At 58.8% G+C, this 57,671-nt stretch carries 46 protein-coding genes (1 of these 46 running past the window's edge); 29 read left to right on the forward strand and 17 right to left on the reverse strand.

Annotated elements, in window-relative coordinates; genetic code table 11:
- The 5 genes from PGH32_RS05550 to PGH32_RS05570 all read left to right on the forward strand — a co-directional run.
- Nucleotides 1-6,205, forward strand: the 3' portion of a protein-coding gene (locus PGH32_RS05550; protein WP_337893429.1) for a putative Ig domain-containing protein. The gene continues 1,478 nt to the left of window position 1, outside the view; only the last 6,205 of its 7,683 coding nucleotides appear in the window; the start codon falls outside the window, past its left edge; the stop codon is at nucleotides 6,203-6,205.
- A gap of 19 nt (nucleotides 6,206-6,224) precedes the next feature.
- A complete protein-coding gene (locus PGH32_RS05555) occupies nucleotides 6,225-7,979 on the forward strand; it encodes a TolC family protein (RefSeq protein ID WP_337893430.1) in 1,755 nt (584 codons plus the stop codon).
- A 38-nt stretch (nucleotides 7,980-8,017) separates the two neighbouring features.
- The gene (locus PGH32_RS05560) at nucleotides 8,018-8,746 is read left to right on the forward strand and encodes an efflux RND transporter periplasmic adaptor subunit (protein ID WP_337894261.1); all 729 of its coding nucleotides are present in this window, start codon (nucleotides 8,018-8,020) and stop codon (nucleotides 8,744-8,746) included.
- Entirely contained in the window at nucleotides 8,743-10,083 is a 1,341-nt protein-coding gene (locus PGH32_RS05565; RefSeq protein WP_337893431.1) for an efflux RND transporter periplasmic adaptor subunit, read from the forward strand. Before PGH32_RS05560 ends, PGH32_RS05565 begins: the two co-directional genes overlap by 4 nt.
- Nucleotides 10,084-10,202: 119 nt before the next feature.
- Nucleotides 10,203-12,332 (forward strand): HlyD family efflux transporter periplasmic adaptor subunit, encoded by a 2,130-nt coding sequence (locus PGH32_RS05570; RefSeq protein WP_337894262.1) that lies wholly within the window; start codon nucleotides 10,203-10,205, stop codon nucleotides 12,330-12,332.
- Between the two features lie 49 nt (nucleotides 12,333-12,381).
- On the opposite strand, the gene PGH32_RS05575 is transcribed toward PGH32_RS05570, so the two are convergent.
- Both PGH32_RS05575 and PGH32_RS05580 read right to left on the reverse strand, forming a co-directional pair.
- A complete protein-coding gene (locus PGH32_RS05575; RefSeq protein ID WP_314422122.1) occupies nucleotides 12,382-12,978 on the reverse strand; it encodes a hypothetical protein in 597 nt (198 codons plus the stop codon).
- 286 nt (nucleotides 12,979-13,264) lie between these two features.
- On the reverse strand, nucleotides 13,265-13,564 hold the full coding sequence (locus PGH32_RS05580) for a hypothetical protein (protein WP_314422120.1): 300 nt from the start codon (nucleotides 13,562-13,564) through the stop codon (nucleotides 13,265-13,267).
- Between the two features lie 743 nt (nucleotides 13,565-14,307).
- Between PGH32_RS05580 and PGH32_RS05585 the strand changes: the two genes are divergently transcribed.
- The 6 genes from PGH32_RS05585 (at nucleotide 14,308) to PGH32_RS05610 (ending at nucleotide 22,343) form a co-directional block, all read left to right on the forward strand.
- Nucleotides 14,308-16,395: a hypothetical protein gene (locus PGH32_RS05585; protein ID WP_337893432.1), complete on the forward strand. Its 2,088-nt coding sequence runs from the start codon at nucleotides 14,308-14,310 to the stop codon at nucleotides 16,393-16,395.
- Between the two features lie 186 nt (nucleotides 16,396-16,581).
- A complete protein-coding gene (locus tag PGH32_RS05590; protein ID WP_337893433.1) occupies nucleotides 16,582-17,097 on the forward strand; it encodes an RNA polymerase sigma factor in 516 nt (171 codons plus the stop codon).
- Nucleotides 17,087-18,076 (forward strand): FecR family protein, encoded by a 990-nt coding sequence (locus PGH32_RS05595; protein WP_337893434.1) that lies wholly within the window; start codon nucleotides 17,087-17,089, stop codon nucleotides 18,074-18,076. Before PGH32_RS05590 ends, PGH32_RS05595 begins: the two co-directional genes overlap by 11 nt.
- 160 nt (nucleotides 18,077-18,236) lie before the next feature.
- A complete protein-coding gene (locus PGH32_RS05600; protein ID WP_337893435.1) occupies nucleotides 18,237-20,666 on the forward strand; it encodes a TonB-dependent siderophore receptor in 2,430 nt (809 codons plus the stop codon).
- 5 nt (nucleotides 20,667-20,671) lie between these two features.
- A complete protein-coding gene (locus PGH32_RS05605) occupies nucleotides 20,672-21,913 on the forward strand; it encodes an MFS transporter (RefSeq protein ID WP_337893436.1) in 1,242 nt (413 codons plus the stop codon).
- Nucleotides 21,906-22,343, forward strand: a complete 438-nt coding sequence (locus tag PGH32_RS05610; protein ID WP_337893437.1) for a hypothetical protein — start codon at nucleotides 21,906-21,908, stop codon at nucleotides 22,341-22,343. Before PGH32_RS05605 ends, PGH32_RS05610 begins: the two co-directional genes overlap by 8 nt.
- Before the next feature lie 107 nt (nucleotides 22,344-22,450).
- Here the strand turns inward: PGH32_RS05610 and PGH32_RS05615 are convergent, their stop codons facing one another.
- On the reverse strand, nucleotides 22,451-23,026 hold the full coding sequence (locus PGH32_RS05615; RefSeq protein ID WP_337894263.1) for a helix-turn-helix transcriptional regulator: 576 nt from the start codon (nucleotides 23,024-23,026) through the stop codon (nucleotides 22,451-22,453).
- 244 nt (nucleotides 23,027-23,270) lie between these two features.
- Here PGH32_RS05615 and PGH32_RS05620 point away from each other — a divergent pair, with 244 nt between their 5' ends.
- The 3 genes from PGH32_RS05620 to PGH32_RS05630 all read left to right on the forward strand — a co-directional run bounded on the left by PGH32_RS05620 (nucleotide 23,271) and on the right by PGH32_RS05630 (nucleotide 26,651).
- Nucleotides 23,271-24,233 (forward strand): ornithine cyclodeaminase family protein, encoded by a 963-nt coding sequence (locus PGH32_RS05620; protein ID WP_337893438.1) that lies wholly within the window; start codon nucleotides 23,271-23,273, stop codon nucleotides 24,231-24,233.
- 1 nt (nucleotide 24,234) lies between these two features.
- Nucleotides 24,235-25,368, forward strand: a complete 1,134-nt coding sequence (locus PGH32_RS05625) for an aminotransferase (RefSeq protein WP_337893439.1) — start codon at nucleotides 24,235-24,237, stop codon at nucleotides 25,366-25,368.
- 95 nt (nucleotides 25,369-25,463) lie between these two features.
- On the forward strand, nucleotides 25,464-26,651 hold the full coding sequence (locus PGH32_RS05630) for an aminotransferase-like domain-containing protein (protein ID WP_314422077.1): 1,188 nt from the start codon (nucleotides 25,464-25,466) through the stop codon (nucleotides 26,649-26,651).
- 50 nt (nucleotides 26,652-26,701) lie between these two features.
- On the opposite strand, the gene PGH32_RS05635 is transcribed toward PGH32_RS05630, so the two are convergent.
- Nucleotides 26,702-28,561 (reverse strand): STY4199 family HEPN domain-containing protein, encoded by a 1,860-nt coding sequence (locus tag PGH32_RS05635; RefSeq protein WP_337893440.1) that lies wholly within the window; start codon nucleotides 28,559-28,561, stop codon nucleotides 26,702-26,704.
- A 168-nt stretch (nucleotides 28,562-28,729) separates the two neighbouring features.
- Nucleotides 28,730-29,170 (reverse strand): MarR family winged helix-turn-helix transcriptional regulator, encoded by a 441-nt coding sequence (locus PGH32_RS05640; RefSeq protein WP_314422070.1) that lies wholly within the window; start codon nucleotides 29,168-29,170, stop codon nucleotides 28,730-28,732.
- Between the two features lie 157 nt (nucleotides 29,171-29,327).
- Here PGH32_RS05640 and aceE point away from each other — a divergent pair, with 157 nt between their 5' ends.
- Nucleotides 29,328-32,000 carry a pyruvate dehydrogenase (acetyl-transferring), homodimeric type gene (aceE, locus tag PGH32_RS05645; RefSeq protein ID WP_337893441.1) on the forward strand — a complete coding sequence of 891 codons (2,673 nt, stop codon included), beginning with the start codon at nucleotides 29,328-29,330 and terminating at the stop codon, nucleotides 31,998-32,000.
- A 90-nt stretch (nucleotides 32,001-32,090) separates the two neighbouring features.
- Here the strand turns inward: aceE and PGH32_RS05650 are convergent, their stop codons facing one another.
- On the reverse strand, nucleotides 32,091-32,492 hold the full coding sequence (locus tag PGH32_RS05650) for a helix-turn-helix domain-containing protein (protein WP_337893442.1): 402 nt from the start codon (nucleotides 32,490-32,492) through the stop codon (nucleotides 32,091-32,093).
- Nucleotides 32,493-32,572: 80 nt separating this feature from the next.
- Between PGH32_RS05650 and PGH32_RS05655 the strand changes: the two genes are divergently transcribed.
- Nucleotides 32,573-33,070 (forward strand): DUF2938 domain-containing protein, encoded by a 498-nt coding sequence (locus PGH32_RS05655; protein WP_337894264.1) that lies wholly within the window; start codon nucleotides 32,573-32,575, stop codon nucleotides 33,068-33,070.
- Nucleotides 33,071-33,295: 225 nt separating this feature from the next.
- Here the strand turns inward: PGH32_RS05655 and PGH32_RS05660 are convergent, their stop codons facing one another.
- A complete protein-coding gene (locus PGH32_RS05660; RefSeq protein WP_337893443.1) occupies nucleotides 33,296-34,258 on the reverse strand; it encodes a GlxA family transcriptional regulator in 963 nt (320 codons plus the stop codon).
- A 116-nt stretch (nucleotides 34,259-34,374) separates the two neighbouring features.
- On the opposite strand from PGH32_RS05660, the gene PGH32_RS05665 reads away from it, so the two are divergent.
- A complete protein-coding gene (locus PGH32_RS05665) occupies nucleotides 34,375-35,016 on the forward strand; it encodes an HD domain-containing protein (RefSeq protein ID WP_337893444.1) in 642 nt (213 codons plus the stop codon).
- A 156-nt stretch (nucleotides 35,017-35,172) separates the two neighbouring features.
- Here the strand turns inward: PGH32_RS05665 and PGH32_RS05670 are convergent, their stop codons facing one another.
- On the reverse strand, nucleotides 35,173-35,706 hold the full coding sequence (locus PGH32_RS05670) for a dihydrofolate reductase family protein (protein ID WP_337893445.1): 534 nt from the start codon (nucleotides 35,704-35,706) through the stop codon (nucleotides 35,173-35,175).
- 99 nt (nucleotides 35,707-35,805) lie between these two features.
- Between PGH32_RS05670 and PGH32_RS05675 the strand changes: the two genes are divergently transcribed.
- Nucleotides 35,806-36,372 (forward strand): TetR/AcrR family transcriptional regulator, encoded by a 567-nt coding sequence (locus PGH32_RS05675; protein WP_337893446.1) that lies wholly within the window; start codon nucleotides 35,806-35,808, stop codon nucleotides 36,370-36,372.
- Nucleotides 36,373-37,062: 690 nt separating this feature from the next.
- Here the strand turns inward: PGH32_RS05675 and PGH32_RS05680 are convergent.
- On the reverse strand, nucleotides 37,063-37,314 hold the full coding sequence (locus PGH32_RS05680) for a hypothetical protein (protein WP_071603011.1): 252 nt from the start codon (nucleotides 37,312-37,314) through the stop codon (nucleotides 37,063-37,065).
- A gap of 243 nt (nucleotides 37,315-37,557) precedes the next feature.
- On the opposite strand from PGH32_RS05680, the gene PGH32_RS05685 reads away from it, so the two are divergent.
- Nucleotides 37,558-37,836, forward strand: a complete 279-nt coding sequence (locus PGH32_RS05685) for a hypothetical protein (protein WP_337893447.1) — start codon at nucleotides 37,558-37,560, stop codon at nucleotides 37,834-37,836.
- Between the two features lie 453 nt (nucleotides 37,837-38,289).
- Here the strand turns inward: PGH32_RS05685 and ychF are convergent, their stop codons facing one another.
- Entirely contained in the window at nucleotides 38,290-39,381 is a 1,092-nt protein-coding gene (gene ychF / locus PGH32_RS05690; protein ID WP_337893448.1) for a redox-regulated ATPase YchF, read from the reverse strand.
- A gap of 366 nt (nucleotides 39,382-39,747) precedes the next feature.
- On the opposite strand from ychF, the gene PGH32_RS05695 reads away from it, so the two are divergent.
- A complete protein-coding gene (locus tag PGH32_RS05695) occupies nucleotides 39,748-41,229 on the forward strand; it encodes a SulP family inorganic anion transporter (RefSeq protein WP_337893449.1) in 1,482 nt (493 codons plus the stop codon).
- A 38-nt stretch (nucleotides 41,230-41,267) separates the two neighbouring features.
- Here the strand turns inward: PGH32_RS05695 and pth are convergent, their stop codons facing one another.
- Nucleotides 41,268-41,855, reverse strand: coding sequence for an aminoacyl-tRNA hydrolase (pth, locus tag PGH32_RS05700; RefSeq protein WP_314421988.1), 588 nt, complete (start codon nucleotides 41,853-41,855; stop codon nucleotides 41,268-41,270).
- Nucleotides 41,856-42,126: 271 nt separating this feature from the next.
- On the opposite strand from pth, the gene ychH reads away from it, so the two are divergent.
- A complete protein-coding gene (ychH, locus tag PGH32_RS05705) occupies nucleotides 42,127-42,402 on the forward strand; it encodes a stress-induced protein YchH (RefSeq protein WP_105594345.1) in 276 nt (91 codons plus the stop codon).
- Between the two features lie 98 nt (nucleotides 42,403-42,500).
- Here ychH and PGH32_RS05710 read toward each other — a convergent pair whose 3' ends face one another.
- Nucleotides 42,501-43,670, reverse strand: coding sequence for a GGDEF domain-containing protein (locus PGH32_RS05710; protein ID WP_337893450.1), 1,170 nt, complete (start codon nucleotides 43,668-43,670; stop codon nucleotides 42,501-42,503).
- 111 nt (nucleotides 43,671-43,781) lie between these two features.
- Complete coding sequence (locus tag PGH32_RS05715; protein WP_337893451.1) at nucleotides 43,782-45,239, reverse strand: MFS transporter; 1,458 nt, start codon at nucleotides 45,237-45,239, stop codon at nucleotides 43,782-43,784.
- Nucleotides 45,240-45,348: 109 nt separating this feature from the next.
- Between PGH32_RS05715 and PGH32_RS05720 the strand changes: the two genes are divergently transcribed.
- Nucleotides 45,349-46,239, forward strand: a complete 891-nt coding sequence (locus PGH32_RS05720) for a LysR family transcriptional regulator (protein ID WP_337894265.1) — start codon at nucleotides 45,349-45,351, stop codon at nucleotides 46,237-46,239.
- Between the two features lie 1,388 nt (nucleotides 46,240-47,627).
- Here the strand turns inward: PGH32_RS05720 and prs are convergent.
- The 3 genes from prs to lolB all read right to left on the reverse strand — a co-directional run bounded on the left by prs (nucleotide 47,628) and on the right by lolB (nucleotide 50,188).
- Nucleotides 47,628-48,575, reverse strand: coding sequence for a ribose-phosphate diphosphokinase (prs, locus tag PGH32_RS05725; protein WP_105594349.1), 948 nt, complete (start codon nucleotides 48,573-48,575; stop codon nucleotides 47,628-47,630).
- Between the two features lie 126 nt (nucleotides 48,576-48,701).
- Nucleotides 48,702-49,565, reverse strand: a complete 864-nt coding sequence (ispE, locus tag PGH32_RS05730; RefSeq protein ID WP_337893452.1) for a 4-(cytidine 5'-diphospho)-2-C-methyl-D-erythritol kinase — start codon at nucleotides 49,563-49,565, stop codon at nucleotides 48,702-48,704.
- On the reverse strand, nucleotides 49,562-50,188 hold the full coding sequence (gene lolB / locus PGH32_RS05735) for a lipoprotein insertase outer membrane protein LolB (protein ID WP_314421982.1): 627 nt from the start codon (nucleotides 50,186-50,188) through the stop codon (nucleotides 49,562-49,564). Before lolB ends, ispE begins: the two co-directional genes overlap by 4 nt.
- A 226-nt stretch (nucleotides 50,189-50,414) precedes the next feature.
- Between lolB and hemA the strand changes: the two genes are divergently transcribed.
- The 7 genes from hemA (at nucleotide 50,415) to PGH32_RS05770 (ending at nucleotide 56,263) form a co-directional block, all read left to right on the forward strand.
- Nucleotides 50,415-51,671 (forward strand): glutamyl-tRNA reductase, encoded by a 1,257-nt coding sequence (gene hemA / locus PGH32_RS05740; protein WP_314421981.1) that lies wholly within the window; start codon nucleotides 50,415-50,417, stop codon nucleotides 51,669-51,671.
- A 37-nt stretch (nucleotides 51,672-51,708) separates the two neighbouring features.
- Nucleotides 51,709-52,791 (forward strand): peptide chain release factor 1, encoded by a 1,083-nt coding sequence (gene prfA / locus PGH32_RS05745; protein ID WP_337893453.1) that lies wholly within the window; start codon nucleotides 51,709-51,711, stop codon nucleotides 52,789-52,791.
- On the forward strand, nucleotides 52,791-53,627 hold the full coding sequence (prmC, locus tag PGH32_RS05750) for a peptide chain release factor N(5)-glutamine methyltransferase (protein WP_314421979.1): 837 nt from the start codon (nucleotides 52,791-52,793) through the stop codon (nucleotides 53,625-53,627). Before prfA ends, prmC begins: the two co-directional genes overlap by 1 nt.
- A gap of 9 nt (nucleotides 53,628-53,636) precedes the next feature.
- Nucleotides 53,637-54,035 carry a SirB2 family protein gene (locus PGH32_RS05755; RefSeq protein ID WP_105594355.1) on the forward strand — a complete coding sequence of 133 codons (399 nt, stop codon included), beginning with the start codon at nucleotides 53,637-53,639 and terminating at the stop codon, nucleotides 54,033-54,035.
- On the forward strand, nucleotides 54,032-54,841 hold the full coding sequence (sirB1, locus tag PGH32_RS05760; RefSeq protein ID WP_314421978.1) for an invasion regulator SirB1: 810 nt from the start codon (nucleotides 54,032-54,034) through the stop codon (nucleotides 54,839-54,841). Before PGH32_RS05755 ends, sirB1 begins: the two co-directional genes overlap by 4 nt.
- A 43-nt stretch (nucleotides 54,842-54,884) precedes the next feature.
- A complete protein-coding gene (gene kdsA / locus PGH32_RS05765; RefSeq protein WP_314421977.1) occupies nucleotides 54,885-55,739 on the forward strand; it encodes a 3-deoxy-8-phosphooctulonate synthase in 855 nt (284 codons plus the stop codon).
- Nucleotides 55,740-55,852: 113 nt separating this feature from the next.
- A complete protein-coding gene (locus PGH32_RS05770; RefSeq protein ID WP_314421976.1) occupies nucleotides 55,853-56,263 on the forward strand; it encodes an META domain-containing protein in 411 nt (136 codons plus the stop codon).
- Between the two features lie 58 nt (nucleotides 56,264-56,321).
- Here PGH32_RS05770 and chaA read toward each other — a convergent pair whose 3' ends face one another.
- Nucleotides 56,322-57,413 (reverse strand): sodium-potassium/proton antiporter ChaA, encoded by a 1,092-nt coding sequence (gene chaA / locus PGH32_RS05775; RefSeq protein WP_314421975.1) that lies wholly within the window; start codon nucleotides 57,411-57,413, stop codon nucleotides 56,322-56,324.
- Nucleotides 57,414-57,671: the final 258 nt, after the last annotated feature.

Here is a 57,671-nt window from a genome sequence, read left to right on the forward strand (position 1 = left end):
TGCCAGCACCGGCGCGCTGACCCTGGTCAGCAGCCAGACCACCGGCGGCAGCACCGCGCTGGCCAGCAACGGCACCTCGCTGGCGGTGGTCGGTGGCAGCAGCGTGGAGGTGTATACCTCACTGATCACCTACACCGTCGGCGGCAGCCCGGTGGCGGTGACCACCGGCATGAACGTCTCCGACAGCAACTTCGACGTGCTGAACAACGGCGCGGGCAACTATAAAGGCGCCTCGATCACCCTGACCGCCTCCGGCAGCAGCGACAGCCAGTACAGCTTCGCCAGCGACGGCGGCCTGACCCAGCAGGGCAGCCAGCTGCTGCTGAACGGCAGCGTGATTGGCACCGTTGCCGCCAGCGGTAATACGGTGAAAATCACCTTCACCGTCGATGTGACCACCGCCACCGCCAACCAGGTGCTACAGCAGGTGATGTGGGCAACCACCGGCACCAGCAGCGCGCTGGTGACGCTCAGTGTGGTGGTCAATGACGGCCAGCTGAACAGCAACACCGGCACCGTGCTGCTGCGCGTGAACACCAGCCCGCTGCTCAATCAGGACGTTGCCGCTGGCTATACTCTGCCGCAGGCCACTACCGAGACGGACTACTGGCTGGAGCTGCCGGCGCTGTTTAGCGATGCCGACGGTGAAAACCTGATCTGGAGCGTCACCGGCCTGCCGGACGGTCTGACCTTCAATGCCGAAACCCGCACGATTTCCGGCTCCACCACGGCGGTCGGCACCTTCAGCATCACGATCGGCGCGAAGGACAGCACCGGTGCCACCGCCAGCCTGACCCTGTCGCTGGCGGTGGCGCAGATTGATAACCGTGCGCCGCAAACCAACTGGGACGCCAGCAATCAGCTCAGCTCGGCGGTGGTCAACGAGTCGTTCACCCTGAAGCTGGACACCACGCTGTTTAACGATGCCGATGCCATTTACGGCGACAGGCTGACGTGGACGGTGGAGGGCCTGCCGGAAGGGCTGACCTTCGATGCAAAAACCCTGACCATCAGCGGTACGGCGACCTCGCTTAGCGATAACACCATTACCCTCACCGTGACCGATAAATCCGGCGACAGCGCCAGCCGCGATATGACTCTGCGGGTGATCACCGCCGATGAGGCCGCCAACACCACACCGACGCTCGGCCCGCAGTCCAGCTCGCTGATCTACACCTCGCAGGGTGGCCTTGAGAACTATGGCTACTACGTGGACGCGATTAACCTGTCAGAAGACGGTACCAGCCTGGTGGTGATCGGTGGCACCGGGGCTAACTGGACCGGCACCCTTTACGTCAGCGTTTACAGCCGCGATACCAGCACCGGCAAGCTGACGCTGCAAAAAACCTATACCCAGGGCAGCGTCAATGACGGTAACGACGACAACGGTATTGAAATCGAAGGCCTCCAGGGCACCACCCAGACGGCGTTTTCCGCCGATGGCAACACCCTGTATCTGTCCGGTACCAACAGCAGCGGCCAGGCGGTACTGCAGGCATTTACCCTCGGCGATGACGGCTCGCTGACGGCGGTTTCCAGCGTTAATCTCAGCGCGGCGGCGGTAAAACTGGCGATGTCCGATGACGGCAGCAGCGTTTACGCGCTGACCGCCAGCGGGCTGTACCGCTACAGCGTGGATGCGCAGGGCAAACTCGCCGCGCAGGAGAACTTTACCGGACTGAGCAGCGCCATCAGCATGGACTTCGACGCCCGCGGCACGCTGTACGTCATCAGCAGCACCGGTAACATGAATCTTTACACCACCGACGGCAGCGGCGCGCTGAGCTACGCCGGTAAGCTGACCCGCGACGGCACCGCGCTGACCTGGACCGATAAAGACGGCAACGCCAGCAGTGCGGGTACGCTCGGCTCCGGCAGCGGGTTAAACGGCGGCGTCTTCACTCAGATGACGGTTTCCGACGACGGCTATATCTACGTGGTGACCGGTACCGCTAACTACCTGACCGTGCTGCACTACGATGCGGCGAACGGCAGCATGAGCCTGATCTCGTCAAAATCCGTCAACGCCGAGGTGGGCGGCTTCCCGATGTCGGTGACGATTTCCGCGGATGGCTCGGCGCTGTACGTCGGCACCAACGCCGCCAGCCTGGCGGTGTACACCATCGGTGACGGCGGCAGCCTGACCTTGCGCAATACCCTGCAGGGCGACGGGGCGATGATTGCGGTGGCGATCTCCGCCGACGGCAAATCGATCTACGGCGGTTCGCGCTACTACAAAACCGGCCTGCGCTCATTCGACAGCTCAACGGATCTGGTCTCCGTGGCGTGGACCGAACGCGGCAGCAGCGAGATCGCCAGCCAGCTGGTGCTTCGTGACGTGGATTACGATGCGGCCAGCGGCGGTGCGGGCAACTACAACGGTGCCACCATCACCATGGCGCGCGATGGGTGGGCCAACGCCGACGACAGCTACAGTCTGAAAGAGGGCAACGGGCTGACGCTGGAGAACGGCAATATCCTGCTTAACGGCACAGCCATCGCCAGCTTTAACGTCAGCGAAGGTACGCTGACCGTCACCTTTACCGCCGACGTTACCACCGCGGTCGCCAACCAGGTCCTGCATCAAATCAGCTGGCAGAGCACCAGTAAAGCGCCGGGCAGCACCCTGACGATGGTGGTCAGCATCAGCGATCCCTGGACCACCGCCAGCCAGCTGGTTGAGGTCAATGTCACTCAGATTAACGACGCGCCGGAAGTGAGCAGCCAGGCGACCGACCCGACCTATCGCGATACCAGCGGCAGCACGCTGGTGTTCAGCAACACGGTGGTGGATACCATCGAGAACGACCAGAGCATCGTACAAATCACCCTCAGCGTCAGCGGGCTGGTGAGCGGCGAGAGCGATTATCTGGTGGTTGACGGTAAAAACGTCCTGCTGGCCGACGGCGTTCGCGTGCTGACCGACAGCAATATCGTGGTGACGGTCAGCGTCACCGACGGCGTGGCTTCGGTCAGCATTGCTAGCGATGCGGGCATCAGCGCCGAACAGGCGCAGACGCTGATCAACACTATCGGCTACGGCAACCCGGATGCCTATCTCGGCAGCCGCGAAATCGTGCTGACCGGTATTAAAGACAACGGCGGCACCGCGCTCGGCGGCAGCGACAGTACCGATCTGGATATCCATTCGATCATCACGCTGCAGGCGCAGGATGCTGGCCCGCAGCTCAGTTCACCGGATAGCGATAAGCTCAGCTGGGCCGGAAGCCTCAGCGAAGTCAGCGGCCTCGGCACGATTATCCAAAGCGTGCTGTCGGACGACGGCACCAGCCTGTACGTTATCGACGGCAGCGGCAAGGTCGCGCTGTTCAGCCGCGATACCGCCACCGGGGCGCTGACCTGGCTCGGCAACATGGACAGCGGGCTGGGTAAAGTCGACAAGATCGCCCTGATTGATAACGGCAGCAAGCTGGTGATCAGCACCAGCGGCGTGCCCGAGGGCGGCTCAGAGGATGACTACAACTACAGCCTTAACACCTTCAGCATCGGCGCGGACGGTACGCTGACGCAGGACGACAGGATAGAAATGTGGGATATCAGCTCGGTGCTGGTCTCCGACGACGGGCTGACGATCTACGTGTATAACCAGAACGGCCTCAGCGCGATCGCCATTGATGCCGAAACCGGCAAGATGACCACGCTGCAGGATATCTATGCCGATGCCTGGAGCGAGCCGCGCCTGTGGCAGCCGGTGGCGCAGGCGATCAGCGGCGATTATCTGTTTATCGTTACCGATCCGGTATCCAGCCAGTTCCCCAACGCCATTATTGTCTACCAGCGCCAGGCGGACGGCACGCTGGCACTGCTCGGCGCGGTCTACGACCAGAGTACCGACGCCAGCGGCAGCAGGCTCTCCATCGACTCACCGTCGGCGATGACCGCCAGCGAAGACGGCAGCCTGATTTACGTCGCTACCAGCAGCGGTCTGCAAATCTTCAGCCTTAACCAGAAGAGCGGGCAGATCGTGCAGACCGGCGTGATGAGCGAGATCGGCGGCGTGACCGCACTGGCAACCAGCAGCGACAGCCTGTACGTCACCCTGAGCGACGGGACGCTGCAGGCTTACAGCATCGGCAACAGCGGCAGGCTGACCCTGACCTCCAGCTGGAGCAGCAGCGAGTACGCGGCGCTGAACGGTGCAACGACCATCATCACTACCCGCGACGGCGGGGTGATCGTCAGCGGCAGCCAGCTCGCCAGCCTGGTCACCGTAGTGGAAGAGGTGCGCTACACCGTCGGCAGCGGCGCGGAGCTGAACTTCAGCAGCGACGTTACGCTGAAGGATAAAGCACTGGACCTGCTTAACGACGGCAGCGGTAACTACGGCGGGGCGAGCTTGACCGTGACCGACAGCAGCGGGCTGGGCAGCTTTGCCTTTACCGCCGCCAGCGGTCTGACGCTGAACGCCGACGGCCAGCTGCTGGACAACGGCACGGTGACTGGCAGCTTCAGCCAGCACGACGGCGTGCTGATCGTTACCTTCGCCGACGGGGTCAGCAGCGCCACCGCAGGCCGGGTGATTAGCAGCCTGGTCTGGAACAATACGGATAACAACACCGGACGAGATGTGACGTTGTCACTTGTGGTCAGCGACGGCGAACTGACCAGCGGCACCTGGCAGCAGGCGGTGACCATTAACCATGCGCCGCAGAGCACCGACGTCAGCTATCAGCCTGCGGTGATCACCCTTGGCACGGCGTACACCGCCACGCTCCCGCAGGGGCTGTTTACCGATGCCGATAACGACACGCTGAGCTGGCGTATCAGCGGCCTGCCGGACGGTATCACCTTCGATGCGGCCACCGGCACGCTGAGCGGTACCGCCACTTCGGCGGGGGTCTACACCCTGAGCATCACCGTGACCGACGGCGACGGTGCCAGCGCGACCCGCCAGCTTGAACTGCGGGTGAACACCACGCCGGAACTGGGCACCGGTGAGACCAGCTTCAGCGTCTCGTCCGGTACGGCGGTAAGCGTGGCGCTGGCCGACACGCTGTTTACCGACGCCGACGGCGATGCGCTGACCTGGCAGGCGGATAACCTGCCTGCGGGACTTCGCTTTGATGTCGAAACCCACACGCTGAGCGGCACGCTGCCGTCCGGGCGCTACACCCTGACGCTGACTGCGACCGACGCCTGGGGCGCCAGCGTCAGCCGCACGCTGGTGCTGCTGGCCAACCGCGCGCCGCTGGTGACCGATGCCACCTTTACCCCTGACCAGCCAATTGCGGGCATCAACTGGCAGCAGACGCTGCCGGCGGATCTGTTTAACGATGCCGACGGCGATGACCTGACCTGGCGCGTCAGCGGGCTGCCGGACGGGCTGAGCTTTGACGCCGACACGCGTACCCTCAGCGGCCGCGCCGCCACCGACGGCAGCTATCTGATTACCGTCAGCGTCACCGATCCTTACGGCGGCGTCGCCAGCCGCACCTTTACGCTGACCATCCAGCCTGCCGGGGCGGGCGTGTCGCCGGTGGTGATGACCCCGGTGACGCTGTTCCCACAGACGGACGGTGATGCCGAACGCTTTATCTGGCAGGAACGCGAGCCGGAATTTATCCCGGTCAGCGCCGAGGCACCGCGCGATCCGCTGGTGCTGAGCGATACCCCGGTGCTGGCCAGCGGCCCGCTGGACTATCAGGCCACGCCGTGGCAGCTCGATCCGCTGATGCCCACGCTGATGCCGACGATGGAGAAGGTCAACTTCACCTCCCGTACCGCCGAGAACCCGGCGCTGGCGCGGGCCACCGCATGGCGCGGTGAATGGCACGACGGCGGCAACGGTCAGCAGGTCTATACGCTACCGCCTGGCCTGGCGGGGCGCGGCGGCATTGTGTCGGTCCAACTGGCCAACGGTCGCCCGCTGCCCGAGTGGATCCGCTATGACGCCGCCCGCCGCGAGCTGCAGATTGACGCCGCCGATGCCGGCCGCGTGGGTCAGGTTCAGCTGCGACTTGAGCGGGCGGGCGGCGCGCCGGCGCTGCTGCTGACGCTGCACGGCAGCGAGTCTGCGCGTGCGGCGGCGGAAACCAGCGAACGGTTCCTGATACCGACCAGCGGGGTACGCGTTCAGACGCAGCCGGACGTGGCCTTTAACCCGGGTGTTTCACACTCGCTGAATGCCCTGCGCGGCGACGGCGACGATTTGCTCCAGGCGCTGAATGCGCTGGCGCGTGACTAACAGGGATTCAACTTTATCAATGAATAATTTCAATACCATGGGACCGCTTTCAGTGACTCACTTTACCTCTGTTTCTGCACCCGTACAGGCGCCGTTCCTCGCGCCGCGCCGTTTAAGCCTGGCCGTGGCGCTGGCCTGCACCCTGCTGGCCGGATGCGCCGTCACCCCCGAGGCGATGACGCCTGCCGAGCAGGTGACGCAGGCGATGACCGACCGCACGCAGATGTTCAGCGACCAGGAGCCGGTGCGCGGCAACATTACCCTGGATGAAGCCATTGCCCGCGCGCTGAAGTACAACCTGCAGCAGCGCGTGGCGCTGATGGAGCAGGCGATGCAGGACGATCTGCGCAGCGTCGCCAGCCTGGATATGCTGCCGAAGCTGGCGGCCCGCGCCGGACTGCAGACCCGCGACAACGTTGCCGGTTCCAGCAGCCAGTCGGTGACCACCGGCCAGCAGTCGCTGGAATCGTCCACCAGCCAGGATCAGACCACCCGCACCGCCGATCTGACCCTGAGCTGGAACGTGCTGGACTTCGGTATCAGCTACGTTAATGCCCATATGCAGGCCAACAAAACTCTCGCCGCCGAAGAGCGCCGCCGCAAAGTGGTGGCGGATATTACTCGCCAGGTGCGCACCGCCTGGTGGGAAGCGGCCACCGCGCAGCGCCTGAAGCCGGAAGTCACCCGCGCGCTGGGTGAAGCGAAGCGCTCGCTGGACTATGCCCGCGCCACCGAGCGCGAGCGCCTGCTGCCGCCGGTTGAATCCCTGCGCTTCCAGAAAAATATGCTGGAGATGGTGCGCCAGCTGGAAGTGGTGGACAGCGACTTGGCGCTGGCGAAAGCCCGCCTGTCCTCGTTGATGAACCTGCCGCCGGCCAGCGACTTCAGCCTGGTGGTCCCGGCTGAAAGCAGCATGACCGCGCCGAAGATGAGCTACACGCTGGGCGACCTGGAAAATATCTCCATGGTGCGCCGCCCGGAAATCCGCGAAGAGAGCTACGAAGCGCGCAACGCGGTGCTGGAAACCCGCCGTTCGCTGCTGCGACTGATGCCGGGTGCCACACTGTTTGCCGGGGTGAACGGCGACAGCAACAGCTATCTGGTGAACCACGGCTGGGCCACCGCCGGGGTACAGGTCAGCGGCAACCTGCTGAACGTGCTGGCGTGGTCGTCGGTGAAGCGTGCGGGCGAGTCAGCCGAACAGGTGGCGGAAGCCCGTCGCCAGGCGATGCGCATGGCGGTGATGGCCCAGGTTAACGTCTCCTGGCAGGAGTACCTGAGCAGCGTACAGATGTTCAACCGCTACCAGGAACTGGCGCGCGTGCAGCAGGGCATCTATCAGCAGACCGACCTCAGCTACCGTAACCAGGCTGCCACCCAGATGGAGCAGATCCGCGTCAGCACCGAGACCATTCTGACCACTCGCGCTCGCGACCGCAGCTTCGCGGTGATGCAGAACGCGCTGGGCAGCATCTGGCAGGCCGCCGGTCTGGATATTCTGCCGGACCGCGTTAACGACACCAGCCTGGCCGCGCTGAGCAGCAGCATCAACAGCACCAGCAGGCAGATTGAAAACGGGGCGATTGCCGTGCCTGCGCTGGGTGCGCCAACCGGTAAGGTCACCACCGCCGCGCCTTCTGCCGCGCTGCTGGCCGCCAGCCGTCCGGCCCCGGCCCCGACACCTGCACAGCAGGCGGTGAGCAGCCAGCCGTACGCGGTGAGCTCAGGCAACATGTGGGACAGCTACAGCTCGCTTTCCGGCGGTGCGCAGTGATGAGCAAAAAACGGGCGTATCCGCTGCTGCTGGCGCTGATGATGGTGTGTGCCGACCGTGCGCTGGCGGAGGACGCGCCGCCGGAGCCGGTGCGCGTCCAGCTCAGCGCGGTGCAGCAGACCACGCTTTCCAGCGGCATTGCGGCGCGGATCAATACGCTGACGGTGAAAGAGGGCGATAGGGTGAAGCAGGGCGCCACCCTGCTGAGCTTCGACTGCACCATGCTGAAAGAGAAGCTGAACTACGCCAGCGCCAGCGAACAGGCGGCGCGGAAAAAGCTGGCGGTGGCGAACCGGCTGGATCGCCTGAACTCGATCAGCGTCTCGGACGTGGAGCAGGCGCGTTCGGCGGTGAGCATGGCGCAGGCGGAAAGCGGCGTAAACAGGGCGATGCTCGACCGCTGCGTGCTGAAAGCGCCGTTCTCCGGCCGCGTGACCGAAACCCTGGTGCGCAACTGGGAAACGGTGCCGGAAGGCAAGCCGCTGCTGACGCTGTACGATGACAGCGCCTTTGAGCTGGAGATGATCGTGCCGTCGCGCTGGCTGCGCTGGCTGAAAGCCGGTACGCCGTTTACCGTGGCGCTGGATGAAACCGGGGAAAGCTACCCGGCGAAAATCGTCCGGCTGTCGTCGGCGGTGGATCCGGTCAGCCAGTCGGTGAAGGTGTTCGGCCGCATTGAAGAGCAGGGCGACGGCCTGCTGCTGCCCGGCATGAGCGGTGCGGCGCAGTTCAGCCTGCCCGCCACCTCCGACACGGCGGCGCAATGAGCGAGGTAAACCAGACCGCGGCAGCGGAAGGGCATCTGCGGGCGCTGAGCGAGCTGCTGCGCCTGCAGGGGCGGATGCGCGAGCTGGCCAGCAGCGACGAGCTGGCCTTCTTTATGGTCAATGAAACTCATCGCCTGACGCCCTACCGCCAGGCGCTGCTGTGGGACGGCGTCAGCGGCAGGCTGCGCGCCGTTTCCGGTATCGCCGCGCCGGACGGCCACGCGCCGTTCAGCCAGGAGATGGCCCGGCTGTGTGCCCGCTGGCAGCAGAGCTACGGCCAGCCCTCGCGGCTGGATGCCAGCGTGCTGGACCCCGCCGATCGCGCGGTGTGGCAGGAGTATCTGCCCGCGTACGGTCTGTGGCTGCCGCTGCCTGCCGCGCAGGGTGAAACCGCACTGGCGCTGCTGCTGCTGCGTGAAACGCCGTGGCAGGACGGCGAGCTGCTGCTGCTGAAAGAGCTGAGCGGGGCTTATGGTCACGCCTGGTTCGGGCTGAATCCACGGCGCGGCGCGAAGCGGCAGAAGCCGAAGCGCGGCAGGGTGATTGCCGCCTGCGCGCTGCTGCTGGCGCTGATGCTGATCCCGGTGCGCCAGTCGGTGATCGCGCCCGCAGAAGTGGTGGCGCATCGCCCGGCGCTGCTGCGTGCGCCGCTGGCCGGGGTGATTGATGAGATCCTCGTGCGGCCCAACCAGGCGGTGAAGCAGGGGCAGGCGCTGGTGCGTCTGGACTCCCGCGAGCTGCAGAACCAGCTGGAAAGCGCCAGGCAGCAGTTTGCCGCCAGCGACGGTGAATATCGCCAGGCGCAGCAGCAGGCACTGAGCGATGCCGATGCCAAAGCGCAGCTGGCGGTGCTGGCCAGCCGCCGCGAGCAGGGGCGCGCCGAGATGGCCTTCCTGCAGGCGCAGCTTGCGCGCACCGAACTGGTGGCCCCGCGTGACGGCGTGGCGATTTTTGACGACGTCAGCGATTTGACCGGCCGCCCGGTGGCGGTGGGCGAGAAAATAATGCTGGTGGCCGATCCGGCGGACAGCGAGCTGGAGATCCAGCTGCCCGCCGCCGACGCCATCGCGCTGGCCCCGGGGGCGGAGGTGCGGCTGTTCCTCAACGTCGCGCCGGATAACGCGGTGGCGGCGACGCTGCAGCAGACCGGCTACCGCGCGGCGCTGACGGCGGAAAATATTATGGCCTACCGGCTGCGCGCCGGATTTACTCAGCCGGTTCCGCTGCTGCGCGTCGGACTGAAGGGCAGTGCGAAAATCTACGGCGAGCGCACGGTGCTGATCGCCTGGCTGCTGCGTAAGCCCTGGTCGGCGATGCGAGTCTGGCTGGGAGTATAACCGTGGGGACGTCAGTTAACGGTACGGTTCCGGGTTCTCTTGCTGATACAGCGGCGGCGCTGGCTGCTCAGGGATCGGCTTCAGGCGCTGATGCGCCGCTGCATGCCGGTGGGGCTTCGTTGGCGCGTTCTGCCGCAAGTTCGGCTCCGCTGCCCGCGCTGCGCGAAGAGCTGATCCTGCATCGCGGCCCGGCGAACTGGGACGGTTCCCCCAGCTGGACGCTGGAAGATCCGCAGCGCGGGCGCTTTTTCCGCCTCGGCTGGCTGGAGATGGCGCTGCTGTCGCGCTGGTCGCTGGGCGATCGTCAGAGATTGATTGCCGAAGTGAATCAGCGGCTGCCGCTGGAGATCGGTGACGAGGAGGTGGAGAACTTTAGCCGTTTCCTGCAGTTTCATTCCCTGACCCGGCCCGAGGGTGAAGCCGCGCTGAAGCAGTTCCTCAATCAGCAGCAGCAGAGCCGCAGCGTCTGGTGGCGCTGGCTGCTGCATAACTATCTGTTTATGCGCATTCCGCTGCTGCATCCGCACCGCCTGCTGCAGCGGCTGCTGCCGCACGTGGAGCTGTTCTACCGGCGGCCGTTCTGGCTGGCGACGCTGGCTGCCGGGGCCTGCGGGCTGCTGTTCGCCAGCCGCCAGTGGCAGACGTTTCTGCACACCTTCCTGCACTTTTTCACCCTGGAGGGCGCACTGCTGGCCGGGGGCACGCTGGTGGTGACCAAGTGCCTGCACGAGCTGGGCCACGCCTTTACCTGCACCCGCTACGGCGCGCGGGTCTCCACGCTGGGGGTGGCGCTGCTGGTGCTGATGCCGGTGCTGTATACCGATACTTCGGCGTCGTGGAAGCTGCCGAAGCGCCGCCAGCGGCTGACGATAGGGGCTTCCGGGATGCTGGTGGAGCTGGCGCTGGCGGCCTGGGCGACGCTGGCGTGGAGCTTCCTGCCGGACGGCATGTGGCGCAGCGCGGCGTTTATGCTGGCGACCACCACCTGGATCATGACCCTGCTGATTAACCTCAGCCCGCTGATGCGCTTTGACGGCTATTTTCTGCTTTCCGACGCGCTGGGCGTGCCGAATTTGCAGGCGCGCGGCTTTGCGCTGGCCCGCTGGCGGCTGCGCGAGTGGCTTTTTGGCCTGGGCGATGCCCCGCCCGAACAGTGGCCGGGCTGGCTGCGGCGCACGCTGTTAAGTTACGCCTTCGCCACCTGGGTGTATCGCCTGTTTCTGTTTACCGGCATTGCGCTGCTGGTCTACCACATGGCGTTCAAGCTGCTGGGCATGGCGCTGTTTGCGGTGGAAATTGGCTGGTTTATCCTGCTGCCTGTCTGGCAGGAGCTGCGTGAATGGACCCAACGACGTAAGGATTATCGAATGAATCGCCATCTTGGGGTCACGCTGGCGGTGGTTACGCTGGCTCTGCTGGCGCTGATCGTGCCGTGGCAGCGCACCGTCACCGCGCCGGCGCTGCTGCGCGCCGCCGAGCAGCACAGTTTTTATATGCCGCTGGCCGGACGGGTCGGAGAGATTCTGGTTAAGCCCGGTCAATCGGTAAAAGCCGGAGATCCGCTGTTTATCCTGCAGGCGGACGGTGAATCGCACCAGCGCCAGCAGCTGGAAAAGCAGGTGGCCACGCTGGCCTGGCAGCAGCAGTATCAGCTGATGAACCGGCGGGCGGCGCAGAACCATCAGCGGGTGCGTCAGGAGCAGCAGGCCGCCAGTCAGCGGCTGGCGGTGCTGGAGCAGCAGCAGCAGGCGCTGACCCTTCGCGCGCCGGCCGACGGGGTGATGGTGGATCAGCTGCTGCCTATCACGCCGGGAGAATGGCTGCCGCCGGGAGAATGGCTCGGTACGCTGATCGGCTCGCAGGGTGGGGTGGTGGAGGCGCTGGTGTCCGAACAGGACTGGCGGCGGCTGAAGGTGGGCGACGGCGGTACTTTCTATCCCCGCGATGCCTCCCGCGCGGCCAGTGAGATTACCGTGGTGGATATTGAGCATGCGGCGCTGGCGGATATGAAACCGCTGGCGGAGCTGGCGTCGGTCTACGGCGGCCCGGTGGCGACGCTGAGCGATGCACAGCGCAGGCTGACGCCGGAGCAGGCGGTGTACCGTGTGGTGCTGAAGCTGCCCGCCGACAGCCTTTCGCCGCAGCAGGTGCTGGTCGGTACGGTGTCGCTGAAGGGGGAATCGCAAAGCCCGGCGGTTAAACTGTGGCAGCGGGTGCACGCGGTGCTGATACGCGAGCTGTCGTTTTAAAAAATCCGGCGCGTTGTCCAATGATAACGTGCCGGATCGTTAACGACAATTAATTAGCCCACACATAAAGGCAGGGCATTAGCACCAGGAGAAGGGCCAGGGTGAAATACGTAAGGCAATCCCCGACACTTGAACGATAACCGTATTTTCCAAGGTATTCCATCACGCTGAAGCCAATAATATAGGCAATAAATACGATAACTAGTCGGAACGCTTTAGCTGCATAGCACTCAGGAAAAACGGAGATAGTGCAAGCGATAAACAGTCCGATCATCATTCCCAACCCGGAGATTGCTAATATTTTTCCTGTATTAATGACCGGAAAAACAGCAAAGCGGAAGAACCAACCCTCAACCGGTTTTTCCTCCTGATTCGGACCTATTACCATCATTCTGCTCACAGTCAGCATGCCCCCAACGATCACTAAAATCATTATTGAGTCGGGCGCAAGGTTTTCAAAAAATACGTTAACAAATTTTTTATTAATAAAGTCGCCGTTATCAAACCTTATGCCTAGCAGAAGAAAAAAACTTAAAAAGATATAAAAGACGCCACCATGCAGCGCTTGCCACAATATTTTTTTTGAAAAATCGCGTTTTGTGTGGTCGATTTTTTGTTCAACGGAGCCGGACGGTGAGAGTGTCATGTAATAAATCCATTCAGTTACAATTTTATTGGTAAGAATATTTTACCTTTTGTCGTCATTATTGGAAAGAGAGATGGACGTCGTTGAGGTGGGCGTGAGGGTGGGGAATGCGGTCAGCGTAAGCATAAAATGATAGTCGACGAGCTTATAGCCTGGGTTCGTTTCTGGCCAGAACCACCAGAGCCAGATGGGTTGTCGGTGCGAAGGTTATCTGCAGAAGGTGCCATGATGGATGGGTACGGCCCCGATTAATTAACCCGGAACCGTATGATCGCCGAGTGGTAGTTTAAATAATCGAGCACAGATAAGCATTACCCTGGAAATAGCTGCCGTCGCTCTTTTTCGCGTGCGGGTGGTAGCCAATGGCCGGGCCTTTATGCATTGCTGCGCATTTTACATCGCCTTCGTGCTGCAGCGTTGAAGGCACCTTACCGAACAGGCTGGCATCGTTCCATAACGATGTTCTGCCCGAAGACTGAAGCTGTGGCGACGTTGCCGAGGGTTTCTCACTCGGACTAAGTGAAATACAGCCGGTAGTGAGCAGAGGTATAACGGTGAGTAAAATTGCTGCTTTTATCTTTGCCATGATGAATATCCTGGGTTGGAATAGGGATTGTTAGTCTTTAATTAAAAATAAAGTCTGAAAATGATAAATCGCGTTAATATAAGGCAGGCATTAACGCAGGTTCGCCTACGCTCAGGCGGCGTATTATTTTTATCCATCATCATGATGGGGGTAACGGCAGGAATCTACACCCGCGCATGGCGAAAAGCAACGGCAGTTTATTGACGAAGATCGATAATTTACTATTATTTTTCAGTGGGATAAATTTTATCGATATGGGTTTCTGATTAATTAACGGCGTTTTTGAATTTTTTTAAAACAGTTCGATAAATAATATTACAGATTGATGAATTAAAAAGTCTTCCTCAGATCCGTCAATGAGTGGAGCCGTCGGATTAATAAATGAATCGGCAGCGTCAGCGGAGAACGCGCGGCGATAGTTTCTCAACAAAAGCGCAGTTATGGCTGGTAGTAACGGAGCGGTACTTTTTTCATCATTTCAGGTCGGTGGCATCCCTTCATTCTCAAGACCCCTGCATCAATCGCCTGAATGCCCCTCGTCCTGATGACAGGAAGTGTGGCATCTGCCCGGTCAGGGCGATGCCGGTAATTTAACTCAGCGGAATAATTGTTACTTTACGCAGGTAACGATCGAACAGCGGCTATTTCCAATAATCTTGCTGCAATATCAGAGATATAGTAGTCTTTTTCCTAATAATTTCTGCGCGATGGCGTCCTGTCCTGGCGCATATAAAGGATAAGCAATGGCCGACATCTTTCAGCGGGATCGCCTGGCGGCGGTGCTGGCACACTCCTCGTTTTCCATGGACCCCACCCTGCGTGATATTCCTGCCGGAACGCTGGCGCTGGGATTAGGCGACGATGCCTCAGCAGGGATCGCGCTGAACTGCAAAAACAGCCAGGGATATCGTTCCGTTTCGGCCTGGTTATGGAACTTTAGTGACGCCGATCGGCAGGCGCTCAAAGCGCGCGCGCAGGCCCATCCGGTTTCCCGGGTGGCGATTGAAGATTTCTCGCTGGACAGCTGCTTTGCCTGGCTGCTGATGACTGCTCTTACGCTCAGCGATCGCGCTGAATTCCCGCCGTCGCTGGGCAAATGGGTCAGCTATGTTGACCAGTGGGAGCAGGGCAGCTATCTGGACGGTGATGATTTCGCCCGCTCCGCCGCCTGCCTGCACACGGTCTTTGCCCACGCGCAGCTAAACGCGGCCGGCCATGAACCGCATCAGTACCAACCCGCACGGCTGCAATCGGGTTTTACCCGCTGTATTCAGCTGCTCATCGATCTGATTAACCAGACCGACACGCCGCTGAACGGTATTCAGCCGGTGGCCTCTGCGGAATATCAGGCCGCCGCCGCCGCCCTGGCCTATGAACATCAGCTGTATCAGCTGGCGATACCGCGTGCCGCTACCTGCCAGCTGCTGGTGGAGCAGGCCGACAGCCAGCGTAAGGTGCTGATTGATGCACTGTTCCTTAACGAGCAGCACCCCAGCGGCCTGTTCAAAATTTTTGCCCGCAATGACCGCACGCGTTCCTGGAGTAAAAACGGCTTTACCCTGCTGGGCATTTACCGCCCGCAGGAGCAGGGAACGGGCAATGACGTGGTGATTTCCGTCGATCCGAAAAGCGGCGTGTCGCTGAAAAGTCTCTGGCAGGCGCTGGAGCAGGAAGAAAATGTGCGCTGGAACGGCCAGCGCCCGAATGATAAGCCGCGCCCGCTGCAGAGCTACAGCAACGTATCGGGTTCGCTGCCCGGCTCGCCGAATCAGCCCTGGTGGGATGATGCCGGCAGCTATACTCTGCTGGGCGCGCCCAAGCGGCTGGCGTCCGGTGAGCTGGGTTCAAAGCTTGACTGGTGGCAGGATATTCTGCCGCTTATCTGGCAGCAGGGATTTGTCGATCATCTTATTCCGCGCCTTGAGCAGGTGAACAACACGCCGACGCTTAATGAAGGGCAAAAGCGCGTTTGCGCGTGGCGTTGGTCACAGCCGGATGCCCGCATTCAGCAAACCGATACCAGCAGCTATCTGGTCGACACGCCGTCGTTCCAGGCGTGGCTGGCCGGAACCAGCCACGCCACGCAGCCCGCCACGCCTTATGCACTGCCGCAGGCCGATCGCTATGAGGCGTACTGGCAGTCTGACGTGCTGGTGGTCAGCCATCAGCAGGGGGTGAGCCTGTTCAGCCGCTCGGCCGATAATCCGGCGCTGGACGGCCTGCTGGCCGTTGCCCAACGCATTGCCGCGCTGAGCGATGACTATGCCGCATTCCTGACGCAAATCCGCGAGATCTTCAAGAAATGGCCGAAACAGCTCCGGCAGCAGGCGTCGGCGATTGAAGACAAACAGTGGGAAGAGGAGATCTTCGCGCTGCGGGTCAACGCGCTGAACGTGCTGAACAGCAGCGAAACGCTGTTCAGCCGCGCAGATGAGAATCGGCTGAGTGAACTGCTTCAGCGCCAGTGGGGCCTGCACGATCGGCGCGACACGCTGTTTGCCCAGCTCGATCGTCTGGATCAGCTGATGCAGGACGCCATCGCCCGGCAGAATTCCCGCCGTCACCGCATCTACGGTTCGCTGTTCTCCGCGCTGGGTCTGGGGATTGCCGCCAGCCACGTCTGGGAACCGTTGCGGGACATTCTGACCACCAATGAGTACGAATGGCAGCTGATGCTGTTTAAGGAGCCGGACGTCAGCAGCCAGCATCTGGCCGAAATTGCCGGGCAGAGCGCACACTTCGAGCTGATCACGCTGATCGTCTTTGTGGCCTTTGCCGTGCTCGGATTTGTACTGTTCTGGTTCTTTGATATCCGTAGCGAGGAAGATTAACGCGACGCGAGCCGATAAAACACCCACGTTTATGTGGATGTTTTATCGCAGGATCTTTTCACGCCCGCACTAGAATTATCCTAAAGCCTGAGCAATAATCCCCGACCAACTGACCAGCAGCGCAGACTGATGGCACAGGATCTGTGTGTTTTTCGGTATTTTTCTTTACCCCCGGGACTCGATCTTATGGCCGATAAAGGCAAGGATCTCGCAGCGCTGTATCTTTCCGAACGTAAACGCCTGGAGCGCCAGATAGACCGCAAAGTGGGCTGTCGCAGCACGGCCAGCGATCTGGTGCAGGATATTTTTCTGCGGCTGTGGGAAAAGGCCGTCGAGTGGAAAGGCGATTCCGCCGCCTACCTGAGCCGCTGTGCGCGCAACGCGGCTATCGATCATCTGCGGGCGGAGAAGACCCGCGAAGCGTATTTGCAGGGCGAGCTACCGGACTCATTTGCCGAGCCGCCGCTGTCACCGCAGGAGATCCTCTCCGCCGAGCAAAACATCCGCCATATCGACGAGGTGCTGGCCTCGCTGCCGGAAAAAACACGCCACATCTTTCTGCTGAACCGGGTGCACGGCCGCAGTTTTTCGGAGATCGCCGGGGTGATGGGGATTTCATCGCGCGCGGTGGCAAAGCATATGGCACGCGCGGTTGCCGCCTGCGAAGGTCCATCTGCGACGGGAGTGAACAATGTCGACTAAAGCCAAATTAAACGATGCCGCGATCCGTGCCGAAGCCCGCCGCTGGTTTCTGGCTATGCAGAACGGCCCCTCGCGGCGTCAGCGGGCCGCCTGTGAGACGTGGCGGCAGGCGCATCCGGCGCACGAAGAGGCCTGGCGGGCGATTGAATCCGTCTGGCTGGACACCGCCGCACCGGGCCAGAAGCTGGCGGAAAAAGAGGCCGACGTGCTCTCCGGCTATCTGGCGGCGATGGACAACAATCGCGCACGTAAAGTGACGCGCCGCCGTGCTGGCTCGGCTGTGGCGCTGTCCATGATGCTGCTACTGCTGGCCGGTTTGTGGCTGCAAAACCCGTCGTGGATGCAGAATTTTGCCGCTGACCAGGTGGCGGCAAAAGGCGAGCGGCGCGAGGTGGCGCTGGCGGACGGTTCAACCGTGCTGCTGGACGCCGACAGCGCGTTCAGCGTCGACCTCACTGCGGACCTGCGCCGCGTTCAGCTGCTGCGCGGCGGGGCGTATTTCGATGTGGTTCCCTCAAAAACGCCGTTTGTTGTGGAAACCCCCGCAGGCAGCGTTCGCGTGCTGGGCACGCAGTTCGACGTGCGCCTGCAGGAGGGCGGCGGCGTGGTGACGCTGGCGCGCGGCAGCGTGGCGGTCAGCAGCGAGGGGCAGCCGCAGCCGACCCTGATCAAACCCGGTCAGCAGGTGGCGTTCAGCCCGCAGGGCGTTGCCGCCCCGGCCAGCGTTAACGTTCAGGATGCGATGGCCTGGCACGGCGGCCGCTATATTTTCTACCGCGCGCGCCTGGGCGATGTCATGCGGGAGGTGGAGCGCTATCGCCCGGGTCGGGTGCTGATCCCGTCTTCTGCGCTGGCCGATCAGCGGGTGACCGGCAGTTTCTCCCTGGCCGATACCGATAAAGCGCTGGATTCGCTGCAGGCCAGCGTTGGCTTCCGCCTGCGCAAAGTCACCGACTATCTGGTGATTGTTACCCAGTAAAAACGTCTGTTTTACAGGCGGTTATATTTTTTTTATAAAAAAGTGTCTTTCTCAGGTTCAGTGGTGCGCCTGTTGATGCGTGATCGTAGTGATAGTGAAAATGATAATTACTCTTATTTTCGTTTAATTGCGATCGTCAGATCAGATATGGGGCACCTTAATGAACAACAAGAAAGTTCGTCGCGCAGGCTATGCATTAGCCTCGGCACTGCTGGCAGGCGCAGGCGCAACGGGTATGGCGGTGGCCGCCGTACAGCAACCTCAGGTACAGCAGTTCAGTTTTAACCTCCCGGCGAAACCCGTCACGCAGGCGGTGAATGAAATCGGCCGCATCGCCGGCCTGTCCGTGGTGTTCCGCGAAGACGAGGCGATCGAGGTGACGGGGCGGGCGGTGCAGGGCCGGATGAGCGTTGAACAGGCGCTGAACACCCTGCTGAACGGCACCGGGCTGGGCTATCGTTTCAGCAACGACAGCACCGTACAGATTTACCGGCTGCCGCCGGACCCGGCCGCCAGTACGGGCACTATGGTGGTCAGAGCCACGGATAACGGCAGGCTCGGTCCGGTGACCGGCTATGTCGCCAGCAACAGCACCGCCGGGACCAAAACCAATACCCCGCTGATGAAAAACCCGCAGTCGGTCAGCGTGATCACCCGCGATCAGGTGGATGTGCAGGGCGCACAGAGCCTGACCCAGGCGCTGCGCTATTCGGCCGGGGTATCAGCGGAGGTGCGCGGTTCGGCATCACGCTACGATCTGCCCTATATTCGCGGTTTCGGATCGCCCACCGATGGCAATCAGTATCTGGACGGCCTGCGCCTGCTGCGCGGCGGCGGCTATGTGATCCCGCAGATTGAAACCTTCGGCATTGAGCGCATTGAGTTTCTCAAGGGGCCATCCTCCACCCTGTACGGCGGGGTGAACCCCGGCGGGCTGATTAACGCGGTGTCCAAAGCGCCGTCCAGCGAAGCGCAGCACTCGGTGGAGATGCTCTACGGCAGCCACAAGCGGATGCAGCTGGGGCTGGATTCCACCGGCCCGCTGGCCGACGATAACTCCCTGCTTTATCGGGTGATTGCTCTCGGTCGACAGTCCAATACCCAGGTGGTGAATACCAAAGAAGAGCGGCTGTTTGTGGCACCGTCGCTGACCTGGATCCCCGATGCGGATACCTCTTTCACCCTCAATACGAGCTATCAGCGCGATCCGCAAGGCGGCTACTACGGCGTTCTGCCGACGGTGGGCAGCCTGTGGTCCAGCCCGGCCGGGCAGATTGCGCGTAACTTTAACGACGGCGACCCGGAGTATGACGAATTCAGCCGTACGCAGACGGCGGTGGGCTGGCAGTTTGAGCACCGCTTTAACGATACCTGGACGGTGCGCCACAATCTGCGTTACCTCGATCTGACTACCGTGACCAAAAGCGTCGGCACCGCCGCGCTGGCCGCCGACGGGCACACGATTTCCCGCTATGCGCTTGGCACCGATGAATCCCTGCGGGGGATAACGTCCGATCTGCAACTGCAGGCGGAGTTTGATACGGGGCGCTTCTCGCACACCACCGTGGCCGGATTCGACTATCAGGAGTCCTCGTGGCGGCAGATCCGCGACTACGGCGCGGCCCCGTCGATTGACTATCTCAACCCGGTGTACGGCGTGGCGACCAGTCTGGCGCTGGCACGGATCACCAACCAGAAGCAGCACATCACCCAGGCCGGGTATTATCTGCAGGATCAGATTGAACTGGACAGCTGGACGCTGGTGGCGGGCGGGCGCTATGACACCGCGCGTACCCGGACCGATAACTATCTCAACGCCTCGCACGGCGTGCAGGATGATGAAGCGTTCAGCGGCAAGGTCGGCCTGATTTACAACTTCGATAACGGCATTGCGCCGTACGCCAGCTACTCCACCTCGTTCCTGCCGGTGACCGGCACCGGCAGCAACGGCAACGCCTTTAAGCCTAATACAGCACAGCAGCGTGAGGTGGGGGTGAAGTACCAGCCGACGGGCCTCGATGCACTGTTCACGCTCGCGTGGTTCGATATTACCCAGAAAAACGTGGTGACCTACGCCAACGCGCTGACCTCGTATCAGACCGGGGAACAGCGTTCGCGCGGGCTGGAGTTTGAAACCAAAATGGCGGTCACCGACAGTATCAATGTGACCGGTGCCTTCACCTATACCAAAGCTGAAGTCACCAAAAGTCTGGCGGTTGATGCCGGCCAGCGGCCGATCGGCATCCCGGATTACACCGCCTCGCTGTGGGCCGATTACACCTTCCGCAGCGGCCTGATGCAGGGGCTGACCGTCGGCGGCGGCGGGCGCTACGTAGGGGAAACGGTGGGGGGCTATTCGCCGAACGTTTACAGCACCAGTGCCGTCCGCCTGGATGCGCCGGGCTACACGGTATTTGATTCGGCGATCGGCTATGACTTCGGCAAGCGGTTTGGCCACCTCAACGGCTTAAGCACCCGCCTGAGCGTCAACAATCTGTTTGATAAAAGCTACGTCACCTGCCTGTCCAACAACTTCTGTAACTACGGCAACGAACGCGTGGTGAACGTCTCCGTGAACTATCGCTGGTGATGCCGATGACCGTGACTGAACAACACCTTTACCGCCCGCCCGCAGGGGGCGGGCAGCTTGCCGTGCTGCTGGCCATCAGCGCGCTGTATATCGGCTTTGGCATGACCATGGGGCTGATTCAGGGCGGGTTCCCGGCCATTATGCGGGCGCAGGGGATGAGCCTGGGGGCGGTGGGCTGGCTGTATGCGCTCTACCTGCCGCTGGGCGTGGCGTTTCTGTGGTCGCCGCTGGTTGACCGCTGGCGGCCGCCGTTTCTGGCGACCGAACTGGCGTGGATTGTGCCGATGCAGCTGGCCTCCGCGCTGGTGGTGGCCGCGGTGGCGCTCATGCCGGGGGCCGATCTGCGCCTGCTGTTTGCTCTGGGGATGTGTGTCGCCTTTGCGATGGCAACGATGGATATTGCGCTGGACGCGCTGGCGGTGGAGCGCATTGATCCGGCCTGGCGACCGCGTGCGGCAGCGTGCAAGCTGGCGGCACTTTCCATCGGGGCAATGATCGGCGGCGGGGCGTTTGTGGCGCTGTTCCAGCGCTTCGGCTGGGCAACCATCTTCCTGATCTACGCCGCCAGCCTGCTGGTGCTGATCGTGCCGATGCTGCTGGTCAGCAGAGCGAAGTCGACGGTGGCTCCGCGGGCCGCCGCGCCGCAGCAGAAGGCCAGCCTGCGCGGTCTGCTGCGCAACCCGATACAGCGCAAACGGCTGATTCTGCTGACGCTGACCTGCTGCGTGATCTTTCCGCTCTCGGCGCTGAACCGGTTGATGCTGATCGATATGCAGGTACCGATGGAGACGATCGGTGGCGTTGTCGGCACGCTGGGGCCGGTCACTATGCTGATTACTGCCGGGGTTGCCGCGCCGCTGATGCACCGGTTTGGCATGCCGCGCGCGATCTGGCTGTTTACCGCGCTGGGGATCCTCGCCCTGGCGGCGATGGCGGTGGGCTACGTGCGGGTGCTGCCGTGGCTGGCGATAGCCGGAGTGGTCAGCATGGGGGCGGCGGTGAGCGGAATTTATGTCGTGCTCAGCGCCCGCATTCTCGGCTGGTCACGCGGTAGCCAGCCCGCGACCGACTACGCCACGTTTTATGGCGTCGGGCGCTTTGTCAGTACGCTGGCTACCATCGGCTTTGCGCAGGCGGTGGCACTGATGAGCTGGCCGCTGTTTTATCTGGGCGGCGCGCTGGCGCTGCTGACTGTGGTGGCATTACTGCGCCATTCCGTAGAAGAAAAGGATCAACAGGATGAGTGATAATTTGCTTTACACCGGCCCAACGCCGGACGACGAGATTTTTGATATCAGCCACTGGCCGATCGTGTTTATTCGCTTCCCGCAGCTGGGTATGCCGGACCGTACCAACCGGCTGCTGAACGGCCTGACCGATTTTTTGCTGCAGCAGCAGCGGGTGGTGTTTGTCTGGATCCCCGCGCGACACGGGCACGAACGCGAGCCGCACGAAGAAGAGAAGCAGTCCACCCGCTGGATGAAGCAGTATAAAACCGAGCTGCGCGACTGGTGTGCGGGCTACGTTTATCTGACCACCGACGAGGAGGTGCGCGCCAGCCTCAGCGCGCTGTTCCCGAAACTCAAAAAGATAATGCCGTTCCCGAAAACGCTGGCGGATGACCGGGAAGATGCCTGCGCGAAGGCGCGGGAGTTTCTGGCCCTGCCGGTGGAGTGAGGCCCGCCCGGGCCTGAAACAGGCAATTGTTCATTGATCAGCCAGTCCTGCGGCAGTCATTGCTGCCGGACTGGCGCGTGGAGCGAGTATTTTTAGCCTTTCAACGTTCACCCTTTCAGTTCGCGCAGATATTTATAAACGGTGGTGCGCCCCAGCGACAGCACGCTGGCGATGTAATCCGCCGAGTTTTTTGCCCGGAACGCCCCTTCTTTATGCAGGTCCACCACCAGATCCTTTTTCTGCGTGCGGGTTAGCGCGCTCAGCGAGGTGTTTTCCCGCCGTATCCAGTCGTGCAGGAAGGTGTTGATTTTCTCCTGCCAGTCGTCGCGAAACAGCGCGTCCGGCTGCGGCTGCAGGCGGGTGACGGACAAAAACAGCTCCAGGGCGTTGCGCGCCTCTTCAAAGGGCGCGGTGCTGAAGTTAATGCACAGCAGATAGCCGGGATCGGTTTCATTGCCCGTGGCGATGGTTACCGAACGCATCTTCTTGCCGTCCCAGTTCAGCTTCTCATAAGGCCCGGTCACCGCAGCCAGCGGCTGGCCCTCAAACTCATCCAACCCGGCGTCATCGCCGATACTGCGCCGCGACAGATTATTGGCGATGTAGGCCACCCGCCCGGAGGCCACGTCGTGAATAACCACCTCCACGCTGGGAAAGAACAGCGCAGCGATGCCGTCTGCCATCGATTTCAGCAGCGGGAAGGGCGTTTTTTCGCTGAGCGTTGGGTTTGTCACAGGCCTCTCCTTTATATTCTCCGACCCTTTTGGCCAGGCCGCCAATCATAGCCGATCTGCGCCCCAGGCTGTTCGACTTCTGCCGGTCTGTTTTACGCCATCAGATTTTTATTGTAAACAAAAAGTGCATAATGTACTTTTTAGTTCACTTTTATTTTATGCGATGGTGCCGAGTGCACAAAAAGGACGCAGAATGACACCGACGGCGATTCCGACTGTGACGGCCGAACAGACCGCCGCACTGCTTAAAAATATTGATGTGATGGCGGCCCTGCGCCGGGTATTCACCCACCTGGCGCGCGGTGAAGCGGTGCAGCCCGCGCAGAAAGTGGTGCTGCTGCCCGACTGCAAAGGGGATTTTATTAACTATTTTGGCGTGGATATGGCCCAGCGGCGGCTGGGGGTGAAGATCTCCCCGTATCTGGTAACGCCGGATAAACCGCTGATTACCGCCTGGACGCTGCTGATGTCGGCAGAAAGCGGCATGCCGCTGATGCTGTGCGACGCCTCGCTGCTGACGGTGGAGCGCACGGCGGCCACCACGGCGCTGGCGGTGGATCTGCTGGCCCCGCCTGAGGCGCGAACCCTGACGCTTATCGGCAGCGGCGCGGTGGGGCGTGCGCATCTGCGCCACGTGCTGGCGCTGCGCGACTGGCGGGAGATCCGCGTTCTGAGCCGGGGTTCTGCCCCGGGCGCGGACGAACTCAGCCGGGAGCTGGGCCTGCCACAGGGGGTGCTGAAAATCTGCACCCGCGCGGAGGAGGCGCTGGAGAACTGCGACGTGCTGATGCTGTGTACCTCTTCCGCCACCCCGGTGGTGGAGATGGCGAACCTGACGCGGACGTGCCTGATTACCTCCATCAGCACCAATGCGCCGGGCGCGCACGAGATCCCGCCGGCCGCGCTGAATGCGATGGATGTGTACTGCGACTATCGCCAGACCACGCCGGACTCCGCCGGAGAGATGGTGAGGGCGGCGGCGGAACATGGCTGGAGCCGCGCGGATATTCGCGGCGACCTGCCGGAGCTGGTGACGCAGGCGTGCAGCAAACCCGATTACTCACGGCACGTGTTCTTCCGCTCCCTCGGGCTGGGGCTGGAAGATCTCGCGGTTGCCGATGCGATGCTGACTTACCTTAACCAACAGGATAAATAACATGAAGATCAGACCTTTTGGCGTTGAACAGTGGATGAACGAGTGGGAAAACCACTGCGAGTACAATCTGGCGGAAACCTGCGTGGAGTCCCTGACTATGCGGCAGCTGCTGGCGATGTCGGGCGATACCGCCGCGGTGCTGGATGAGATGCTGAACATCAAAATGACCTACGGCGCTATCACCGGGTCGGAGCGACTGCGCCGGGTGATTTCCATGCAGTACCAAACGCAGTCGGCTGACAATATCCTGATTGCCCACGGTGCAATCGGTGCCAACGCGCTGATTTATCAGACGCTGGTCGAGCCGGGCGATACGGTGATTTCCGTGCTGCCTACCTACCAGCAGCACTATTCCATCCCGGCCAGCCTGGGCGCGGAGGTGAAGATCCTGCCGCTGCGCGAGGAGAACGGCTTCCTGCCGGATGTCGCCGAGCTGAAAACCCTGATCGATAACAAGACCCGACTGATCGCCATTAATAACCCGAATAACCCGACCGGCGCGCTGATGGATGACGCCCTGCTGCAGGAGATTGTGGCGGTGGCGCGGCAGGCCGGAGCCTGGCTGCTGTGCGATGAGGTCTATCGCGGCACCAGTCAGGTCGGTGACGGCTACGGCGCGGCGGTGGCCGATCTGTATGAGAAGGGCATCAGTACCGCCAGCATGTCAAAAACTTATTCGCTGGCGGGCCTGCGCCTCGGCTGGATGGCCGGACCGGAATCGCTGCTGAAGGCGGTGGAGATCCACCGTGATTACAACACGGTCAGCGTTGGCGTGCTGGACGACTACTTCGCCACGATCGCGCTGGAAAATCGCGACAAGATCCTCAGCCGTAACCAGAAGATACTGCGCGACAATCTGCAGCGGCTGGATGAGTGGGTCAGCCGCGAGCCGCTGATCGACTATATCAAACCGCAGGCGGGCACCACGGCGCTGCTGAAATACCATTTGCCGCTGGGTTCCCGCCAGTTTTGCATCGGCCTGCTGGAGCGTTACGGCGTGATGTTTACCCCCGGCGAGGCGATGGATATGGAGGGCTACGTGCGCATCGGCTTTGCCAATAACGGCGAGGTGTTGGAAAAAGGCCTGGCCCGGGTCAGCCAGTATCTGCGTGATTTACAGAGCGAGCTGAAATAATTTGCGGCAGGTAAGAGGAAGAGGCGCTTACCTGCTATTTTCTCTGGCAACTTATGGTATAAATTCAGCACTAAAATTAAGAAAAGGGTAGTGTTATGTCGTCGCAGAAGTTGGCCAACCGCGTTAAAGATCTTCAGTCATCGGCAATCCGTGAGCTGTTAAAGCACAGTAAGATGGAAGGGGTGATTTCGCTGGGTGGCGGAATACCGAATCCGGAACTGTTCGATACGGAAGGTCTGAGAATCGCTATGGACCGCGTGCTGACGGAAGATGGTCACAATGCGTTTCAGTACGGCCTGAGCGAGGGTGACCCGAAACTGCGTGAGGCCATCTGCCAGATTTCGGCGGAGCGCGGCATTCAGTGCACGCCGGACGATGTGGTGGTGACCTCCGGTTCGCAGCAGTCGCTGGATATCGTGGCGCGGGCGATTATCAACCCGGGCGATGTGATTGTGGTTGAACGCCCAACCTATCTGGCCGCGCTGCAGGTGTTCCAGCTGGCTGAAGCCGAGCTGAAGTCGGTGGGTACCGACGGCGAAGGGATGATTGTTGACGAGCTGGAAGAGCTGGTTAAGCAGACCCCGATTAAAGCCGTTTACATCGTACCGACCTTCGGCAACCCGGGCGGCGTGACGCTGACCGATGCCCGTCGTCAGCAGCTGGTGGCGCTGGCCGCCCGCTATGACTTCCTGATTTTCGAAGACGACCCCTACAGCGAAATCAACTTCTCTGGTGAAACGTTCCGCACGCTGAAGTCCCACGCTCAGGCGATCGGCGTTGGCGAACAGGTGATCTACACCTCAACGTTTTCCAAGATTCTGGCCCCGGGTGCACGCGTGGGCTGGATCACCCTGCCAGCGTGGTTAAAACAGCAGGCGGTGATCCTCAAGCAGGCCACCGATCTGCACACCAGTTCGCTGTCGCAGGCGCTGACCCGCCACTATCTGGAAAGCGGCCGCCTGCGCCCGCAGATTGCGTTAATCAGCAAGGCCTATCAGCAGAAGTGTGATGCGCTGGTGTCGGCGCTGCAAAACGAGCTGGGCGATCGTATTCGCTTCCACCGTCCGCAGGGCGGGATGTTCCTGTGGGCCACCTTTACCGAGGCGTTTAACACCACCGAGTGGCTGAAAACCACCCTGAATAACGGCGTGGTGTATGTCCCGGGTGAGTTCTTCTACTGCGATCGTCCGGATACTTCAACGCTGCGCCTGTCCTACTCGACGGTGTCTGAAGCCAACCTGGCCGAAGCGGCAAGAAGGCTGAAGGCCTCGCTGCCGCAGTAACCGCTCAGCTTATTCCTCTGGCCCTTATGCAAGGGCCATTTTTTTGTGCCTTACTTCACCACGTTATAAATCACCCGCTGTGAGCGGCTCCAGCTATCGCCAATAGCGATATTAGGCTTGCTGTTCTCCTGCTGCTTGCAGAATTCTTTCACCTGTTTGCGGATCCCACTTAACGAGTAGTCACCTATCGTTATTTGGTGATACAGATTAGCGAGCAGCGTGTCATAGAGAGAGAAGGTGCGGGATCCCGACAACGAGAACTGCGCGGCTTCGCTCATCAACGCCCGGGCATCATTCGCCATCAGACGGCACTCGCAGCGAGCGGCCGGTTCGATTTTCGCCAGTTCCCGATCGTAGGCATCCTGCTGGCTTTTTTCGAATTTCAGCGCCCGGTCCAGCTCCGATTTGATATAGCCGACCGCAGCTGGCGAAGAACAGAAGGTTTTCAGGAAGGTTGTCTGCATCGGCGTTAACGGCGTATCGTGACTGACACTCTGGAGCAGTACGCTGTTAATCCGTTCACACTTTTGCTTTTCATCCATCAGCGAGGCGTGCGCGATTAGCACCGCCAGCACATCTTTATGATCGGCGATCAGCGCTTTTTCTGCATAATAGAGTTTCCAGTTCATGCCGCCGTCCATAAACAGGCTGACCACCCGGCTATCCCCCCGGTCGATCGCCGCACGGATATTGTCTTCATCCCAGGCTATGCCGATATTTGCCAGCTCCTTACGCGGATCGGTGCTGGTCTCTTTTTTCACCCCGGCAACGGTCTTGCCCACTTCGTTGACATCGCTGCGGATGGCTTCGGTATTGACCAGCGTGCGGGTTGAGGTGCCGAAGGTCAGCACGGATCCGACGATCAGCACCACGATGCCGCCCAGCACCCAGACGATCTTTTTGCGCAGAAAGCCGGTGTCCTGCTTGATGTCGGCCAGCTTCTCATTCTGCCGCGCCAGGCTCTCCTTCACTTCCTGCACGTCATCGCCCAGCCGCTCCAGCTTTTCCGTCATCTGACTGAAATACTGGCGAACTTCCGTTTCCCCGGCGTCAAAATAGCGGTCCGGGTCAACCTGCACGCGACCTTGATCGAAGGCCTCCTGCACCGGGCCGGCAATTTCCTGATAGTAGTAATTCACCAGCGCCGTCTGCACCGGGGTGACGCGCTTGTGGTGTGCGAGACGGTTGCGGATGGCGCGGATATCGTCGAGGAAGGTTTGCAGGGTTTTGCGCTTGTCGTTCATCAGGCTGAGCAGCTGCGTGTACTGATACAGCGGCGAGTAGTGGTTGGCGTACTCTTTTTTATCGACGAACAGGGAAGAGAGTTCGCTGAACAGCGTGCCGCTGAGCACGTCATCACGATCGGCGACGTTAAGCCAGGTTTTGACCCGCTCTTCGCCGAACAGCGTGCGCAGATGCTTCAGCAGCGCCTGCTGGTTGCTGTAGGCCTCGTTGATCAGGCTGCGGATCATCAGCTCCAGCGCACGCACCTGCTTCAGGCTGCGCAGCTGCGTTTTTTCCCCGTCTTCATGCAGGTCGGTGGCGTAGGTCAGCTGCGGCTGCTTATCCTTCAGGCGCTCCAGCTGGGCGACAAAACGCAGCGCGGCGATGACCCGGTTTTTACCGGCGGGCTGGGCATTATCGTGACTATCCAGCTGCTTGTTCAGGGCGCGCAGGGTCTGGATAAACTGGGTCATCTCCTGCTCGCTGAGGTTTAACCGCTGGGCGACATCTTTCCAGGAACCGAGGTCTTGCCGCACCTGCTGCAGCGACACATAGAAAGCCTCCGGCGACGGTGGTGCCTGAACGGGGACATTGAGCAGCAGCAGGATCTGGCTGAAAGCGTCTTCGCACAGGGCGAGGCAAAGGGTCAGGTCATTTTGTGATGCAGGAGCTGTGGAATCGGGCATGGTCTTCTCACGTTGATGTCAGCGACGTTTCCGGCCCGATCCCGTTGCGTAACATCAGGCAGCGGTCCGTGGAGCCAGAATATTCTTATTTGGCTAATTATTTAAGATTTCTCATCAGTGAGTCAATGCGAAAACGTCAGGATAACCGCTCCCTTACGGGGGCGATCGTTAAGCCTCCCGGACGGAATGCGCGGCAGCATCCAGGGCCGCCGAGAACTGAGCAATTTGTTCTTCACTGAACTGGCTAAGAAAGTGCTGTTTAATCACCGCCTGATACACCGCCCACATTTCTTTTCGCAGCGCCTTGCCCTGAGGGGTAATGGTGGCAAACGCCGCGCGGCCGTCATCTGCCGAACGGTGGCGTTCCACCAGATTTTCTTTCTCCAGCCGGTCGATCAGGCGGGTGAGATTGTAGCGCTCAATCACCAGTACGTCGGCCAGCTCATGCATTCGGCGGGTGCCGTTCTCGCCGCTTTCCAGCCCCCAGAGCACATCGTACCAGGCATAAACCGGCAGCCCGGCGGCGCTCAGACGCGCCTCAACCAGCCTGATAAGGGTGCGGTGGGAGCGCACAAATGAAAACCATAAATCCGGGGTGTTACCTGCCATTGACGACCTCTTTGCCTGTCCGTGAGTTGCAAATGCAATTATAAGCGGATAGAGTTGCTTTTGCTATTGTTGCAATTGCAATGATTGCGGTTGCAATCGGTTGGTGGGTGAGATTCGCTGTCGTGCAGATTTCACCGCTACTATTCTCGGAGAAGATATGAATCAACACGCAGTAGAAGCAGACCTGGATCCGCAGGAAACGGCCGAATGGCTTCAGGCTTTTAACAGTGTCGTCGATGCGGACGGGCGCGCGCGGGCACATTTTCTGATCGATAAAATGGCCGAAGCGGATAACCGGCGGCACGGTGATTTTTACAGCCTGGTGACCACGCCCTACGTCAACTCGATTCCTGCTGATAAACAGCCGGTCTACCCCGGTAATTTAGCCACCGAATCGAAGCTGAATGCGCTGGTCCGCTGGAACGCGATGGCCATCGTGCTGCGGGCGGGTAAGCACTCTAACGTCGGCGGGCATATCGCCACCTACCAGTCTGCGGCGGTGCTTTACGACGTGGGATTCAATCATTTCTTCCGTGGCCGGACGGACAGCTTCGCCGGGGATATGGTCTATTTTCAGGGGCACTCGGCCCCGGGAATTTACGGCCGCGCATGGCTGGAAGGGCGGCTGGATGACGAGCTGATGGATAACTTCCGCCGGGAATCAAACCGGCGCGGGCTTTCTTCCTATCCCCATCCGCGCCTGATGCCGGAGTTCTGGCAGTATCCGACCGTGTCGATGGGGCTGGGGCCGCTGACCGCCGCGTATCAGGCGCGCTATATGCGCTACCTGGAGTACCGCGATTTGATACCTCACCAGGGAAGAAAAGTCTGGGCATTTCTCGGCGATGGCGAAATGGATCAGCCGGAATCGCTGGCGGCGATCTCGCTCGGCGGTCGGGAAAAGCTGGATAACCTGATTTTTGTGGTTAACTGCAACCTGCAGCGCCTTGACGGCCCGGTGCGTGGCAACAGCAAAATTATTCAGGAACTGGAAGGCGCGTTTAAAGCTGCCGGCTGGAACGTGATTAAAGTGATCTGGGGCAGTGGATGGGATGCGCTGCTGGCTAAGGACACCAGCGGCCTGCTGGCTCAGCGCATGATGGAGTGTGTGGACGGTGATTATCAAACCTTTAAGTCGCAAAGCGGAGCCTACGTTCGCGAGCACTTTTTCGGTAAGTACCCGGCGCTACTGGCGCTGGTGGCCGATATGAGCGATGACGAGATCTGGCAGCTGAACCGCGGCGGCCACGATCCTGAGAAGGTTTATGCCGCCTACCATCAGGCGGTGAATACCCGAGGAATGCCGTCGGTGATCCTTGCTAAAACCGTGAAGGGTTTTGGTATGGGCGAAGCGGGAGAAGGGCAGAACATCAACCATCAGTTGAAAAAAATGAGCCAGGATGCGGTCAGGGCGTTCCGCGACCGCTTTCGGCTTCCGGTGCCCGATGAAGAGCTGGAAGAACTTCCCTTCCTGAAAGCCGAGCCGGACAGCGAGGAGGCGCGCTACCTACAGGCCACCCGCGCACGGCTGGGCGGTAATATACCCGCGCGTTTTAATCAGTCCACCGCGCTAACCGTGCCGCCGCTCAGCCAGTTTGCCAGCGTGCTGAAGGGCAGCGGCGAACGTAATCAATCGACGACGATGGCGTTCGTCACGATCCTGAACGCACTGCTGAAGGATAAGGAACTCGGCAGGCTGGTCGTTCCTGTCGTGCCGGACGAGTCGCGAACCTTTGGCATGGAAGGACTGTTCCGTCAGATTGGTATTCACTCGTATCTCGGGCAGCTTTACACTCCACAGGATGCCGGACAGCTGAGCTATTACAAAGAGGCGAAGGACGGGCAGATCCTGCAGGAGGGGATAAATGAATCCGGGGCGATTTCGAGCTGGATCGCTGCCGGGACCGCTTACAGCAACCACGATGTTCCGACGATCCCGTTCTATATATTCTACTCGATGTTTGGTCTGCAGCGGGTGGGCGATCTCGCCTGGGCGGCGGCCGATGCGCGAACCAAAGGCTTTTTGCTGGGCGCGACGGCGGGCAGAACCACGCTGATGGGGGAAGGGCTACAGCATGATGACGGCCACAGCCACGTTTTATCCTCGGTGATCCCCAGCTGCATTTCTTACGATCCTGCTTTTTCCTTCGAGCTGGCGGTTATCGTTCGCGACGGGATGCGCAGAATGTACGCCGATTTTGAAGATATTTATTACTACATCACGCTGCTGAACGAGGGTTATCCGCAGCCCGCGATGCCGGAAGGGGTGGAGGACGGCATCGTGAAGGGGGCGTATCTGTTCCGGGCACATGAAAACGCCAGCGATACGCGCCCCTGCATACAGCTGATGGGCAGCGGTGCGATCCTGCGCGAGGTGATGGCCGCGTCTGAACTGCTGCTCAGCGATTTCGGCGTGGTGAGCAATATCTGGAGCGCAACCAGCCTGACGGAACTGCGCCGCGAAGGGATGGCCGCCGAGCGCTGGAATCTGCTGCACCCGGACGACACGCCGAAGGTGCCTTACGTCCAGCGGATGTTCGAGGGCCACAGCGGGCCGGTTGTGGTGGCGACGGACTATATGAAAATCGTCGGCGATCAGATTAAGCCGTTCCTGGTCGACAGACGTTTTATGTCGCTCGGCACCGACGGCTTTGGTCGTTCGGACACCCGCGAGGCGCTGCGCGAGTTCTTTGAGGTCAACCGGCACTATATCGTTGTCGCCTCGCTGAAGCTGCTGGCCGACGAAGGCTCGGTGCCGAGGGAGACGGTGGGGCGGGCCATGGCGCTGTATGGTCTTCGCGGTGACAAGCCCGATCCGGCGGCGGTGTAGCGGCATTCTCCGCCTGGGATGATTGTTTTTATTAGCAGGGAGGCGTCGGCTTCCCTGCTGTTTTTCGTGGTGGTGGCACGGAAAAGACGCTCAGCGTTTCTGCTTTATTTTTTCCGCGGTGGCGGCCTTTAACCAGCGCTGAAAGGTTGGGCACTCTGCGTGGCTGGCGGCCGGGCATTCCGCCACGTGGCGCAGACCCTGGCTCATTGCCCGCAGGCGACGGACGGTGGCATCAATCTCGTCGGCCCGGGACAGTAGCACCGCCCGGTCAACCTGCGGTTCGCCGCTGGGAGACAGCATGCTGCGGATCTCATCCAGCGAAAGTCCCCCGGCCTGGCCCAGAGCAATCAGCGCCAGCTGGTCCAGCACGTCTGCGGCAAAGTGACGCCGTTCCCCCTCGGGGCTGATCGCACGGATCAGGCCCATTTTCTGATAGTAGCGCAGCGTGGAGGCGGGCACGCCTGAACGCCGGGCAGCCTCGGAGATATCCATAGCGAGCCTCTTGACTTGAAGTTGACTTCAACTTCTATCATGCCTGCAACCGTTAAAATGAGGAAGGGGAACAGGCTGTGATGGGCATTTTCGATGAGTGTGTAAACATTATTCTGGTGGGGATCGGAGGCACGCTGGTCATGGATATCTGGTCAGTGATTTTAAAAAGGCTGGGAAACCCCACGCTGGATTACGCCCTGGTCGGCCGCTGGGTAGGGCATACGTGGCACGGTAGGTTTGCGCATGCGGCCATCGGCCGGGCGTCACCGATTGCGGGGGAGCGCTGGCTGGGCTGGGCGATTCACTATGCCACCGGCGTGCTGTTTGCCGCGCTGCTGGTGGCTTTCGCCGGCGGTGGCTGGCTGGAGAACCCGACCCTGCTGCCTGCCGTATCCGTTGGTGTGGCAACCGTTGTATTCCCGCTGTTTATTATGCAGCCTGCCATGGGCGCCGGATTTGCCGCATCGCGCACGCCCACCCCGGTTAAAAACCGCCTGCGCAGCCTGGCCACGCACGCGGTTTTCGGTGGCGGGATGTATCTGGCGGCGGTGTGTTTGTGGGTTTTTTGGGGCGGGTGAGGTTAGGAAATGCGTAGGGCAGGCCGGTGTCTGAACGATATTGGCCTGTGTCAGGCTTTATCACTGCCCGCAGGTTGTGCTCCGGGATGTCTGCTTTGCGCGAAAAGCGGACTGAGTAGAATGCCCGCTCTGGCATAAGGCGCACATGCGGGTGGTCTGCCAGGAGCGATGAGCAGCAGTTCGCAAATGTGGTCATGTCTGACCGGTGCTGCCGTTGTGCAAAAGCTAGCCGCGGCTCATCAATTTCTGATACCCGCTGGGCGTGATCCCAACTAAGCGACTGAATATGCGCCTCATTACATCGGGTCCGGAAAAACCACATTCAGCGGCAAGTGTTTTCGCTGGCAATTTTTGTTTTTCAATGAGCAATTTTGCTTTGGCTACGCGTTCGCGTTCCAGCCACTGTGCAGGGGTGAGGCCAACTTCCTGTCGGAAAATCCGCGTGAGGTGCCTCTGGCTGAAGCCAATATGCTCTGCCATCATGGCAACCGAAGTCACTTCTTTGATGTTCGCAATAGCCCATCTCTGCAGATCCTGAAGAGCCGTGCGGCCACAAAGGGAGAGCATACTTCCTCTCACAAAGTGCGACTGGTTAACCGGTCGGCGGAAAAACATAACCAGTTGATCCGCGACTTCTGTCGCCACCCGTCTGCCCAGATCTTCCTCTACAAGACGCAGTGCCATATCAAGGCCAGAGGTGACACCTGCTGCTGTTCTGATTCGGCCATCAGCAACATATAAAGCATCTGCCTCTACGATGATTTCAGGATGCTTAAGAGAAAGCGTATCCGCACAGGCCCAGTGCGTGGTGACCCTTTTCCCATTGAGCTTTCCGGTCAGGGCCAGCAACAATGCGCCCGTACATACGGAACCAAAACGCTGGCTCGACTCACACATTGCGTTGATCCAGGTCAGCACGTGCACGTCCGGCTGGTAATCAGCAATATCTGGCGCACCGGCGACAAGAAAAGTATGAGCTGAAAACCCGTCACTGTCTGACACTGCGGCATCTGCCGCCAGTTTAACCCCGGACGAGGAGTGAATAATGGAACCGGTGACGGCGATGACGTGTTGCGTATAAAAGTTGCGTTTAAGTACCCGATTGGCCTCGGCAAAGACATCCATCGGGCCGCAGACATCAAGCATCTGCACCCCCGGAACGGCAAGGATAGCGATGGTATGGCTCATTTTATTTTCCTGGCGTCCTGAATCATCTTAATGTCCCGAATCATCTTTATGCTGCACTTCCGGACATAGATGTTAGGCCTTACTCTGCAGGCCTACAACAGAAAAGAGGATTTTTTATGAACCGCACTATCGAAGGCATCAGTATTCCGGACACTAAAATGACCCGCGAAGCCACCGAGTTCATTCGTGATACCGAATCCGATCTGCTTTTTAACCATTCAAGCCGTGTGTACCACTGGGCAGCCCTGGCGGGTCAGAAAAGAGGAATTAAAGCCGATGCTGAACTTCTGTACATCGGATGTATGTTCCATGACATTGGCCTGACTCATGAATATTGCAGCTGCGATAAACGTTTTGAAGTAGATGGGGCAAATGAAGCGCGTAAATTCCTGGAAGGTTACGGTATCGAGACACGGGACATTGATAAAGTCTGGACCGCTATTGCCCTGCATACCACGCCGGGTATTCCGGAGTTCATGGCACCTGAGATAGCCCTGCTTACGGCAGGCGTTGAAATGGATGTGCTGGGAATTGATTATCAAAAATTTTCACAGGAAGAAATCAGCGCAGTGACCCAGCAGTATCCGCGCACGCCGGATTTTAAGGAAGACATCATTCAGGCCTTCTATGACGGTATCAAACACAAGCCACAAACTACATTTGGTAACGTGAAAGCAGATGTATTGGCAGACAAAGACGCCCGGTTCAAACCTGCGAATTTCTGCAGCATTATCCGTCAGTCACGCTGGCAGGGCTGAAGCCAGCCTTTTTGACAGGCACCTGACCCCTCGCATCAGGCGTTTTATATATGGCCAGGGGTTAGATGCTGAATTTAATAATGGTTCAATGTTGAAACGTCCGCTCCAGGCGCAGAGCGGACGTAACCCGCCTCCTGCACCGATCAAAACCAGATATCATCTCGCTCGCTGGTAAGTGGTTTGGACCAGTGTCTCCAGCACGATTTCATTTTTTGTCACTTTGAAGTTCAGTGGCTGTTTCAGCTCGCTGAACAAGGGAATGCCGCCACCCAGTAACAGGGGAAAGCGAGTAATAACCAGTTGATCGATGAGATCCTCATTGAGGAAGCTTTGAATGGTTGCGCCACCGTCGATGTACAGATCGCTAAATCCCCTGGCATTCAGCTCCGCGATAATCTCTTTTAATGCACCTTTGACCAGCAATACCTTCTCCTCATAGCCCGGCGGCACGTTCGTCATCGTATTGCTTAATACAAATACGGGCTTTGAATAAGGCCAGTCGCATTCAAAACCGAGTACCGCCTCAAGGGTGTTCCTGCCCATCACCAACCCGTCAATTTGCTCCATCAGAGCGAAGAAACCCGTATCAATATTATCGGGATTGGGCACCGAGTTTAGCCAGTCAAGCTTCCCCTGCTTATCTGCAATGTAGCCATCGAGACTGGTTGCAATGAATACGATGTTTGCCATAAATCCCTCATCAAATTAGTCGTGGTTGAGCCAGGCGGAGACAGCGTGTATAGTTAATTCTACAATGTAGAATAAAGTGAATTTTATGGGAGGGATCGGATGGCTGTCAATGAGAAAAAACGTGGACGCCCCGTTGGCAAGATGGCTCAGCTAACCGCTGACGGGATTCTGGAAACGGCGAAATGTCTGATGAAGGAGAATGGGAAAATCCCCAGCATCCGTGCATTAGCAGCTCAGTTAAACGTCGATCCCATGGCGATTTATCATTACTTCGAAAACAAGAATTCCCTGTTAGAGGCACTAACGACATCGCTGGTGGAGGGGATCTATCTGCCTCAGGTGCGTTCGGACTGGCAAGACGAGTTAAAGCGCTTATGTGTGAGTTACATCGCAATATTGCGCGAGTACAGCGGACTCCTGCAAACCATGCTGAGTATGACATCACAAGGCCCGGCGCAAATATTTACTGAACGCTATAAAATTATTGTTTCTCCTCTGGCGCTAGCCAAACAAACCGAAAAAGACGGCCTGGATCTGCTGGCAGATTATTTGCACGGTTTCGCGTTATCGATCGGCTGTAACCCTGACGAAAGTCGGATCAAAACTGAAATGATGAATGGGCCTTTGGCACTAATCTGTCATGCACTGGAATCTTCAAGAACCTGAGCCAAGGGAATTCATAGTACAGGGGCTGAAATCCACTTCCTGTCTTGCTTATGACGGTCCATCGGTATCGCGGTCGGGATTTCCTAAAAAATCTTCGGCGCTCTACCATCCGCATACCTCCCTGGCGAGGTCCGCTGACCTGATCCCTTCAGGAATACCAGAAGGGGGAGCGTTCCGTTGCGGAGAAAGCAACTGCCGATGCCTGGTTAAACGTTTTTCAGAGGCAATAAAAAATCCACGCAATCGCATGGATTTTTAGATTTATGCTGTTCCAACGAGGTTCAGGAAAACCTCGTTGGTCAACAGAAGTGAGAAAACGGCTTAGATGTTGAGCCGTAAATTTGAGCGTATCTCATTGATATTTATTTTTATTTAAAAGTTTATCTTCAGAATACTCATCCATATACTCATTTTTGAGTTGGCTTGCTTTCGTAATGCGAAGGTCGTATGTTTGACTCCATTATCGGCACCACTCAACAAAATCAAATGGTTACGTGATTTCCCCCGTCACTTTTGATCCTGTCTTAACACGTCTAAACGCCTGCGTGATGTATGGGCGGTTATGTACGGTACCAGGACAAGGTAGCCAAAGAGAAAGAAGAAAGACAAATAAAGCTGGGGCTGGAAGGGTAGTGTTTAAGCCCCCTTTTAGGGGGCTGTGTCAAAACCACCTGCTATGCAGGTGGTTTTTTACTTACGCCCTTTGTTCGATTGAGCGAGAACAGAGGCGGCAAGTTCTTTGGTCAATTCACTTGAGCGTGGATTGTTGAGGGCAGCAGATGCTTTATGTTCCATTGCACCGCTTGTTTGGTTTGAAGAACCCTTTTGAGACAGTGCTGAACCAGCAAGGCTCTTTTGGATTCCAGATGCGTTAGGGTTGTTCAGGGTTTGTGCTGCGACTGATGCGACTTTACTTGATGTTTGCTTTGAATTGTTAGCCATTCTCAACACCTATTCACTGTATGGATGATTGCATATATTGTATTTATATTGTAAGTAAACACAATATATAGTGGTTATGATAGTGGCGAAGCGGTAAGTGTGCAATCTCGGTAAAATATTTTTACTGGTTTTATGACCAGTATCAATTGTTTGATAACTGCCCATTTACGGAAGTCCCAGGAAGCCGCTATAAATGCCGATGTAGTTAAAAAATCGATGTTATGGCGTTCATGGAGAAACGAAATGGCAAATAACCTCTTCGTAACTTATGACCTGATCAAGACTAAAGACTATCCGGCAGTACACAAAGCCATCCAATCATTAGGGGGCTGGGCAAAAGTTACAGAATCAAATTGGTATGTAAATTCAACCTATACCTCCTCACAAGCTGTGGATATTGTGCGTAAAGCCATGGATGCAGACGATAAATTAATAGTGGTGGATGCAAGCAACAATGTCGCAAGTTGGTACAACTTGTCAGATGAGGTTGCCAATTATATTAAAGATCAATGGGGTAAGTGAGCTAATGGGGGAGTAACTCCCCCAAGTAGCTACATGTCATAAGTAACTAATTCAACATACCCAGCTACTCCTTCGCGCTGTCAATCCATGTTGTTGCGCGCAAGGTATTTGATGCAGGATTATCAAAAATAGAGGCAGGGCAGTGAGCTACTCAATCAAAAAAGGTAAACACAGCATTGAGCTGGCGGGTTATGCCGGTAAGGTTGTTGCGCCAAATACTCAGATGGCCGCTTTATTCCGTGGCATGGCGGGCGAACCCACCAGCCTGAGGACAACGAATGTCTACGGGAATGGGGTCACTCCACTCATGCTTGTACTCATTTTCAGCTGCGCTGTTGACAGATGACTTGTGACGGCAATAAAAAATCCACGCAGCTGCGTGGATTTTTAGATTTTCGCTGTTCCAACGAGGTTTATGAAAACCTCGTTGGTCAACAGAAGCGAGAAAACGGCTTACACGTTAAACAGGAAGTTCATCACATCGCCATCTTTCACGATGTAATCTTTACCTTCTGAACGCATTTTACCGGCTTCTTTCGCACCCTGTTCACCCTTGAAGGTGATGAAGTCATCAAACGCGATGGTCTGCGCGCGGATAAAGCCTTTTTCGAAGTCGGTGTGGATTTTACCGGCGGCCTGTGGCGCGGTGGCACCCACAGGGATGGTCCAGGCACGCACTTCCTTCACGCCCGCGGTGAAGTAGGTTTGCAGGTTCAGCAGGGAGTAACCGGCGCGGATCACGCGGTTCAGGCCCGGCTCTTCAATACCCAGCTCGGCCATGAACTCTTCGCGGTCGCCGTCTTCCAGCTCGGCGATATCAGACTCAACGGCGGCGCACACCGGAACCACAACGGAACCTTCAGCGGCGGCGATTTCGCGCACTTTATCCAGGTACGGGTTGTTCTCGAAGCCGTCTTCGTTGACGTTGGCGATGTACATGGTTGGTTTGAGGGTCAGGAAGCTCAGGTAGCGGATAGCCGCTTTGTCTTCTTCACTCAGGTTCAACGCGCGCAGCATTCCAGCGTTTTCCAAGTGCGGCAGGCATTTTTCCAGCGCGGCCTGTTCGGCTTTGGCGTCTTTGTCGCCGCCTTTGGCTTTCTTCTGCACGCGCTGCAGGGCGCGTTCGCAGGTATCAAGGTCGGAAAGCGCCAGCTCGGTGTTGATGGTTTCGATATCGTCTGCCGGATCGACCTTGTTATTCACGTGAATAATGTTGTCGTTCTCAAAGCAGCGCACCACGTGGCCAATCGCTTCGGTTTCACGGATGTTGGTGAGGAACTGGTTACCCAGGCCTTCGCCTTTTGACGCGCCCTTAACCAGGCCCGCGATATCCACGAATTCCATGGTGGTCGGCAGAATGCGCTGCGGCTTAACGATTTCGGCCAGCTGATCCAGACGTGAGTCAGGCATTGGCACTACGCCGGTATTCGGCTCAATGGTACAGAACGGGAAGTTAGCTGCTTCGATGCCCGCTTTAGTTAACGCATTGAACAGGGTGGATTTCCCGACGTTTGGCAGGCCCACAATACCGCATTTGAATCCCATGTTTGAATCACCTTAATAGCTTGATAATCAAGGTATTGTTAAATACCTCAATGTTGTCACAGACAGTGTCTTAAAAGTTTCCGCGCATTATACACGTAAATCCGGCGGCGATGGCGTTGATTTGTCGCGCCGCGGGCAGGTTTCCCTTGAGATCGCCCTCACAATTTTCCATACTGACACATCTTTACCCTTATCGGAGAACCGCGCAGATGCATCGCTTCCTGCTTACGCCACCCTGAGAATGCTCCCTTCTGCGCAACAGATCCGTTGCCTTCACTCGTCGTTTGAACGAGCCTGCTGTGCCCGCTGATGTTCTGAAAAGCGCGGTGCAGAACGTCTGCGTGTAAAAAAATAACTGGAAATAACATGTTTAACCTGAGCAATTTCAGGGCGAGAGACGTCAAAAACGACGTCCTGGCCGGTGCTGTCGTCTCGGTGGCGCTGATCCCGGAAGCGACCGCCTTTTCCCTGCTGGCCGGGCTGTCGCCGACTATCGGCCTGCATACCGCTTTTATCCTCGGCATTATTACCGCGTTCTTCGGCGGAAAGCCGGGGATGATCTCCGGTGCGGCCGGATCGATAGTGGTGGTGCTGATTAGCCTGATTACCCAGCACGGCTACGAGTATGTGCTGGTGGCCAGCATTCTCGCCGGGCTGATCCAGCTGGCGATCGGTGTGCTGAAGCTGGGCAAGTTTATTCGTCTGGTGCCGCAGCCGGCGATTTACGGCTTTGTTAACGGCCTGGCGATAGTGATTATGCTGGCGCAGTTCCCGATGATTAAAGGGCAGGGGCCGATGATGTATGCGCTGGTTGCCCTGGCGATGCTGATTGTCTGGCTGTTCCCGAAAGTGACCAAAATCATCCCCGGTTCGCTGGCGGCGCTGATCGTGATTAGCGCAATTGCGATTGGTTTTGGTCTGGATACCAAACGCGTTGGCGACCTGGCGGATATCTCCGGCACGCTGCCGATGTTCCATCTGCCGCAGGTGCCGGTGAGCTGGGAAACGCTGAAAATCGTTCTGCCGTACTCGGTGGTGATTGCGCTGGTCGGGCTGATTGAGTCGCTGCTGACGCTGTCGGTGCTGGATGAGATGGGCAGTAAAAAAGGTGCCGGCAACCAGGAGTGCGTGGCGCAGGGCATCGGTAATACCCTGTGCGGCTTCTTCGGCAGCTTCGCGGGCTGTGCGATGATCGGCCAGTCGATTATCAACTTCACCTCCGGCGGTCGCGGGCGTATTTCAAACCTGGTCGGTGCGGTGCTGCTGATCCTGTTTGTCGTCAGCCTGTCTCAGTACATTGCGCTGCTGCCGGTGGCGGCGCTGGCCGGGATTATGTTCGTGGTGTGCATCAATACGTTTGAATGGAGCTCCATCAAGCGCCTGAAGCGGATGCCGAAAGCCGATGCGGTGATTATGATTGCGGTAACGCTGGTGACGATTTTCACCGATCTGGCGATGGCGGTGATCTGCGGGGTGATTATCTCCGCGCTGGTCTTTGCCTGGCAGCATGCGCGCATCACTATCGTCTCGCAGGAGCGCGAAGAAGGGCAGAAAACCTATCGTCTGGAGGGGCCGCTGTTCTTCGGTTCCACCACCAGTTTCCAGGAGCTGTTCGATCCGCAGCAGGACCCGGAGCAGGTAGTTATCGACTTCGCGCGCACCCGGGTAATGGATTCCAGCGGCGTGGAGGCGATTGATAAGCTGACCGCGCGCTACCTGGAAGCGGGTAAAACCCTGCGCCTGCGCCATCTCAGCGAGGACTGCATCAGCCTGCTGAAAAAGGCCGGTCCGTACTGCACGCATGAACTGGACGACCCGGACTACAAGGTCGCCAGCAACGACGCCTGACCGGTAAGGAAGCAGGCCCGATGCCGGGCCTGCTTCCATCAGCCCGCCTTGTAGCTGTGCAGGCGGTTCATCGCCTTAAGCTTATCTTCCTTCAGCCACACTTCGGTGCAGCGCACCGCTTCGTCAATCGCGTTATCAATCAGCGGCTGCTCGGAGGCCATCGGTTTACCCAGCACGAATCCCACCACTTTGTTGCGATCGCCCGGATGGCCGATGCCGATGCGCAGGCGGTGGAAGTTCACGTTATTGCCCAGCTTGCTGATGATATCTTTCAGGCCGTTATGGCCGCCGTGGCCGCCGCCCTGTTTGAATTTTGCCACACCGGGCGGCAGGTCCAGCTCGTCGTGCGCCACCAGGATCTCTTCCGGGGCGATGCGGTAAAAGGTCGCCATTGCCGCCACCGCTTTGCCGCTGAGGTTCATAAAGGTGGTCGGCACCAGCAGGCGCACATCTTCACCGCCGATATTCAGCCGCGCGGTGTAGCCGTAAAATTTACTTTCTTCCTTTAGCGACTGATTGTGACGTTCAGCCAGCAAATCAACATACCAGGCTCCGGCATTATGGCGCGTAGCGGCGTATTCAGCGCCGGGATTGGCAAGGCCAACAATCAGTTTGATGCTGCTCACGGTGTAGTTTCCTGAAGCGTACGGATAAAGGCGGCTAGTTTACTCAAGCAGGAGAGATAACTCAAAGATCGCGCCAGAGTCGGTGCGCAGGACGGATAGTTATGCAGCGTGATAATACATTTTCTATACAAATTCAGGCGATTACATGTAAAGAACTGTCAGAGATTTAGCTATAAATGTGATCGCGCCCGCAACGATAGCGCAGACGATTTCCTACACTGTAGACATCCGGCAATGGAGTTTGCCCTGTTTAACCGTCTGGAGGTGCGTAATGAAACGTAAACATACACATGTCATGGGCAATGCCCTGATGGTGCTGGGGCTGGTGGTGATGATTTTCGGGGTCGGTTACTCGGTGCTGAATCAGATGCCGCAGCTGCAGTTACCGCAGTTTATGGTGCATGGGGCGATTTTCAGTATCTTCATCGGTGCGCTGCTGTGGCTGGTGGGTGCACGCGTGAGCGGCCGGGAAAAAATCGCCGACCGCTATTACTGGGTGCGCCACTGCGGTGATAAACGCTGCCGTCAGGGCAATCGCCAGCACTGAAACGAAGCCAACGGCTGGTGCCTGAGAAACGCATTGCGTCTTTGATGCCCGCCTGCGCGGGCATGATGCTTTATCAGGAAGCCGATCCCATCAGGCCGCTAACCGGCAGCGGGCAGGGCCTGTAACTGCTGTTCGTCAGGCCGGAAGATTTTTATCTGGTTACGGCCGGCCGCTTTCGCCTGATACAGGGCATCATCCGCCGCCGCCAGCAGCGAATCCACCAGCAGGGGGCCGCCGGCGCTGCTGGCCACGCCAATACTGACGCTGTAATGCACCTGCTGCGGCCTTGACGCCTCTATCGTCTGGCGGATGCGCTCGGCGGTTTCCATACCCACATTCTCATTACACAGCACGATAGCGGCAAATTCCTCACCCCCCAGCCGCGCAAAGAAACTGTCGGTGGGCAGTTCAGTACACACCTTGTGGCAGAAATCGATTAGCACCTGATCGCCGTGGTAATGGCCAAAACGGTCGTTGATGCTTTTAAAGTGGTCAAGGTCAAACAGCATGACGGTAACTTCCCGTGCTGCGCCGGCAGGGTGCGCCAGCTGGTCGGCCTTCTCAAACAGCGCGCGGCGGTTCCACACTCCGGTCAGCGGATCCAGCAGCGAAGCCTGTTTATATTTTATCTGCGTGCGCTCGTTGACCATCGCCATCAGGGTAAAACTCATCCCGATGACGATGAGTATCGATTCCAGGATCACATAAACCGAGAAGGTCGAGCCGCCGATCGCCCCGTACAGCGGGCTGGGAATTCCGCCGTCAAGCACCGCCCGCACCACGCTGAACAGCAGGTGAATCCACAGCAGCAGCCGGGCGGGCCAGAAGGTGACGGGCAGCATTGCGCGGGCGCGGTGCAGTTCGCGGATCATGGCGGCGGTGTAGACGATGCACAGCAGGCAGGAAACCAGGATCCGGTTATGCATCGAGTTCCAGAACCACGGGAACAGGCACAGCACGCCCCACAGCACCATGCCCAGCGTCCAGTCCCAGCCGCATCGTGCGCCGCGAAACGCACGGAACGCGCTGAGCAACAGTCCGTAGGCCAGCAGCACGCAGATATTTCCCACTGCCACGGACCAGAACAGCAGGCCTTCATTGCGAAGGCTGCTTAACCAGACGGCAATAACACTGACAATCAGCGAGATAGAGTTAAATCCCAACACTTTATCGTACTGTGCGCCGCTCCAGGCGAAGGCGGTGATAACAATAAGAAACAGCAGTACATACAGCTCGCAGATAAACAGGGTTGCGACGTCTAGCGCCATATAAGAATATTCCGATTAAGTCAATTCGAGCAAAGTAGCATTAATAAATGGTCCTCAAAAGGGGGGGTTATACCAAATTGCTAAAAAAAACTTTCCGGCTGTGCTGTCCGCTTAATTAATCTGCTTACTGCGGGGAACCAGGCACAGCCAGATGACTCCGGCGCAGAGCACGGTCACCGCCAGAAGCACCAGCAGCAGCTGCTGGAACGCACTTTCCGCCAGCGGCAGCAGTCGCGGATCGACGACGGATCCGGTGGTCAGCGTCGGCAGCGCCTGGGCAGAAATCCCGTGCAAATGGGCTTGGTGGGCCAGCAGAAAGGTAAACAGGCTGCTGACGCTGGCCAGCGCCACGCCTTCCCCGGCCACGCGCACGGTGCTGAAGATGCCGGTAGCCATCCCCGCCCGCTGCGGCGGCACCACGCTGACCGAGAGATTGTCCATCAGCCCCCAGGGCAGCCCGCTGCCAGTTCCGATCAGCAGCATCGCCAGCAGGGTAACGAACAGCGAACTCTGCGGTGTGACCAGGCTCAGCAGGCCGATACCCGCTGCGGCCAGCAGCAGACCAGCGCTGCTGACCGTTCCGGGGTGGTAGCGGCGGGTCAGGCTGACGGCAACCGAAGGAATAATCAGCATCGGCAGCGAGATAGCCAGCATCAGCAGGCCCGTGGTCAGCGCGTCGTAGCCGTAAAAGCCCATAAAGCGCAGCGGCAGCAGAACCAGCAGCACCACAAAGCAGTAGCAGGTGGCGACCGGCAGCAGCTGGACGCCGGTAAAGCGCCCGTAGCGGAACAGGCTGAGGTCCAGCATCGGGAAAGCGGCGCGGCGCTCAATAAAGACAAACAGTATCCCGGCCACCAGGGAGGCCAGCAGCAGCATGCGGGTCAGCGGGGTGCTACCGTTGTCCGCCATCTGTAAGAGTCCCCAGGTAAACAGCGTCAGTGCGGTGCTGAAGATGATGATACCGGGCCAGTCCAGCGGCTGCGGCTCGGGGTTGCGTGATTCGGCCAGATAGCGGGTGCCGCAGAACAGCGCCACCGCACCAAACAGGGCGCAGCAGAGGAATACGCTGTGCCAGCCCGCGACCTGCATCAGCAACCCGGCCACGACCGGCCCGGCGGCCAGGCCGACGCCGAAGCTGGTCCCCAGCAGGCTGAAGGCCCGCGCCCGGGCTTCGCCGCTGAAGGTGTTGGCCATGGCCGCCGATCCGCCGGCGAGTGCGGCAGCGGCGGCGGCCCCCTGCAGCGCCCGGACGATATCCAGCCAGACGACCGAAGGCAGCCACGGCGTCAGCAGCGAGAGCAGGGTGAAGACCGTTACGCCAGCGATAAAAAGGCGCTTGCGGCCGTAGCGATCGGCGAGGGACCCGGCCGCCATCAGCAGGCTGCCGAAGCTCAGGAGGAACGCGTTGGTGATCCAGCTCAGCGCCAGCGGCGATCCGCCGGGGTGCACGGCGATGGCGGGCGTGGTGATGATCCCGGCTGAAAAACTCAGCGGCAGCATCAGCGCCGCGCTGCAGACGGCGAGTATGCTCCAGCGGTTGCTCTGGGCTTCAAGGGTCAGGGAACTCATTCTGTATCTCCACTTTCATCAGTCAAAAAATCAGGATAAATTGGCATGACCCGGTGATAAACACGCCATATGGCCGAAGATAAAGGACAAAAAGTATCGAATGAGCAGCGTGGAAAGCCTCAGCGGGCTGACGGCATTTGTGAAAGCGGCACAGGCGGGCAGTTTTGCGGCGGCCGCAGAGCGGCTGGGTGTGTCGGCGTCGGCGATTGGTAAAAGCGTGGCGCGGCTGGAAAGCAGCCTGGGCGTCAGCCTGTTTAACCGCAGTACGCGCAGCCTGAGCCTGACCGAAGAAGGGGCGCTGTTTTATGAGCGCAGTCAGCGCATCGTGCTGGAGCTGGAGGAAGCCGAGCAGGAGCTTTCACGCCTGATGTCCGCGCCGCGCGGGCGGCTGCGGGTGAGTTTTCCGGCGATCGGCTACCGGCTGCTGCTGCCTCTGCTGCCCGGTTTCACCTCGCAGTATCCTGATATTGAGCTGGATCTGGATTTTAACGATCGTCTGGTGGATGTGATTGGTGAAGGCTATGACGCGGTGCTGCGCAGCGGTGATTTTGCGGATTCGCGGTTAAAGGCGCGGCGTCTTGGCGGCTTTCGTTTTTGTCTGGTCGCCTCCGGCGAGTATTTTTCCCGCCGGGGACGGCCGCTGCAGCCTGCCGATCTGAGTGAGCACGAGTGCCTGCTGTACCGTTTTTCCGGCAGCGGGCAGCTGCAGCCCTGGCAGTTTGACGGTGTGGATCCGCGCGAGCTGCCGCTGCAGGGTTCGCTGGTATTTAATAATCTGGAGGCGCAGATTTCGGCCGCCCGACGCGGGCTTGGGCTGATTTTCGTGCCGGATTTTGCCGTGCAGGAGTATCTGGAGAGCGGGGAGCTGCAAAACGTGCTGGGCGATTTTATCAGCGCCGGGGGGCAGTTTTCGCTGCTGTGGCCGGGGAACCGGCATCTGTTACCGAAGATGCGGGTGTTTATTGATTATCTGGCGGAGCATATTGGCCTGGATCGGTGATTCGGTGCTTAGGTGTTTGGGTGTTTGGGTGTTTGGGTGTTTTCTGCAACTAAGGAGTTTATGCTGACCGGCGGGTCCATCGGCTGGGCTGGTCCTCGCGCCGCTTCGCGGTGCCTTCACTTCGTGCGTCAGCCGGTCGGACCGCCAGAGACGCGCCGTCCCTGGCCCGGCTCTGGCTTTCACCTGCGTCCTGCAGGTGAATCCTGGCTTCCTTACTGCGTTTAGCGCTGCGGATGGCCCAGCCGCCGGACCCGCCAGTCTGCTTTTTAACTCTGTGTTGGCTGCGAGAAAATAACGACGTTTATTCTGACAGGCCGAGTCGATGGTTAGATTCGAAATGCGGTGGTGTTAACGGCGGTGTTTACGCTGACTGGCGGGTCCATCGGCTGGGCGGGTCCTCGCGCCGCGTTGCGGTACCTTCACTTCGTGCGTCAGCCGGTCGGACCGCCAGAGACGCGCCGTCCCTGGCCCGGCTCTGGCTTTCACCTGCGTCCTGCAGGTGAATCCTGGCTTCCTTACTGCGTTTAGCGCTGCGGATTGCCCATCCGATGGACCCGCCGGTCTGCTTTTAAACTCTGCGTAGGTTGCGAGAAAATTCCGACGTTTATTCCGACTGGCCGAGTCGATGGTTAGATTCGAAATGTGGTGATGCTTCGAACTGCGGTGATGCTTCGAACTGCGGTGTTTACGCTGACTGGTGGGTTCGGCGGCTTATTTAATCTGATGTTGCCTGTAAAAACCGGAATACATGAAAACAGGTTCTGTCACGAAGCATACTTTTGCGTAAGATCCAGAATGCATTGATTCAATGGCGTTATTTTATTGAGTAATTTCTAAATAGATGAGCCATTAAAAAAAACTGGCTATCAATACCTGCATAGTTCACAAGGTCTTTGATCCGTTATCAATCAAAAGCGACATCAATAAGTTAAGAGGGCCGGTCTGCGCCACTGCCGGGTAATCCGCAGCGCTGAGGTGGAGGCTGCTGGCCAGGAGACGCCAACATGGACGTTGGCGTCAGGTGAAGCTGGTGCATGGATGCACCATCTTCACCGGTCCGACAGGCCAACTGCCGAAACCGAAGGAACCGCGAAGCGGCGCGAGGACCGCCCGGCAGTGGCGCAGACCGGCCCACAAGCGCGAATTGCCCAGCTATGACAGGCCAACTGCCGAAACCGAAGGAACCGCGAAGCGGCGCGAGGACCACCCGGCAGTGGCGCAGACCGGCCCACAAACACATGTTCGTTAGCAACTAGCAACCAGCACAAATGTTCCTGCAACGAGCTACAGTCAGCTAACCACAATAAAAAAGCCGCCGTCCCGAAAGACAGCGGCTATATAAACCTGAACGCTAAAAACAAACCGGCCGGGATAACCCGGCCAGTGAATTAATGCTCAAACATCGCAGAAATAGATTCTTCGTTGCTGATACGACGAATCGCTTCTGCCAGCATGCCTGACAGGGTCAGGGTACGCACGTTTGGCAGCGCTTTAATCTCTTCAGGCAGCGGAATGGTATCGCACACCACAACCTCATCAATCACCGAATGACGCAGGTTTTCAACCGCGTTACCGGAGAAGATTGGGTGAGTAGCGTAAGCGAAGACGCGCTTAGCGCCGCGCTCTTTCAGCGCTTCCGCTGCTTTGCACAGGGTGCCGCCGGTATCGATCATATCATCGACCAGCACGCAGTCACGGCCAGCGACATCACCGATGATATGCATCACCTGAGACACGTTAGCGCGTGGACGACGCTTGTCGATAATCGCCATATCGGTATCGTTCAGCAGTTTCGCAATAGCACGGGCACGAACCACGCCGCCGATGTCCGGAGAAACCACAATCGGGTTCTCCAGGCCAATCTGCATCATATCTTCCAGCAGGATCGGGCTGCCGAAAACGTTATCAACAGGAACGTCGAAGAAGCCCTGAATCTGTTCGGCATGCAGATCAACCGTCAGTACGCGGTCAACGCCCACGCTTGACAGGAAATCAGCAACGACTTTAGCAGTAATGGGTACACGAGCAGAGCGCACGCGGCGGTCCTGACGGGCGTAGCCAAAATACGGAATGACCGCGGTAATACGACCAGCGGAAGCACGACGCAGGGCGTCAACCATCACAACCAGTTCCATCAGGTTATCGTTGGTTGGGGCACAGGTGGACTGGATGATGAAAATATCACCACCGCGTACATTTTCATTAATCTGTACGCTCACTTCACCATCACTGAAACGACCGACGGCGGCGTCGCCCAGGCTGGTGTAAAGGCGGTTGGCAATACGTTGTGCTAGTTCCGGGGTGGCGTTACCAGCAAAAAGCTTCATATCAGGCACGAGAAGAACCTCAGGCTTTGCGTCGAGAGAATGAAATTGAGTCAGGGTTGGCGCAAGACCACTGACGATTTCATGCGGGTGTTAAAGAACTTAGTGCAGCGTCTGGATCATAGTGACGCTGTCACGTCAGCTCGAATGCTCTGAAAGAATGCGGTGAAGCGGCGAAACGTTTGCGCCTCGCGCAACAAATCCCTGCAATTCTTTCGGGGCCAGCTCAAGCACCTGACGTGCGGCGGACTCGGTGTCAAATTCAGCAAACACACAAGCTCCCGTTCCTGTCAGGCGCGACGGCGCATATTCTAGCAGCCAGGAAACTAGCTGTTCAACCTCGCGGAAACGTTTTCTGACGACGGCCTCACAATCATTGCGGAAATCGGCCTCCATCAGCTGGTCGATTTGCCGATATGGCGTGTCTCTGGTCAGTAACGGATCGTTAAAGACCGCCGGGGTTGCCACACTTACTCCGGGGTGCATCACCAGGTACCATTTCTCCGCGGGGGAAACGGGGGTTAACTTTTCACCCACGCCTTCCGCATAGGCCGCAAAGCCCCGGACGAACACCGGTACGTCGGCCCCCAGGCCCAGGCCCAGCGCCGCCAGCTCTTCAAAGCTGAATCCGGTTTGCCACTGGTGATTCAACGCAACCAGTACCGTCGCGGCATTTGAGGAACCGCCGCCCAGCCCGCCGCCCATCGGCAGGCGTTTCTCCACCGCCAGGCTGGCTCCGGCGTTGGCGGGCAGAGTGCCACGCTCAAGCGCCTTCTCGCGCAGCAGCCGGGCGGCGCGGACGATCAGGTTCTGCTCATCGGGCACGCCGGCAACCGGGGTTAACAGCGTGAGTTCGCCGCTGCCGTCGGCGGTAATGGTCAGCGTGTCGCCATAATCCAGAAACTGGAACAGCGTTTGCAGATTATGGTAGCCGTCTTCACGACGGCCGGTGATGTAGAGAAATAAATTAAGTTTTGCCGGGGAGGGCCACTGTTCGATCATTTAACGGTCCAGCTATCCATTTTCAGCTTGATGCGCTGGCTGCCTTCCTGCAGTTCCAGGTTCGACGGCAGCGTCGGGTTCTGCTTGCTGTCATAGCCCTGATAGGTGACGTGCCATTTTTTCCCGTCCTGGCTGTAGTTCAGCTCGCGCAGGCGGTACTGGTCATCCAGCGAGTAGTCGGTGGCGTCGCCCGGCAGGCCGAGGATCCACTGGCGCAGGTTATCCAGCGGGATCGTCATACCGGTCAGCTGCGAGATCATCTGCGCGGCGTCGCGGCTGACGTAGCGCTTGCCTTTGTTATCCACGATCTGTGCGACCTGGCCCTGCTGGTCAAGCTGCAGCTCGGTGCTGCCCAGCGGGTTAGTCAGCAGCAGGCGGTAGCGGTCCGGGGCGGTCTGCTGCCAGTTAAAGCGGGCATACACCTTTTGCTGATCGGAAAGGAACGCGAAAGCGCCGCGGGTTTGATACTGGGTAATTTTTTCAACCGCCTGCTGGTGGTCGCGCCACTGCGGCGATGTGGGGCTCTGGCCCGGGGTCTGTGGCTCTGGTGTGATGCTACAGGCCGCCAGCAGCACGCTGGCGAGGGGAATAAGCCGCATCAGGCGGCGATTCGACGATAACATGTTCAGATCAACTCCTCGGACGTAATTCGGGCATACTTGCCGCAATCAACCGCTCACGCTAACCAGCTTGCCGGGCCGCGTCAACGCTCAAATTGTCTGATTTGCGCTACAACAGGTAAATCTTGTTGCAGGGATAGGCCACGCATGACTTTTATTGATCCCGCGCATCTTGTAGAATGCGCTTCAGAAAACCCTATCAACTGTGGGATATACCCAATCTGGCACCATGACGTTACTGGCTCTTGGCATTAATCACAAAACCGCTCCCGTTGCGCTGCGTGAACGTGTAACGTTCGCGCCGGACACGCTCGATCAGGCTTTAAACAGCCTGCTGGCGCAGCCGCAGGTGCAGGGTGGCGTGGTACTTTCCACCTGCAACCGCACTGAAATCTATCTCAGTGTAGAACAGCAGGAGAATTTACAAGAGCAGCTGACCCAGTGGCTGTGCGATTACCATCAGTTAAGCCTGGACGATCTGCATAAAAGCCTCTACTGGCATCACGATGATGGCGCGGTCAGCCATCTGATGCGCGTGGCCAGCGGGCTGGATTCTCTGGTGCTGGGCGAACCGCAAATCCTCGGGCAGGTGAAAAAAGCCTTTGCCGATTCCCAGCGAGGCCATTCGCTCTCCAGCGAACTGGAGCGCATGTTCCAGAAATCGTTCTCGGTGGCTAAACGCGTGCGCACCGAAACCGAAATCGGTGCCAGCGCCGTCTCGGTGGCGTTCGCCGCCTGCAGCCTGGCGCGGCAGATTTTTGAATCGCTCTCCACGGTGACCGTACTGCTGGTTGGCGCGGGCGAAACAATTGAGCTGGCCGCCCGCCATCTGCGTGAACACAAGGTCAGTAAACTGATGATTGCCAACCGTACCCGCGAACGCGCTCAGCTGCTGGCCGATGAGGTGGGTGCCGAAGTGATTAGCCTGCCGGACATTGATTCACGCCTGGCCGAAGCCGACATTATTATCAGTTCTACCGCCAGCCCGCTGCCGATTATCGGCAAAGGCATGGTGGAGCGCGCGCTGAAGCAGCGCCGCAATCAGCCGATGCTGCTGGTGGATATTGCCGTGCCGCGCGACGTTGAGCCGGAAGTGGGTAAACTGCCCAACGCTTATCTCTACAGCGTGGACGATCTGCAGGCGATCATTGAAAGCAACCTCGCGCAGCGCAAAGCCGCCGCGGTTCAGGCCGAAACGATCGTGGTGCAGGAAAGCGGTGAGTTCATGTCCTGGCTGCGGGCGCAGGGTGCCGTGGAAACCATCCGCGAATATCGTTCCCAGGCCGACCAGGTGCGCAGTGAGCTGGAAGCGCGCGCGCTGGCCGCGCTGCAAAACGGCGGAAATGCGGAAGAGGTGATCCGCGACCTCGCGCACAAGCTGACCAACCGTCTGATCCATGCCCCAACCAAATCTCTTCAGCAGGCCGCACGCGATGGCGATGGCGAACGTCTGCAAATTTTACGCGACAGCCTCGGGCTGGAATAGCGTTTCAAGCCTCTTTTAACAAGGTAAAACTACACGAATGAAGCCTTCTATTGTTGCCAAACTGGAAGCATTGCAGGAACGTCACGAAGAAGTCGAGGCGATGCTGGGTGATGCCGGTGTGATTGCCGATCAGGAACGTTTCCGTGCGCTGTCACGTGAATATGCCCAGCTGACCGACGTCAGCCAGTGTTTCCGTCAGTGGCAGCAGACCCAGGAAGATATTGAAACCGCCGAGATGATGCTCGACGATGTGGAAATGCGCGAGATGGCGCAGGAAGAATTAAAAGAAGCCCGCGAGGCGAGCGAAGCGCTGGAACAACAGCTGCAGGTTCTGCTGCTGCCAAAAGATCCGGACGATGAACGCAACTGCTATCTGGAAGTGCGCGCCGGGACCGGCGGTGATGAAGCGGCCATATTCGCCGGCGATCTGTTCCGGATGTACAGCCGCTATGCCGAAGCGCGCCGCTGGAAAGTGGAAATCATGAGCGCCAACGAAGGCGAGCACGGCGGCTTTAAAGAAGTGATCGCCAAAGTGGTGGGCGAGGGTGCCTATGGTCGTCTGAAGTTTGAATCCGGCGGCCACCGCGTTCAGCGCGTGCCGGAAACCGAATCCCAGGGCCGTATTCACACCTCCGCCTGCACCGTGGCGGTGATGCCGGAGCTGCCGGAAGCCGAGCTGCCGGATATCAATCCGTCCGATTTAAAAATTGATACCTTCCGCTCTTCCGGCGCGGGCGGCCAGCACGTTAACACCACCGACTCCGCCATCCGTATTACCCACCTGCCAACCGGTATTGTGGTGGAGTGCCAGGACGAGCGTTCGCAGCACAAAAACAAAGCCAAAGCGCTGGGCGTGCTGGGTTCGCGCATTCGCGCCGCCGAAATGGCGCGCCGTCAGCAGGAAGAGTCCTCCACGCGGCGCAATCTGCTGGGCAGCGGCGACCGCTCCGATCGCAACCGCACCTATAATTTCCCGCAGGGGCGCGTGACCGACCACCGTATTAACCTGACGATCTACCGTCTGGATGAGGCGATGGAAGGCAAGCTGGATTCGCTGATTGAACCTATTGTGCAGGAATATCAGGCCGATCAGCTGGCCGCCCTCGCCGGGCAGGACTGATGCAGATACGAGCCTGGCTGCGTGAGGCCATTTCCCGGCTGGCAGGCAGCGAAAGCCCAAAGCGCGATGCCGAGATTCTGCTGGGCTGGGCGATCGGAAAATCGCGCAGCTGGCTGATTGCTTTCGACGACAGCGAGCTGGATGCGGAGCAGCTGGCGCGGCTTGATGCCCTGCTGGCTCGCCGTGCGGCAGGCGAACCGGTGGCGTATCTGATCGGTGAGCGTGAATTCTGGTCGCTGCCTCTCAGCGTTTCTCCCCACACGCTGATCCCCCGCCCTGACAGCGAAGTGCTGGTTGAGCAGGCGCTGGCGCATATGCCGCCAAACGCCTGTACCGTGCTGGATCTCGGCACCGGCACCGGTGCCATCGCGCTGGCTGTTGCCAGCGAGCGGCCGGAGTGCCGGGTGACCGGCGTCGATCGTATTCCCGATGCCGTTGAGCTGGCCCGGCAGAACGCCGCAAAGCTGTCGCTGGATAACGCCCGTTTCCTGCAGAGCAACTGGTTTTCCGCCCTTGGCGGGGAACAGTTCGCCACTATCGTCAGTAACCCCCCCTACATTGATGCCGCCGACGGCCACCTCAGCCAGGGCGACGTGCGCTTCGAACCGGCCAGCGCGCTGGTGGCGGGCGATCGCGGACTGGCGGATATCAAAATTATCGCCGCCGAAGCCGGGCAGCATCTGCTCCCGGAAGGCTGGCTGCTGCTGGAACACGGCTGGCAGCAGGCGCAAGAGGTTCGCCAGATATTGCGCGATAACAACTTTACCGCGATCGAAACCTGTCAGGATTACGGCGGTAACGATCGCGTGACTTTTGGGCAGAAACCGGCCGAGTAAGGAGGCAACATGGCAACCTGGTATCTTCCGCTAAAACATTTCCATCTGCTGACGGTTTGCATTACCGTGCTGATGTTTGTTTTACGTTTCTGGTGGTTACAGCGCCAGTCTGCCATGCTGCAGCGGCGCTGGGTGCGGATTGTGCCGCATATCAACGACACGCTGCTGCTGCTGTCGGGTGTGCTGTTGGTCACGATTACCCACTTTTACCCGTTTTCACCGCAGGGCAGCTGGCTGACTGAGAAGCTGTTTGGCGTTATTATCTATATTGCACTGGGCTTTATTGCCCTTGGACGCCGTCCACGAGCGCAGAAAGTGCGCTGGATTGCGTTCATTGTGGCCCTGGTCGCTGTTTATGCGATTGTCAGGTTAGCCACAACTAAAATGCCACTGTTGGGGTTTGTATGACGTCCTTAGCTGATTTTGATTTTACTGCCGCCCCGCTGAGTGAAGCGGTTATCGCGGCATCGCTGGCTATTCGCAGCGACTTTCCGGCTGAAAACGTCAGAGAGCAGTTGTCGGCCCTGGTAGCCGAAGCGCGGGAAAATATTTCACCGCAGCTTGAAGCCGATATACAGCTGGAGAAGCTGATAGAGCTTTTCTGGCACCAGTGGGGGTTCGGCGGCGCAGGTGGAATTTATCGCCTCTCCGACTCACTCTGGCTGGATAACGTACTGCGTACCCGTCAGGGCACCGCGGTGTCTTTAGGTATCGTATTTCTGCATATTGCCCACCAGCTTGAGCTGCCGCTGTGTCCGGTCATTTTCCCGACGCAGCTGATCCTGCGTGCCGAATGGATTGATGAAGATATCTGGTTGATCAATCCTTTCAACGGCGACACGCTGGATGAACACACCCTCGAGGTGTGGCTGAAAGGCAACATCGGCCCGATCGCCGAACTGTATGATGACGATCTGCAGGAGGCCGAACCGCTGGCCGTGCTGCGCAAGATGCTCGATACGCTGAAAGCCGCGCTGATGGAAGAAAAACAGATGGAAACGGCGCTGCAGGTCAGTCAGGTGCTGGTGCAGATGGATCCCGATGACCCGTATGAAATCCGCGATCGCGGGCTGATATTTGCCCAGCTGGACTGCGAACACGTGGCGTTGAGCGATCTGGCCTACTTTGTGGAGCAGTGCCCCGAAGATCCGGTGAGCGAAATGATCAAGCTGCAGATCCACTCTATTGAACAGAAACAGATAACCCTGCACTGATGCATCGTGCGCGGTGAATACCTCTAAGACATAAGGCGAAGACATGAAACAAAAAGTGGTTAGCATTGGTGATATCCCGGTAGCAAACGATCTGCCATTCGTCCTGTTTGGTGGCATGAACGTCCTTGAATCCCGCGATCTGGCGATGCGCATCTGTGAACACTACGTCACCGTAACCCAGAAGCTGGGTATTCCTTATGTGTTCAAGGCGTCGTTTGATAAAGCCAACCGCTCGTCCATTCACTCCTATCGCGGTCCGGGTCTGGAAGAAGGGATGAAAATCTTCCAGGAGCTGAAGCAAACCTTCGGCGTGAAAATCATTACCGATGTCCACGAAGCCAGCCAGGCACAGCCTGTGGCGGACGTGGTTGATGTGATTCAGCTGCCGGCCTTCCTTGCCCGCCAGACCGATCTGGTGGAAGCGATGGCGAAAACCGGCGCGGTGATCAACGTCAAGAAGCCGCAGTTCGTCAGCCCGGGCCAGATGGGTAACATCGTGGATAAATTTGCCGAAGGCGGCAACGATAAGGTCATTCTGTGCGATCGCGGTGCGAACTTCGGCTACGATAACCTGGTGGTCGACATGCTGGGCTTCAACGTCATGAAGCAGGTATCTAACGGCAGCCCGGTGATTTTCGACGTCACCCACGCCCTGCAGTGCCGTGACCCAATGGGTGCCGCCTCCAGCGGTCGTCGTGCACAGGTTGCCGAGCTGGCGCGTGCCGGCATGGCGGTTGGGATTGCCGGCCTGTTTATTGAGGCGCATCCGGATCCGGCTCACGCCAAATGTGACGGCCCGTCGGCGCTGCCGCTGGATAAGCTGGAGCCGTTCCTGGTGCAGATGAAAGCGATTGACGATCTGGTCAAGAGCTTCGCCGAGCTGGATACCAGCAACTAAGTCTGCGTCATCTCTCTCCGGGCCTGATTTTCAGGCCCGTTTTCTCTCCGATTTTCACCTCCTCTTTCGCCCCCACCGGGCGAGCGGGCACAGGTTCTACGCAAGGAGCCACCATGAAAAAATCTATCCTGTTACTGCTGGCAGCCGTCTCAGCCAGCGGCTGTAGTAGCGACGGCAACCGTTTTGATGAGAAACCGCTGCTGAATCATTATTTCGTGCTGAGTTCAGTTGACGGGAAAGCGGTTGGGCAGCGTGCCGGGATCCGTCCGGGTATCAGCTTCGCGCCGGGCCTGCGCGTCAGCGGCGTAATGTGCAACCGTTTCTTCGGCCAGGGGCAGTTTGAACAGGATCGGCTGAAGGTGCCCCAGCTGGCATCAACCCGGATGCTGTGCCGTGACGGTGAACTCAACCAGTGGGAACAGATGTTGGGTGAGGTGCTGAATACGGGAGCCAGCGTAACGCTGGATCGGCAAACGCTGACGCTGAACGGGGCGGGACATACGCTGGTCTATCGTGCTGAGTAACGCGCGGAAGAAGAGTCAATCAGAGAACAAAGGGCCGGGTTATCCGGCCCTTTTAACGTTACAGCATCACGGTCATCAGATAGGCGATAAACAGCGCCAGGTGCGCAGCCCCGTTCAGCACGTTGGTGCGCCCGGTAGAGAATGAAATCTGGCAAAGGATCAGCGCGGAGATCATCACCACCATCTGCGGCGACTCCAGCCCGAATATCAGCTCCTGCCCGGTCAGCGCGGCGATAATCGTTACCGCAGGCACCGTCAGTGAAATCGTCGCCAGCACCGAACCAAAGAACAGGTTCATCGCACGCTGCACCTGATTCGCCAGCACCGCTTTGATTGCGCCCAGCCCTTCAGGGGAGAGGATCAGCAACGCCACCAGGAAGCCGGTAAACTGCTCCGGCGCATTCATGGCCGTCAGCAGCTCACCCAGCGGGTTGGCATTCATTTTGGTCACGGCGATCACCGCGATCAGGTGCACAATCAGCCAGGCGGTGTGCCACGCGCTGCTGTGTACCGAAGGCTTGCCGTGATGCGGGTCACCGTCATCATCTTCGTGTTCATAAACGAACAGGCTCTGGTGGGTTTTGGTCTGGATCAGCAGGAATACCCAGTACATGGCGGCGGAGATCGCCGACACCAGCAGCGCCTGAGCCATCGAAAAATTGCCGTTCGGCAGCGCCACGGGCAGCACCAGCACGATGACCGCCAGTGGGAAAATGGCGATAAGATACTGTTTTACGCCGACCAGATTAACGTACTGCGTGGCGAACTTACGGCCGCCCAGCAGCAGGGCGAAGCCCACCAGGCCGCAGGTGACAATCATAATGATGGAGAACAGCGTATCGCGCATCAGCGCCGGGGCGGCATCGCCGGTAGCCATCAAGGCGGAAATCAGGCTGACCTCAAGGATCACCACGGAAAGGCTGAGGATCAGCGAGCCGTAGGGTTCGCCCAGGCGGTGTGCCAGCACGTCGGCGTGGCGAACAACGCTGAAGGCGCTGCTGAGGATGGCGACCAGCGCCAGTAAATTAATGCCGACGACGACGGGCATTGAGGTGGTGTGGCCCCAGAACCACAGGACCAGCAGGGCGGCCAGAGGAAAAATCAGGGAGTACTCGGTGTGGCGGGTTTTACTGCTCTCGTGGGCACTCATAGGCTAACGCTCCTTATCGAAAACCGCTGACCCAAACCGACGCCGTCGGGGGGCCTCATAAGTCGTGACTGAAGTATCAGTGACAAGTGGCGAAAGTGTAATCTTTTTTTTCATACAGCTGAAAACTATTTACGCGATTTTACGGACTTTAAGTGAATTTGGTCTTAAGTCCTTATTTTTGATAATTTGGTGTTTATCATGATGAATTATCAGGTTGTTTATTAAATAAAATAAAATAATCTGATGCGTAAATCGGGT

It is taken from the genome of Erwinia sp. SLM-02, from assembly GCF_037450285.1.
In the GTDB taxonomy this organism is placed as follows: domain Bacteria; phylum Pseudomonadota; class Gammaproteobacteria; order Enterobacterales; family Enterobacteriaceae; genus Erwinia.

Coding starts and splice junctions, on each gene's coding strand:
- prfA (WP_337893453.1), top strand. CDS start 51,709: ATGAAGCCTTCTATTGTTGCCAAACTGGAAGCATTGCAGGAACGTCAC.
- PGH32_RS05660 (WP_337893443.1), bottom strand. CDS start 34,258: ATGAGCCATACCATCGCTATCCTTGCCGTTCCGGGGGTGCAGATGCTT.
- hemA (WP_314421981.1), top strand. CDS start 50,415: ATGACGTTACTGGCTCTTGGCATTAATCACAAAACCGCTCCCGTTGCG.
- PGH32_RS05555 (WP_337893430.1), top strand. CDS start 6,225: ATGAATAATTTCAATACCATGGGACCGCTTTCAGTGACTCACTTTACC.
- PGH32_RS05595 (WP_337893434.1), top strand. CDS start 17,087: ATGTCGACTAAAGCCAAATTAAACGATGCCGCGATCCGTGCCGAAGCC.
- PGH32_RS05640 (WP_314422070.1), bottom strand. CDS start 29,170: ATGGCAGGTAACACCCCGGATTTATGGTTTTCATTTGTGCGCTCCCAC.
- PGH32_RS05565 (WP_337893431.1), top strand. CDS start 8,743: ATGAGCGAGGTAAACCAGACCGCGGCAGCGGAAGGGCATCTGCGGGCG.
- PGH32_RS05600 (WP_337893435.1), top strand. CDS start 18,237: ATGAACAACAAGAAAGTTCGTCGCGCAGGCTATGCATTAGCCTCGGCA.
- PGH32_RS05670 (WP_337893445.1), bottom strand. CDS start 35,706: ATGGCAAACATCGTATTCATTGCAACCAGTCTCGATGGCTACATTGCA.
- PGH32_RS05675 (WP_337893446.1), top strand. CDS start 35,806: ATGGCTGTCAATGAGAAAAAACGTGGACGCCCCGTTGGCAAGATGGCT.
- PGH32_RS05560 (WP_337894261.1), top strand. CDS start 8,018: ATGATGGTGTGTGCCGACCGTGCGCTGGCGGAGGACGCGCCGCCGGAG.
- PGH32_RS05580 (WP_314422120.1), bottom strand. CDS start 13,564: ATGGCAAAGATAAAAGCAGCAATTTTACTCACCGTTATACCTCTGCTC.
- ychH (WP_105594345.1), top strand. CDS start 42,127: ATGAAACGTAAACATACACATGTCATGGGCAATGCCCTGATGGTGCTG.
- PGH32_RS05755 (WP_105594355.1), top strand. CDS start 53,637: ATGGCAACCTGGTATCTTCCGCTAAAACATTTCCATCTGCTGACGGTT.
- lolB (WP_314421982.1), bottom strand. CDS start 50,188: ATGTTATCGTCGAATCGCCGCCTGATGCGGCTTATTCCCCTCGCCAGC.
- PGH32_RS05715 (WP_337893451.1), bottom strand. CDS start 45,239: ATGAGTTCCCTGACCCTTGAAGCCCAGAGCAACCGCTGGAGCATACTC.
- PGH32_RS05695 (WP_337893449.1), top strand. CDS start 39,748: ATGTTTAACCTGAGCAATTTCAGGGCGAGAGACGTCAAAAACGACGTC.
- prmC (WP_314421979.1), top strand. CDS start 52,791: ATGCAGATACGAGCCTGGCTGCGTGAGGCCATTTCCCGGCTGGCAGGC.
- PGH32_RS05650 (WP_337893442.1), bottom strand. CDS start 32,492: ATGGATATCTCCGAGGCTGCCCGGCGTTCAGGCGTGCCCGCCTCCACG.
- ychF (WP_337893448.1), bottom strand. CDS start 39,381: ATGGGATTCAAATGCGGTATTGTGGGCCTGCCAAACGTCGGGAAATCC.
- PGH32_RS05610 (WP_337893437.1), top strand. CDS start 21,906: ATGAGTGATAATTTGCTTTACACCGGCCCAACGCCGGACGACGAGATT.
- PGH32_RS05615 (WP_337894263.1), bottom strand. CDS start 23,026: ATGGCAGACGGCATCGCTGCGCTGTTCTTTCCCAGCGTGGAGGTGGTT.
- PGH32_RS05655 (WP_337894264.1), top strand. CDS start 32,573: ATGGGCATTTTCGATGAGTGTGTAAACATTATTCTGGTGGGGATCGGA.
- aceE (WP_337893441.1), top strand. CDS start 29,328: ATGAATCAACACGCAGTAGAAGCAGACCTGGATCCGCAGGAAACGGCC.
- sirB1 (WP_314421978.1), top strand. CDS start 54,032: ATGACGTCCTTAGCTGATTTTGATTTTACTGCCGCCCCGCTGAGTGAA.
- chaA (WP_314421975.1), bottom strand. CDS start 57,413: ATGAGTGCCCACGAGAGCAGTAAAACCCGCCACACCGAGTACTCCCTG.
- ispE (WP_337893452.1), bottom strand. CDS start 49,565: ATGATCGAACAGTGGCCCTCCCCGGCAAAACTTAATTTATTTCTCTAC.
- PGH32_RS05770 (WP_314421976.1), top strand. CDS start 55,853: ATGAAAAAATCTATCCTGTTACTGCTGGCAGCCGTCTCAGCCAGCGGC.
- PGH32_RS05710 (WP_337893450.1), bottom strand. CDS start 43,670: ATGGCGCTAGACGTCGCAACCCTGTTTATCTGCGAGCTGTATGTACTG.
- kdsA (WP_314421977.1), top strand. CDS start 54,885: ATGAAACAAAAAGTGGTTAGCATTGGTGATATCCCGGTAGCAAACGAT.
- PGH32_RS05685 (WP_337893447.1), top strand. CDS start 37,558: ATGGCAAATAACCTCTTCGTAACTTATGACCTGATCAAGACTAAAGAC.
- PGH32_RS05665 (WP_337893444.1), top strand. CDS start 34,375: ATGAACCGCACTATCGAAGGCATCAGTATTCCGGACACTAAAATGACC.
- PGH32_RS05635 (WP_337893440.1), bottom strand. CDS start 28,561: ATGCCCGATTCCACAGCTCCTGCATCACAAAATGACCTGACCCTTTGC.
- PGH32_RS05620 (WP_337893438.1), top strand. CDS start 23,271: ATGACACCGACGGCGATTCCGACTGTGACGGCCGAACAGACCGCCGCA.
- PGH32_RS05585 (WP_337893432.1), top strand. CDS start 14,308: ATGGCCGACATCTTTCAGCGGGATCGCCTGGCGGCGGTGCTGGCACAC.
- PGH32_RS05680 (WP_071603011.1), bottom strand. CDS start 37,314: ATGGCTAACAATTCAAAGCAAACATCAAGTAAAGTCGCATCAGTCGCA.
- PGH32_RS05575 (WP_314422122.1), bottom strand. CDS start 12,978: ATGACACTCTCACCGTCCGGCTCCGTTGAACAAAAAATCGACCACACA.
- PGH32_RS05630 (WP_314422077.1), top strand. CDS start 25,464: ATGTCGTCGCAGAAGTTGGCCAACCGCGTTAAAGATCTTCAGTCATCG.
- PGH32_RS05625 (WP_337893439.1), top strand. CDS start 24,235: ATGAAGATCAGACCTTTTGGCGTTGAACAGTGGATGAACGAGTGGGAA.
- PGH32_RS05590 (WP_337893433.1), top strand. CDS start 16,582: ATGGCCGATAAAGGCAAGGATCTCGCAGCGCTGTATCTTTCCGAACGT.
- PGH32_RS05605 (WP_337893436.1), top strand. CDS start 20,672: ATGACCGTGACTGAACAACACCTTTACCGCCCGCCCGCAGGGGGCGGG.